At 67.4% G+C, this 57671-nt stretch carries 51 protein-coding genes and 1 pseudogene (2 of these 52 running past the window's edge); 27 read left to right on the top strand and 25 right to left on the bottom strand.

The window, feature by feature from the left end; all coding sequences use genetic code 11:
- Window positions 1-66 carry the 5' end (the start) of a flavin reductase family protein gene (locus AB0316_RS13055; RefSeq protein ID WP_366273446.1) on the bottom strand. The gene continues 510 nt to the left of window position 1, outside the view, so only the first 66 of its 576 coding nucleotides appear in the window; it begins with the start codon at window positions 64-66; its stop codon lies off the left edge, out of view.
- Window positions 50-772: a helix-turn-helix domain-containing protein gene (locus AB0316_RS13060; RefSeq protein WP_366273447.1), complete on the bottom strand. Its 723-nt coding sequence runs from the start codon at window positions 770-772 to the stop codon at window positions 50-52. The genes AB0316_RS13055 and AB0316_RS13060 overlap by 17 nt, the downstream gene beginning before the upstream one ends.
- A 109-nt stretch (window positions 773-881) precedes the next feature.
- Here AB0316_RS13060 and AB0316_RS13065 point away from each other — a divergent pair, with 109 nt between their 5' ends.
- Window positions 882-2054 carry an acyl-CoA dehydrogenase family protein gene (locus AB0316_RS13065; RefSeq protein ID WP_366273448.1) on the top strand — a complete coding sequence of 391 codons (1173 nt, stop codon included), beginning with the start codon at window positions 882-884 and terminating at the stop codon, window positions 2052-2054.
- Between the two features lie 309 nt (window positions 2055-2363).
- Here AB0316_RS13065 and AB0316_RS13070 read toward each other — a convergent pair whose 3' ends face one another.
- Window positions 2364-3269: a patatin-like phospholipase family protein gene (locus tag AB0316_RS13070; RefSeq protein ID WP_366273449.1), complete on the bottom strand. Its 906-nt coding sequence runs from the start codon at window positions 3267-3269 to the stop codon at window positions 2364-2366.
- A 196-nt stretch (window positions 3270-3465) separates the two neighbouring features.
- Here AB0316_RS13070 and AB0316_RS13075 point away from each other — a divergent pair, with 196 nt between their 5' ends.
- Window positions 3466-4569 (top strand): acyltransferase, encoded by a 1104-nt coding sequence (locus AB0316_RS13075; RefSeq protein WP_366273450.1) that lies wholly within the window; start codon window positions 3466-3468, stop codon window positions 4567-4569.
- 208 nt (window positions 4570-4777) lie between these two features.
- On the opposite strand, the gene AB0316_RS13080 is transcribed toward AB0316_RS13075, so the two are convergent.
- Both AB0316_RS13080 and AB0316_RS13085 read right to left on the bottom strand, forming a co-directional pair.
- Window positions 4778-5287 (bottom strand): FMN-binding protein, encoded by a 510-nt coding sequence (locus AB0316_RS13080; protein ID WP_366273451.1) that lies wholly within the window; start codon window positions 5285-5287, stop codon window positions 4778-4780.
- The gene (locus AB0316_RS13085; RefSeq protein WP_366273452.1) at window positions 5284-6750 is read right to left on the bottom strand and encodes a ferredoxin reductase family protein; all 1467 of its coding nucleotides are present in this window, start codon (window positions 6748-6750) and stop codon (window positions 5284-5286) included. The genes AB0316_RS13080 and AB0316_RS13085 overlap by 4 nt, the downstream gene beginning before the upstream one ends.
- Before the next feature lie 61 nt (window positions 6751-6811).
- Here AB0316_RS13085 and AB0316_RS13090 point away from each other — a divergent pair, with 61 nt between their 5' ends.
- Both AB0316_RS13090 and AB0316_RS13095 read left to right on the top strand, forming a co-directional pair.
- Window positions 6812-7483, top strand: coding sequence for a response regulator transcription factor (locus AB0316_RS13090; protein ID WP_366273453.1), 672 nt, complete (start codon window positions 6812-6814; stop codon window positions 7481-7483).
- Between the two features lie 26 nt (window positions 7484-7509).
- Entirely contained in the window at window positions 7510-8751 is a 1242-nt protein-coding gene (locus AB0316_RS13095) for a HAMP domain-containing sensor histidine kinase (RefSeq protein WP_366273454.1), read from the top strand.
- Between the two features lie 77 nt (window positions 8752-8828).
- Here the strand turns inward: AB0316_RS13095 and AB0316_RS13100 are convergent, their stop codons facing one another.
- From AB0316_RS13100 to nhaA, 9 genes are all read right to left on the bottom strand, one after another.
- Window positions 8829-15752 (bottom strand): PxKF domain-containing protein, encoded by a 6924-nt coding sequence (locus tag AB0316_RS13100; RefSeq protein WP_366273455.1) that lies wholly within the window; start codon window positions 15750-15752, stop codon window positions 8829-8831.
- Window positions 15753-15924: 172 nt separating this feature from the next.
- Window positions 15925-16206: a hypothetical protein gene (locus tag AB0316_RS13105; protein ID WP_366273456.1), complete on the bottom strand. Its 282-nt coding sequence runs from the start codon at window positions 16204-16206 to the stop codon at window positions 15925-15927.
- 187 nt (window positions 16207-16393) lie between these two features.
- On the bottom strand, window positions 16394-17029 hold the full coding sequence (locus AB0316_RS13110) for a response regulator transcription factor (RefSeq protein ID WP_366273457.1): 636 nt from the start codon (window positions 17027-17029) through the stop codon (window positions 16394-16396).
- Window positions 17026-18462: an ATP-binding protein gene (locus AB0316_RS13115; RefSeq protein ID WP_366273458.1), complete on the bottom strand. Its 1437-nt coding sequence runs from the start codon at window positions 18460-18462 to the stop codon at window positions 17026-17028. The genes AB0316_RS13110 and AB0316_RS13115 overlap by 4 nt, the downstream gene beginning before the upstream one ends.
- Window positions 18463-18627: 165 nt before the next feature.
- A complete protein-coding gene (locus tag AB0316_RS13120; protein WP_366273459.1) occupies window positions 18628-19728 on the bottom strand; it encodes an acyltransferase in 1101 nt (366 codons plus the stop codon).
- A 173-nt stretch (window positions 19729-19901) separates the two neighbouring features.
- Entirely contained in the window at window positions 19902-20729 is an 828-nt protein-coding gene (locus tag AB0316_RS13125) for a serine hydrolase (protein WP_366273460.1), read from the bottom strand.
- 1 nt (window position 20730) lies between these two features.
- Complete coding sequence (locus tag AB0316_RS13130) at window positions 20731-21642, bottom strand: alpha/beta hydrolase (protein WP_366273461.1); 912 nt, start codon at window positions 21640-21642, stop codon at window positions 20731-20733.
- Between the two features lie 22 nt (window positions 21643-21664).
- Window positions 21665-22183, bottom strand: a complete 519-nt coding sequence (locus tag AB0316_RS13135; RefSeq protein ID WP_366273462.1) for a phage holin family protein — start codon at window positions 22181-22183, stop codon at window positions 21665-21667.
- 104 nt (window positions 22184-22287) lie between these two features.
- Complete coding sequence (gene nhaA / locus AB0316_RS13140; RefSeq protein ID WP_366273463.1) at window positions 22288-23664, bottom strand: Na+/H+ antiporter NhaA; 1377 nt, start codon at window positions 23662-23664, stop codon at window positions 22288-22290.
- A gap of 231 nt (window positions 23665-23895) precedes the next feature.
- On the opposite strand from nhaA, the gene AB0316_RS13145 reads away from it, so the two are divergent.
- The 6 genes from AB0316_RS13145 (at window position 23896) to AB0316_RS13170 (ending at window position 29957) form a co-directional block, all read left to right on the top strand.
- Entirely contained in the window at window positions 23896-24135 is a 240-nt protein-coding gene (locus AB0316_RS13145) for a hypothetical protein (protein ID WP_366273464.1), read from the top strand.
- 188 nt (window positions 24136-24323) lie between these two features.
- Window positions 24324-25505, top strand: coding sequence for a nucleotide sugar dehydrogenase (locus AB0316_RS13150; RefSeq protein ID WP_366273465.1), 1182 nt, complete (start codon window positions 24324-24326; stop codon window positions 25503-25505).
- Window positions 25502-26257, top strand: a complete 756-nt coding sequence (locus AB0316_RS13155) for a glycosyltransferase family 2 protein (RefSeq protein WP_366273466.1) — start codon at window positions 25502-25504, stop codon at window positions 26255-26257. The genes AB0316_RS13150 and AB0316_RS13155 overlap by 4 nt, the downstream gene beginning before the upstream one ends.
- Complete coding sequence (locus AB0316_RS13160) at window positions 26254-27276, top strand: NAD(P)-dependent oxidoreductase (protein WP_366273467.1); 1023 nt, start codon at window positions 26254-26256, stop codon at window positions 27274-27276. Before AB0316_RS13155 ends, AB0316_RS13160 begins: the two co-directional genes overlap by 4 nt.
- Before the next feature lie 359 nt (window positions 27277-27635).
- Window positions 27636-29372, top strand: a complete 1737-nt coding sequence (locus AB0316_RS13165) for a hypothetical protein (protein WP_366273468.1) — start codon at window positions 27636-27638, stop codon at window positions 29370-29372.
- A gap of 99 nt (window positions 29373-29471) precedes the next feature.
- Entirely contained in the window at window positions 29472-29957 is a 486-nt protein-coding gene (locus AB0316_RS13170; RefSeq protein WP_366273469.1) for a GtrA family protein, read from the top strand.
- Between the two features lie 122 nt (window positions 29958-30079).
- Here the strand turns inward: AB0316_RS13170 and AB0316_RS13175 are convergent, their stop codons facing one another.
- A complete protein-coding gene (locus tag AB0316_RS13175) occupies window positions 30080-32023 on the bottom strand; it encodes a hypothetical protein (protein ID WP_366273470.1) in 1944 nt (647 codons plus the stop codon).
- A 303-nt stretch (window positions 32024-32326) separates the two neighbouring features.
- Here AB0316_RS13175 and AB0316_RS13180 point away from each other — a divergent pair, with 303 nt between their 5' ends.
- Window positions 32327-33562 (top strand): hypothetical protein, encoded by a 1236-nt coding sequence (locus AB0316_RS13180; protein WP_366273471.1) that lies wholly within the window; start codon window positions 32327-32329, stop codon window positions 33560-33562.
- A 171-nt stretch (window positions 33563-33733) separates the two neighbouring features.
- Window positions 33734-34798 carry an acyltransferase gene (locus tag AB0316_RS13185; protein WP_366273757.1) on the top strand — a complete coding sequence of 355 codons (1065 nt, stop codon included), beginning with the start codon at window positions 33734-33736 and terminating at the stop codon, window positions 34796-34798.
- 12 nt (window positions 34799-34810) lie between these two features.
- Here the strand turns inward: AB0316_RS13185 and AB0316_RS13190 are convergent, their stop codons facing one another.
- Window positions 34811-36193: a hypothetical protein gene (locus AB0316_RS13190; protein WP_366273472.1), complete on the bottom strand. Its 1383-nt coding sequence runs from the start codon at window positions 36191-36193 to the stop codon at window positions 34811-34813.
- A gap of 226 nt (window positions 36194-36419) precedes the next feature.
- Between AB0316_RS13190 and AB0316_RS13195 the strand changes: the two genes are divergently transcribed.
- The 13 genes from AB0316_RS13195 (at window position 36420) to AB0316_RS13255 (ending at window position 48867) form a co-directional block, all read left to right on the top strand.
- Window positions 36420-36590, top strand: a complete 171-nt coding sequence (locus AB0316_RS13195; protein ID WP_366273473.1) for a Flp family type IVb pilin — start codon at window positions 36420-36422, stop codon at window positions 36588-36590.
- A 132-nt stretch (window positions 36591-36722) separates the two neighbouring features.
- A complete protein-coding gene (locus tag AB0316_RS13200) occupies window positions 36723-36893 on the top strand; it encodes a Flp family type IVb pilin (RefSeq protein WP_366273474.1) in 171 nt (56 codons plus the stop codon).
- A gap of 68 nt (window positions 36894-36961) precedes the next feature.
- A complete protein-coding gene (locus AB0316_RS13205; RefSeq protein ID WP_366273475.1) occupies window positions 36962-37363 on the top strand; it encodes a TadE/TadG family type IV pilus assembly protein in 402 nt (133 codons plus the stop codon).
- Window positions 37351-38574, top strand: coding sequence for a pilus assembly protein TadG-related protein (locus AB0316_RS13210; protein WP_366273476.1), 1224 nt, complete (start codon window positions 37351-37353; stop codon window positions 38572-38574). The genes AB0316_RS13205 and AB0316_RS13210 overlap by 13 nt, the downstream gene beginning before the upstream one ends.
- A gap of 33 nt (window positions 38575-38607) precedes the next feature.
- The gene (locus tag AB0316_RS13215) at window positions 38608-39405 is read left to right on the top strand and encodes an RcpC/CpaB family pilus assembly protein (RefSeq protein ID WP_366273477.1); all 798 of its coding nucleotides are present in this window, start codon (window positions 38608-38610) and stop codon (window positions 39403-39405) included.
- 29 nt (window positions 39406-39434) lie between these two features.
- Window positions 39435-40574 carry an AAA family ATPase gene (locus AB0316_RS13220; RefSeq protein ID WP_366273479.1) on the top strand — a complete coding sequence of 380 codons (1140 nt, stop codon included), beginning with the start codon at window positions 39435-39437 and terminating at the stop codon, window positions 40572-40574.
- Complete coding sequence (locus AB0316_RS13225; RefSeq protein ID WP_366273480.1) at window positions 40571-41968, top strand: CpaF family protein; 1398 nt, start codon at window positions 40571-40573, stop codon at window positions 41966-41968. Before AB0316_RS13220 ends, AB0316_RS13225 begins: the two co-directional genes overlap by 4 nt.
- Complete coding sequence (locus AB0316_RS13230) at window positions 41965-43947, top strand: type II secretion system F family protein (protein ID WP_366273481.1); 1983 nt, start codon at window positions 41965-41967, stop codon at window positions 43945-43947. The genes AB0316_RS13225 and AB0316_RS13230 overlap by 4 nt, the downstream gene beginning before the upstream one ends.
- A gap of 1 nt (window position 43948) precedes the next feature.
- Entirely contained in the window at window positions 43949-44866 is a 918-nt protein-coding gene (locus AB0316_RS13235) for a type II secretion system F family protein (protein ID WP_366273482.1), read from the top strand.
- A gap of 8 nt (window positions 44867-44874) precedes the next feature.
- Complete coding sequence (locus AB0316_RS13240; protein WP_366273483.1) at window positions 44875-46308, top strand: hypothetical protein; 1434 nt, start codon at window positions 44875-44877, stop codon at window positions 46306-46308.
- Between the two features lie 107 nt (window positions 46309-46415).
- On the top strand, window positions 46416-47195 hold the full coding sequence (locus AB0316_RS13245) for a glycosyltransferase 87 family protein (RefSeq protein ID WP_366273484.1): 780 nt from the start codon (window positions 46416-46418) through the stop codon (window positions 47193-47195).
- A 199-nt stretch (window positions 47196-47394) separates the two neighbouring features.
- Complete coding sequence (locus AB0316_RS13250; RefSeq protein WP_366273485.1) at window positions 47395-48453, top strand: acyltransferase; 1059 nt, start codon at window positions 47395-47397, stop codon at window positions 48451-48453.
- Window positions 48454-48615: 162 nt separating this feature from the next.
- Entirely contained in the window at window positions 48616-48867 is a 252-nt protein-coding gene (locus AB0316_RS13255; RefSeq protein ID WP_366273486.1) for a hypothetical protein, read from the top strand.
- Between the two features lie 556 nt (window positions 48868-49423).
- On the opposite strand, the gene AB0316_RS13260 is transcribed toward AB0316_RS13255, so the two are convergent.
- Together AB0316_RS13260 and AB0316_RS13265 are read right to left on the bottom strand one after the other, a co-directional pair.
- Window positions 49424-49675, bottom strand: coding sequence for a hypothetical protein (locus AB0316_RS13260; RefSeq protein ID WP_366273487.1), 252 nt, complete (start codon window positions 49673-49675; stop codon window positions 49424-49426).
- Window positions 49675-49968: a hypothetical protein gene (locus AB0316_RS13265; protein WP_366273488.1), complete on the bottom strand. Its 294-nt coding sequence runs from the start codon at window positions 49966-49968 to the stop codon at window positions 49675-49677. The genes AB0316_RS13260 and AB0316_RS13265 overlap by 1 nt, the downstream gene beginning before the upstream one ends.
- A 678-nt stretch (window positions 49969-50646) precedes the next feature.
- Between AB0316_RS13265 and AB0316_RS13270 the strand changes: the two are divergent.
- Window positions 50647-50718, top strand: a pseudogene (locus AB0316_RS13270) (hypothetical protein); the annotation flags it as partial.
- Window positions 50719-50751: 33 nt separating this feature from the next.
- Here the strand turns inward: AB0316_RS13270 and AB0316_RS13275 are convergent.
- Entirely contained in the window at window positions 50752-51120 is a 369-nt protein-coding gene (locus tag AB0316_RS13275; RefSeq protein ID WP_366273489.1) for a hypothetical protein, read from the bottom strand.
- Window positions 51121-51253: 133 nt separating this feature from the next.
- Here AB0316_RS13275 and AB0316_RS13280 point away from each other — a divergent pair, with 133 nt between their 5' ends.
- Entirely contained in the window at window positions 51254-51859 is a 606-nt protein-coding gene (locus tag AB0316_RS13280; protein ID WP_366273490.1) for a class I SAM-dependent methyltransferase, read from the top strand.
- A gap of 55 nt (window positions 51860-51914) precedes the next feature.
- On the opposite strand, the gene AB0316_RS13285 is transcribed toward AB0316_RS13280, so the two are convergent.
- The 6 genes from AB0316_RS13285 to acs form a co-directional block, all read right to left on the bottom strand.
- Window positions 51915-53669 carry a DEAD/DEAH box helicase gene (locus AB0316_RS13285; protein WP_366273758.1) on the bottom strand — a complete coding sequence of 585 codons (1755 nt, stop codon included), beginning with the start codon at window positions 53667-53669 and terminating at the stop codon, window positions 51915-51917.
- A 138-nt stretch (window positions 53670-53807) separates the two neighbouring features.
- Complete coding sequence (locus tag AB0316_RS13290; RefSeq protein WP_366273491.1) at window positions 53808-54401, bottom strand: hypothetical protein; 594 nt, start codon at window positions 54399-54401, stop codon at window positions 53808-53810.
- A 124-nt stretch (window positions 54402-54525) separates the two neighbouring features.
- Entirely contained in the window at window positions 54526-55002 is a 477-nt protein-coding gene (locus AB0316_RS13295; RefSeq protein ID WP_366273492.1) for a hypothetical protein, read from the bottom strand.
- A gap of 184 nt (window positions 55003-55186) precedes the next feature.
- Window positions 55187-55732 (bottom strand): NAD(P)H-dependent oxidoreductase, encoded by a 546-nt coding sequence (locus AB0316_RS13300; RefSeq protein WP_366273493.1) that lies wholly within the window; start codon window positions 55730-55732, stop codon window positions 55187-55189.
- Window positions 55733-55902: 170 nt separating this feature from the next.
- Window positions 55903-56247 carry an META domain-containing protein gene (locus tag AB0316_RS13305; protein ID WP_366273494.1) on the bottom strand — a complete coding sequence of 115 codons (345 nt, stop codon included), beginning with the start codon at window positions 56245-56247 and terminating at the stop codon, window positions 55903-55905.
- A 116-nt stretch (window positions 56248-56363) separates the two neighbouring features.
- A protein-coding gene (acs, locus tag AB0316_RS13310; protein WP_366273495.1) for an acetate--CoA ligase crosses the window boundary here: on the bottom strand, window positions 56364-57671 show its 3' portion. 684 nt of this gene lie beyond the right edge of the window; 1308 of the gene's 1992 nt are visible here — the last part of the coding sequence; its start codon lies off the right edge, out of view — the gene reads right to left on this strand; its stop codon occupies window positions 56364-56366.

The following is a 57671-nucleotide window of genomic DNA, read 5'->3' on the forward strand; positions in this document are numbered from 1 at the left end:
CATCGCCTCCCTGAAGTCGCGCTCCAGCGGGGGCCGTTCGGGGCGGGGGTCAGCCGAGCGTGCCACGGGCCGCTCCCTCCGCCGCGAGTGCCCGCTGGGCGCGCTCCTTGCTCACCTTGGCCCACGGACTCCAGAGGAACCAGGTGGGCAGTGACCGCGTGAGCTGCGGCATCCCGTGCACCTCGATGTCGCCGGCCAGCACCGACTGGCGCCAGCTGCGCACGCCCGAGAACACCTCGGAGAACGTCGCGGTGGTTGCGCTCGCGACGACGTCCGGCTCGAAGCCGGGGTGCTGCACGCAGACCGAGGCGGTGCCGCGGTCGAGCATCAGCCAGATCGTCTCGCCGGCGTCGCGGAAGCGGAACTCGACGACGGTCCGGTGCGGCGGGAACCTGCGCGGCTCGACCCGCTGGTGCATCCACCACATCAGCGTCGTCGGTGGCACCGTGTCCGGCTTGAGGTCCTCGAAGAGCCACTCGATGGCCCAGCGGCTCATCGCGTCGATGACCGACTCGAGGTCGCGGCCGGCATCGGTCAGGCGGTACTCGCGCCCTCGCCCGTTCGGCGACGGCCACGTCTCGACCACGCCGCGACGCTCGAGATGGCGCAGCCGCTGCACGAGCAGGGTCCGCGAGATGCCGGGGAGGGCCCGCGCGATCTCGTTGAAGCGGGTGCTCCCGAGGAGCAGCTCGCGGATGATCAGGGGCGTCCACCGGTCGGCGACGACCTCGGTCGCCATGTTGACCGGGCAGTAGTCGCCGTACTCAGCCATGAGCCCAGTGTCGGACAACGACCGTGACTCCGGGAGTACACAATCTGGACCGTTTCGGTAGCGATCGAGCACTGGAGGCGGCCACCCGCGCGACCGGAGTCTGGGACGCATGACGACACTCACTGCACTCGACCAGTCGGCCGGCTCCACGCATACGTCGGCCTCCCTCCTCACCCGCGCTGCCGAGGTGGCACCCGTCCTCGAGGCGAACGCTGCCCGACACGACGCGGACGGCACGTTCGTCACCGAGTCCTTCGAGGCACTCGGCCGCGCCGGCCTGCTCAAGGCAGCCGTCCCCGCCGAGCTCGGGGGCGACGGCGCCACCATCGCCGAGCTCACCGCGCTGCAGCGCACGCTCGCCCACCACTGCGGCTCGACGGCGCTCGCCAGCTCGATGCACCAGCACGTCACGGCCTTCACCGCGTGGCGTCACCGGCGCGGTCTGCCGGGCGCGGAGGCCACGCTCCGGCGCGTCGCGGACGACGGGATCGTGCTCGTGTCCACCGGCGGCGGCGACTACTCCCACCCGTCCGGGACGGCCCGCCGGGTGGACGGCGGCTTCCGCGTGTCGGGGCGCAAGCGCTTCGTGAGCCAGTCGGCCGTGGGCACGGTCGCCTCGACGATGTTCCGCTACGACGACCCGCAGGAGGGCGAGCGCGTGCTGAACGTCGCCGTGCCGCTCGCCGCTCCCGGCGTCACGGTCGTGTCCACGTGGGACAGTCTCGGGATGCGGGGCACGGCCAGCGACGACCTCGTCTTCGACGACGTCTTCGTCCCCGACGACAAGGTGCTGGCCAAGCGGCCGTACGGGGTCGTGGACGGGCCGCTGCAGGTGATCTCGTGCATCGCCTTCCCGATAGTCTCGGGTGCCTATCTCGGCGTCGCCGAGGCAGCGTATGCCGCCGCGCTGGCTTCCGTGCAGGCGTCGCCGACCAAGCGGGAGAGTGCCGTCGTCCAGCGGCAGCTCGGCTTGATGCGCCACCGGCTCGCGGTCGCGTCGTGGGCGCTCGACGGGGCGCTGGTGGCCGTCGGGGACGACCCCAAACCCGGTGCCGACGCGTACTTCGCGGTGATGGCGGCCAAGCGCGAGGTGGCCGGCGCGGGGATCGAGGTCTGCGACCTGGCGATGGAGGTGGTCGGTGGGTCGGCGTACTACAAGGGGTCGGTGGTCGAGCGGTGCTACCGCGACATCCGGGCGGCGAAGTTCCACCCGCTCGACCCCGAGACGACCCTGGTCGAGACCGGCAAGCACGCCCTGGGACTGCCCGGCGTCCTCGCCTGACGACACGAGGGGTAGATGCCCACTCGACGTCGCACAGTGCCCACCCGACTTCCGAGACGAGACGAGACGAGACGGGCCGGGGCGGGACGGGGCGGGGGCCGCGTGCCGCGCCGCGCCCAACCCCAGTCGAGTGGGCACTTTCCGTCAGTTGTCCACACCCCCCACGCCACGACTCGGCGCTTCAGCCTGTGGACAAATGCAGCAAAGTGCCCACTCGACTTTCGGGGGAGCCGGGGGCGGGCAGCGAGGGGCGGGGCGTGGAGGGCGCGGCGCTCACACCACCACGTCGAGTGGGCACTTTGCGTCGCGTCAGGTCCAGAAGTCGCTGAGCTCCTCCGCGAGGGCACGGCCCTGGGCGTAGCCGCCGCGGGCGGCCGGTGGGCGCGTGGCGGGGTCGAGCGCGTTCGCGTCGAACCCCTCGCCCGCCTCGGCGTCGGGGAAGACCGCCCGCACGCTGCTGCCGGCGGCGCGCAGCTCCGCGACCTGGGTGGCGAGGTCCATGCCCCAGCCGGACGGCATACGCGATCGGCCGCCGAAGGGGGACAGCACGAGGACGCGGTCGTGTCCGGCCGCGAGGTCGGCGTTCTCGCTGCGGCGGTAGCCGCCGTTGAGGTACCGGTTCTCTCCAATGCGGTAGGGGGTCATCGCCGAGGTGCTCGCGGCGACGGCATCGACGAGGTCGACCCCGCTGTCGCGGTCGAAGACGACGGGTTCACCGGTGTGCGCGTCGACGGCCGGGACGAGGACGCGCTGATCCGGCCAGTCGTGCCGGGGCAGGCGTGCTGCGACGACCTCACGCCAGTGGGCGGAGTCCGCACCATCGGACCGGTCTCGTTCGAGGGCAGCCGCGCCCAGCCGGCGGCGCATGTCGGCCGGATCCGTGGCGGAGTCGATGATCGCCTGCGACCACTCGAGGTAGCTCGGTCCGGAGAGGGTTGGCGGGCGGCCGCGGTCGGGCTGCGCCCCACCCGAGCGCGCACGGGGCACCTCTGCGAGGACGGCGGCATACAGCTCGGCGGGGCCTGTCCCGCTCGTGATCTGCGCGGCGACCGTGGAGCCCGCCGACGTCCCGGCGATGAGGTCGGCCCGGATGACGTCGACGCCGGATTCGGCGAGCCCGGCGACGAGTCCGAGCTGCCAGGCGTTGCCGGCTGCTCCGCCGCCGGCGAGGACCAGGGCGCGGGTGGGTGAGGTGGAAGAAGGTGAGGCGTTCACGGGAGACGTCCTTCGCGAGGTGGCTTCTCGGCGCTCCCGGTGGCGGCTACCTCAGCCGCTTGATTGTGGACGGCGGGGAGCGCCCACTGACGATGCTGCGCACATGGGTCTCACCTCCCGGGGATGGGTCACGATCGTGAAGATCCTACAAGCCGAGGCGATCGCGGAATCGACCGTTTGACCCCCAGATGCACTGATGGTCGCTTACCTTCATCAGGTGGACCGGGGGGTACGAGTCGCCGCTCTCGACGGCATTCGAGGCGTAGCCATCCTTCTCGTCCTGCTCGGGCATGTCGTCGGCTTCACTGGCGCCGGTCTCGTGGGCGTGCTGGTGTTCTTCGTGCTGTCGGGATACCTGATCACCTCCGTCATCGTCCGCGGCGTGAACTCGACGGGCCGTCTCGACCTGAAGCGCTTCTATGTTCACCGAGCGCTGAGGCTCCTGCCGGTCCTCCTGCTCGTCATCGCGTTCGTCTTCGCGCTGACACGTCTCCCGGGCAGCGGCGTGGACCTCGGCGACACCGTGACTGGCGCCTGGCAAGGCCTCGCCTACGTTACGGACTTCAGCCTCGCCCTGACCCAGAGCTTCAGCCCACAGCTAGCGCATCTTTGGAGCCTGGCGGTCGAGGAGCACTTCTACCTGGTGTGGCCGCTCGTCATGGGGCTGCTGCTGCGGCGCTCCCAACTCCAACGCAGGCGTGCGTTGGTCATGCTCATCTCGGCCGCGATGCTGATGCGCCTGGCGACGGTCGTGATCGGCCGATCGCTCGGGTGGTTCTTCTACGCGATGCCCACTGTCTGGTTCGAGTGCCTGCTGGCAGGAGGAGCGTTGGCGCTCCTCGAGGGACAGATGCGGCCATTGCGCGGAGGTCGCCCGGGCGCGACCCTGATCGGAACTTTGGCGGCAGCGGTTCTCCTCGGCGCCGCCCTGCACCCATCGACCTACCTGTCCACCTTGACGTATCTCCTCGGCATCCCCGTCCTGGCCCTGGCAACCGTCGGCATCATCTGGGCTGCCCGACAGGCGGAGGCGCGAGCCGTGCGACGGGTGCTGGAGTGGGCACCGCTGCGCTGGTTGGGGGACCGAAGCTACGCGCTCTACCTCTTCAACTCGCCATGCATCCTCGTGAGCACCTCTCTGCTGGGACACAACGCGGGAGCCAGGCTGGCCGGCGGAACGGTCGCTGTCGTGATCAGCATGCTGACGCTGCGGTTCGTCGAACGACCCGCCCTGGGTCTGAAGGCCCGGTTCGACCGGTCCCGCGCAACCCCGAGTTCCGCCGACGTGCTGACGGCCTGAAGCGGCCGGCGCCTGTCGGGCCGAAGGCGTCGCAAAGTGCCCACTCGACGTGAGGGGTGTCGCAAAGTGCCCAATCGACGTGAGGGGTGTCGGAAAGTGCCCACTCGACGTGAGGGGCGTCGCAAAGTGCCCACTCGACTTGGGGAGGGAAAGGGGCGGCCCGCCGACCACAGGGGGAGATCGACGGGCCGCGACTGGGGAGGGCTGGTCAGCCCAGGTGGGCGGCGTCTATCGCCGACTGGAGGCTCTGCTGGTAGGCCTCGCTGGTGTACGTCGCGCCGCTGACGACGTCGATCTGCGCGGACTGCTGGGCGAGCGCCTCCTGCCGCAGGATCGGCGCAGCGCCGGCGCTGATCGACACCGAGGTGCCCGAGCTGTCGGTCAGCTTCAGGGCGTGGACGTTGGTGATCTTCTTGCCCTTGAAGGTGACCTGCACCTGCACCGAGCCGTACTGCGTGTCGACGACGCCGCCGTCGACGGTCCCCGACCGTGGCGGGGCCGAGGCCGCCGAGGTCTTGCCGGAGGATGCCTTGCCCTTCGAGCCGGCCTTCGACCCGCCTGTCGGCTGCGGCGCGGCCACCACCGGTCCGGCGCCCTTGGCGCCGACGATGTGGGCGCCGGCGACGCTCTCGTGCTTCGGGGCGAGGCCGCTGGCCCAGGATGCGCCGACCGTGACCAGGCCGGCGAGGCCGACGACGACACCGGTTGCCTTCCTCACCAGGAGAACCTCTCGTCGTGGATGTGCTGCTTGGGTATGCCGCCCTCCCGCAGGGAGTGGTGCACGAGGTCCATCCAGCGGCCCGGGCCGCAGACGTACGCCTCGTGGCGGGCGAGGTCGGGCACGAGCCCGGCCAGCCGGCGCGCGTCGGATGCCGGTTCGCCGTTGCGCCGCGAGGCCGCGGCCGGCAGCCACGACCCCTCGACGGGCGGCCCGACGAGCAGGAGCAGCCGGTGGCCGCCGACGGCGGCGAGGTGCTCGAGCTCCTGCCTCAGGGGCAGCTCCATCGCCGTGTTCGCGCGGTAGACGACGGTGACGTCGCCGGGTCCGGCGTGGCCGTGGCGGACGAGCTCCTCGAGGATCGACCGGACGGGCGTCACGCCGATGCCGGCGGCGAGGAGCAGCACCCGGCGGCGGACGCGGTTGCGGGCGGTGAACGCGCCGTAGGGGCCCTCGAAGAGCACCCGCGTGCCGGGGCGCAGCGACGCGAGCCGGTTGGAGTGGTCGCCGAGGTCGCGCACCGTGATCCGCAGGCTGCGGCCGTCGGGGGCGCTGGAAAGGGACCACGGGTGGGCGCTGGCGAAGAGGCGCGGGCTGAGGAAGCGCCAGTTGAGGTACTGCCCGGCCCGCACGGGGAGCTGATCGAGGCCCCGCCCGGTCATCCGGACCGACCACACGCCCTGGCTCTCCTCGACGACCTCGCTGACGCGCAGGCCATGGCGCAGGCTGCGGGCGACGGGCACGAGCAGGCGCCACCACACGACGCTGGCGGCCACGATGATGAAGAGGGTCCACCAGTAGTTGCGCACCCAGGCGGAGGCGGTGAAGTCCGAGCCCATCGACAGCTCGTGCGGCACGGCGAGGACGACGGCGGCATACGAGGTCAGGTGCACGACGTGCCACCACTCGTAGGACATCTTCCGGCGGGCGATGCTGACGGACGTCACGGCGACGACGACGAGCAGGGCTGTGGCGCCGAACGCGAAGAGCAGGTCGCTGCCGCCGGCCAGCAGGCGGAAGGTCTCCACGACGGGACCGAACGGCCCGTGCAAAGCGTCGCGGACGGCATACCCGAGGATGATCGCGCCCACGTGGACGAGCACGAGCGGGACCGTGATGCGCCCGAGGACGCGGTGCGCCTTGAGTGCGCGGTCCATCCCGTAGACGCGGTCGACCCACGGCACCCGGGCGGCGAGCAGCAGCTGGATGAGCAGCAGGTCCATGGCGACGAGCCCGGTGAGGCGCCCGACGCCGATGAGCATGGTGCTCTTCGTGCCGGCGACGAGGTCGTGGCTGCCGCCGGCGAGGAAGAACTGGGCCACGACGGCGAGCAGGCTCGCGAGGGCCAGCGTCTCGAGGAGGTCGCCCGTGCGGGCCTGCCAGCGGCGGAAGTCCGCGCCGGCACGCAGGGCTCGACGGACCCGGCTCGGGGTCCCGCGGTGTGGTGCGATGGTGGTGCTCACGTAGACGATCGTCGTGAGGCGATCTCAGAAAGTTATGAGACGGGTCGAGGAGTTTGTCCGCATGAGTGTGCCGATGTTCCGCCCTCGCCTGCTCCTCGTCGAGGACGACCCGGACCTGTCGCAGATGCTCGCCGAGCTGCTCGACGAGGAGGGGTATGCCGTCACGGCCGTTCGCGACGGACAGGCGGGCTTGCACCGTGGCCTGGTCGACGACTGGGACGTGCTCGTCGTGGACCGGGGGCTGCCGGGCATCGAGGGCGTGGACCTCGTGACCCGGCTGCGCTCGCGAGGGCTGTCGGCGCCGGTGCTCTTCCTCACCGCGCGCGGGACGGTCGCCGACCGGGTCGAGGGGCTGGACGCGGGGGCGCAGGACTACGTGGTCAAGCCGTTCGACGTCGAGGAGGTGCTCGCGCGGCTGCGGGCGCTGCTGCGGCCGGTCGGTGGGGCGTCCAACGAGCTGGCGGTCGGTGCACGCCGGCTGCTCGTCGGCGAGCAGCGGGTCGTCGGGGACGGTGACGAGGTGATGCTGTCGGGGCGTGAGGCGCGGCTGCTCGAGACGCTGGCGCGGCGCCCGACCCGGGTCTTCTCGCGGGACGAGCTGCTCGCGGCGGCCTTCGACCACGCCGATACGCTGGGCGCCGTCGACACGTACGTCTACTACCTGAGGCGCAAGCTCGGGAAGTCCGTCGTCGAGACGGTCCACGGGGTCGGCTACCGGCTCGGGGCGTCCTGATGGGCGTGTCTCGGTCGAGATCGGCTGTGGCGGAGCGTGATCCGCTGCGCCAGGCGTCGCGCTCGGTTGCGATCCGGGTGGGGGCGACGACGGCGCTCGTCGTGCTCGTGGCGATCATCGGGGCGGCGATCCTCTTCGACCGACAGCAGCTGGCGGAGGTGCGGGGACGCACCGAGACGACCGCCCGCACCGCCGACGACGTCATCGACGCCCCACCGGGCACGTGGCTGGCGAAGCTGGCGGCCGGGGCGCACGAGGTGACGCGGTCGATGCCTGCGGGCTTGGCGGCGGCCGTTGTCGCGACGCCGTCGGACGTGTCGGGGGCGACGAGCTATGAGGCGGACGGGCGCTCCTGGCCCGCATGGGTGGATCGGCGTGCGGACGGCGCGTACGTCGCGGTCTACGACATCCGGCTGCACTCCGGCGAGGAGCAGCGGCTGCTCGTCTCGACGGCCGTGGCCGGTGGCCTCGGCGTGCTGCTGGCGGCGCTGACCGGGCTGCTCGCGGGGCGCCGGGCGGTCAAGCCGCTCGGTGAGGCGATGGAGCTGCAGCGCCAGTTCGTCGCCGACGCCTCGCACGAGCTGCGCACGCCGCTGGCCGTCATCAGCACCCGCGCGCAGCTGTTGCGCCGGCACGTCGCGGCGGACGTGCGGTCCCACGACGGTGACCCGGCCGCCGCCCGCCGGCTCGCGGAGGTCGACCAGCTCGTCCACGACACCCAGACGATGGCCGACGTCGTGTCCGACCTGCTGCTCTCGGCCCAGCTCGAGCACGTTGACAAGGTCGCCGAACGCGTGGTTGTCGCCCGGCTGGCGTCCGAGGTCGTGACCTCCCTGACGCCGTATGCCGCCGAACGCGGGGTCACCCTCGTCGACGAGCCGGAGGCCTCGGGTGCGGGCTCGGCCGCCGGGTGCGTCGTCGACGGTGTGGCGCCTAGTCTGCGGCGGTCGGTGCTGGCGCTCGTCGACAACGCGATCGCCCACTCGGAGAAGGGCTCTCGCGTGGAGGTCCGGGTGTGGGACGAGGACGGCCTGGTGCGGGTCGACGTCGTCGACCACGGGCCCGGCGTCGACGTCGAGGACCTCGAGCGGCTCACCCGCCGGTTCTCCCGGGGAGACGGCGCGACGGGCGGACGGCGCGTCGGGCTGGGGCTGGCCCTGGTGACCCAGATCGTGCGCTCGCACGGCGGGCGGCTCGAGGTGAGCGAGACCCCCGGGGGAGGGGCGACCTTCACCCTGGTCATCCCGGCTGCCGCGTCGTCGAACTGACGTGCCGGGACGGCGAACGGGCGCACCACCTGGTGGTGGTGCGCCCGTCCGGGTCCTACCGGTTCGTGCTTCCTAGATCACCGGAGGCCGATGTTGACGTAGTACGTCTGGCCGTCGTCGAGCGTGACTCCCACTCGCCAGTAGCTGCCGGCCTGCGCCTTGTCGGTCTTCCAGTTGTACTGGTACTGCGTGCCGTCCCAGGTGTAGGTCCCGCCGGTGCTCCCCGTTGCGGTGTAGGCCGCCTCGTTGACCGCCGCTGCCGTGCTGCTGCCCTTGACCGGGGTCAACCACTGCGGGGCGGCGTTGGTCTGGACGACCTGACCCGCGGCGTTCTTGACCTGGAACTTCATCGGGATCGTCTGGCCGGCGTTGAACACGCTGGTCGACACGCCCGTCTGGTGCGCGGTGTCGTTGACCGGCTGAAGGAACAGCGGGCCGTTGCCGGTGCCGTTGCCGTAGCCGTAGATCACCTTGTAGGTGACCGTGGCGGTGCCCACGTTTCCGGCCTTGTCGGTCGCGGTCGCGGTGTAGGTGAACGTGCCCACGCCGTTGGCCGTGCCGCCAGTCAGCTTACCGGTCGCCGGGGCGGCCAGGCCGCTGGTGGCGTCCTTGGCCGAGGCCGAGGCGGCCGGGACCGCACCGAGCGTGTACGTCTTGCCGTCCGCGATGCCGCCGATGGTGACGACGGGCGCGACGGTGTCGACGTTGATCCCACCGACGGTGGCCGTCGCGGTGTTGCCGGCGTTGTCGACGGCGGTGCCGGTGACGCTGTTGGCGCCCTCGGCCGACGCCGTGGCGTCGGGCTGGCAGGTAGCGATGCCGCTGACCGCGTCGTCACACGTGAAGTGGACGGTGACTGCGCTGTTGTACCAACCCGCGGCGTTCGGCTTCGTCGTCGCAGCACCGGTGATGGTCGGCTTCGACTTGTCGACGAGGACCGCCAGGGTGTGGGCCGTCTCTGCGTTGCCAGCCTTGTCGACGCTCCAGTAGGCCACCTGGTGGGTGCCCTCGCTGGAGACGGTGACCGACGAGCCGGACTGCGCGGCCCCGCCGTCGACCGTGTAGAAGGTGGCCTCGACGCCCGACAGGCCGTCGGTCGCTGCCAGGTTCACGGTGACGTCCGAGCTCTGCCAGCCGCTGGGGGCGGTGGCGCTGGTGCGCGGCGCCGTGCGGTCGATCTTGATGCCCTTGACGGTGGCACCCGTGGTGTTGCCGGCCTTGTCGCTGACCGACGCACCCGCCGAGAGGTTGTCGCCCTCACCGGTGATGGTGCTGTTGGCGGGGGTGGTGCCGTCGATGCCCGAGAGGGCGTCGGCCGCCGTCCACTTCACAGTGACGTCGCCGTTGTACCAGCCGTTGCCGTTCGGCGCCGTGGTGGCAGCACCGCTCAGCGTGGGGGCGGTCTCGTCGACGTTGATGCCACCGATGGTGAACAGGTCACTCACGTTGCCCGCCGCGTCGGTGGCGGTGCCGCCGGCGCTCTGGCCCTTCCCCTCGTGCAACGTCGTGGACGCAGGGCAGGAGATGAGCCCCGAGAGCCCCTTCTGGTCGGCGCAGGTGAACGTCGCGGTGACGTCGGAGTTGAACCAGCCGTTGGGGTTGGCCGTGGCCGACAGGCCGCCGGTCACGGTCGGCTTGGTCTCGTCCACGTTGACCGTGGTCTCGTCCGTCGCCGTGTTGCCGGCCTTGTCGGTCGCGGTGCCCTGGACCTTCTGTGCGCCGCCCTCGCCCTTGGTGACGGGAGCGGTGCAGCTGGCGATGCCGGAGCCGCTGTCGGTGCAGGTGAAGGTGACGGTCACGTCGCTGTTGTTCCAGCCGGCGTCATTGGCCTTCGGCGACTGCGAGTGGCTGATGCCGGGGGCCGTCTTGTCGATCTTCACCTCGATGTTCTTCTGGGCCTCGGTGTTGCCGGCCTTGTCGACGCTCCACACCTGGAGGTGGTGGACGCCGTCGGAGTCGATCGTGACGGAGGTGCCGTCGGCGACCGGGTCGTTGTCCAGCTGGTAGTGCGTAACCGCGACACCGGACAGGTTGTCGGTGGGCGTGAGCGTCACCGTGACCGCACTGTTGCTCCAGTCGGAGACGTCGGAGACCGCGGTGCTGGGAGGGGTCCGGTCGATCTTGACCGGGGCGCTCGTGGCCGAGGACCCGTTGCCGGCCAGGTCGGTGACCGAGGCGCCGGCTGTCAGGGCTTTGCCCTCACCGGTGATCGTGCTGTCAGCCGGGGCGGCCCCGTCGATGCCCGACAGGTTGTCACCCGCGGTCCAATGGATGGTGACGTCGCCGTTGTACCAGCCGGCCGGGTTGGGGTCGGTGGTCGGCGCCCCGCTCAGGGTCGGAGCCGTCTCGTCGACGTTGATCGGGCCCACCGTGGCGTCCTGGCTGTTGCCGGCCGCGTCCGTGGCGGTGCCCTTCGCCGACTGGGCCTTGCCCTCACCCAGGGTCACGGGGGAGGAGCAGCTGGCGACTCCCGAAAGCGCGTCCCCGCAGGTGAAGCCGACGGTGACGTTCCCGGCGTACCAGTTGTTGCCGTTCGGGTCGCGGTCGGCCTTGCCGGAGATGGTCGGCTTGGCCGTGTCGATGCTGACCGTGGCGTTGTCGACCTGGGTGTTGCCCGCGTTGTCCACGGCGGTGCCGGGCACCGCCTGGTCCTGGCCGTCGGTCGAGACCTGGGCGTCGGGCGGGCAGCTGCCCACTCCCGAGAGGGCGTCGGTGCACTTGTACGAGACCGTGACCGGCGTGTTGTTCCAGCCCTTGGCGTTCGGCGCCGGCGTGACCGTGTGGCCGATCGTCGGGTTGGTCAGGTCGATCTTGACCGTCGCGGTCTTCGCCGTCTCGGTGTTGCCGGCCTTGTCGACGCTCCAGTACTTCAGGGTGTGGACCCCTTCGGTGTTGATCGTCAGCGAGCTGCCCTTCTGCGGGTCCCCGCTGTCCACCGTGTAGTACGTGGCGGCGACGCCCGAGAGCCCGTCCTTCGCGGCCAAACTCACCGTGACGGCGCTGTTGTTCCAGCCAGTCGGCGCGTTGGCGCCGGTGACGGGAGCCGTGCGGTCGATGTTGACCGCAGCGCTGTCGGCGGTGAAGGTGTTGTCGGCCTTGTCGGCCACCGTGGCCGTGGCCGTGAGGCCGGTGCCCTCGCCCGTGATGGTGCTGTCGGCGGGAGTGGAGGCAACGCCCGAACGGTCGTCGCCGGCAGTCCAGCCGATGGTGACGTCGCCGTTGTACCAGCCGTTGCCGTTGGCCGCGGTGGTCGGCTTGCCGCTCAGTGTCGGTGCCGTCTCGTCGACGTTGATGCCACCGACCGTCGTGCTGGCCGAGTTGCCGGCCACATCGACAGCAGTGCCCTCGAGAGACTGGTTGGTGCCCTCGCCGAACGTCTTGTCAGCCGTGACAGAGGCGATGCCGGACAAAGAGTCGGCGCCGTCGAAGTGGACCGTGACGTCGGTGTTGTTCCAGCCGTTGGCGTTTACGCCCGGCGTGCGGCTGCCGGTGATCGTCGGCTTGGTCTTGTCGAGGTTGACGGTGACGGGGTCCGTTGCCGAGTTGCCGGCGTTGTCGGTTGCCGTGCCGATGACCTTCTGCCCGGTGACCTCCTGGGTGACGGTCTGGGGGTCGGTGCAGCTCTTGACCCCGGACAGACCGGGCTGGTCGGCGCACGTGAAGGTGACCGTCACGTCGGCGTTGTTCCAGCCGGCCGCATTCGCCTTGGGCGAGAGCGAGTGGGTGATGGTCGGAGCGGTCTTGTCGATCTTGACCGTGGCGACCTTCCACGCCTCGACGTTGCCTGCCTTGTCGGCGGAGCGGTAGGAGACCGTGTGGGTGCCCTCGGTCGTGAGCTGCACCGTGTTCCCGGCCTGCTCGGACCCGTTGTCGACGGTGTAGACGGTGTAGACGACGCCCGAGAGTCCGTCGGACGCCTCGAGGTTGAGCGTCAGGCCGTTGTTGACCCAACCGTCGGGCGCGTCGGCCGTCGTGAGCGGGGCGGTCTTGTCGATGTTGACCGGCTCGCTCGTCGACGACGTGGTGTTGCCGGCCTTGTCCGAGATCGACGCCGAGACGGTCTGTCCCTTGCCCTCCCCCGAGATGACCGCGTCGGCGGGCTTGTCACCCGCGAGGCCCGACAGGGCGTCGTCGGCCGACCAGGTCTCGGTGACGTCGGTGTTGTACCAGCCGTTCGCGTTCGGGCTGGTGGTGGGAGCGGCGCTCAGGTTCGGCGCGGTCTTGTCGATGTTGATCCCGCTGACCGTTGTGTTGCCGGAGTTACCGGCGTTGTCGGTCGCCGTGCCCGTGACGCTCTGGTCTGCGCCCTCGGTGAGGTGCTGGGGAGCGGTCACGGTGTCGATGCCGGAGAGGCTGTCCTTGGCGGCGAAGGAGACAGTGACGTCGTCCTTGTACCAGCCGGCGGGGTTCGCCGCCCGGTCCGTGGCGCCGGTGATGGTCGGAGCGGTCTTGTCGATGTTGACCGTGGTGCTCGCGTTGGTGCTGTTGCCGGCGTTGTCGGTCGCCGTGCCCTTGACCTGCTGCGCCTTGCCCTCGGTGGAGACGGTCACCGGCGGGGTGCAGTCCTTGAGGCCCGAGAGGGTCGTCTGGTCGGCGCAGGCGAAGCTGACGGCGACGTCGGTGTTGTTCCAGCCGTTGGCGTTCTGCGCGGGGGACTGGCTCGGCGTGATGCTGGGGGACGACAGGTCCACCTTGACGGTGAAGGTCTGGCCGTCCTCCTTGTTTCCCGCCGCGTCCACCGACCAGTAGCTGACGGTGTGCACGCCCTCCGTGCCGAGGGTGACGCTGTTGCCCTTGGTCGGGGTCGTCGCGCCGTCGACGGCGTAGTAGGTGCTGTCGATGTCAGACAGGTTGTCGACGGCCTTGAGGCCCACGGTGACCGGTGCGTTGACCCAGCTGGACGGCACGCCCGAGGCGGTCGTCGAGGGGGCGGTGCGGTCGATCTTGATGTCACCGACCGTGGCGGTGGCGGTGTTGCCGGCCTTGTCGCTCACCGAGGCGGAGGCAGAGAGGCTGCTGCCCTCGCCCGTGACGACGGAGTCGGCCGGGCAAGCCACGGCCCCGGAGAGGTTGTCGTCGCAGGTCCAGTGGATCGTGACGTCACCGGTGAACCAGCCGTTGGCGTTCGGCGTGCCGACGATCGTGCCGATGATGGTCGGCGCGGTCTCGTCGACGTTGACCGACGGGGTGGTCACCGATGCGCTGTTGCCCGCCGCGTCGATCGCGGTGGCGGTGGCCGTCTGGTTCGCGCCCTCACCGAAGGTGTGCGCCTTGTCCTGGGTCTTCACGCCCGACAGGGCGTCGGAGGCGGTGAACGTCGCGGTGACGTCGCTGTTGTACCAGCCGTTGGTGTTCGGCTTCGGCAGCGCGTCGACCGTGACGACCGGCTTGGTCTTGTCGATGCTGACGGCGGCCGGGTCAGTGGCGGCGTTGCCAGCCTTGTCCGTCACGGTGCCGGTGACTGCCTGAGCCTTGCCCTCGGTCGTGACGGTCTGCGGACCGGTGCAGCTTGCCACGCCCGAGAGAGCGTCGAAGCAGCTGAACGTGACGGTGACGTCGGTGTTGTTCCAGCCGTCGCTGTTGGCGGCAGGCTTCTGGGTGTGGCCGATCGTCGGGGACGTCTTGTCGATGCCGAACGAGACGGTGTGCGACTTCTCGACGTTGCCGGCGTTGTCGACGCTCCAGAACTCGAGGGTGTGGTTGCCCTCGGCCGTCACCGGGATGCTGGTGCCGGTCTGCTGGGTGCCTCCGTCGAGCTTGTAGTACGTCTTGCCGACGCCGGAGAGGGCGTCGCTCGCGACGAGGGTGAGCGTGACGTCGCTCTTGTTCCAAGCCGGCGGTGCACTCACCGCGGTCACCGGCGCCGTGCGGTCGATCTTCACCGGAGCGCTCTGGGCGTTGGTGGAGTTGCCCGCCTTGTCCGTGGCAGTGGCGCTTGCCGTGAGGCCCTGACCCTCGCCGGTGATCGTGCTGTTGGCCGGGTTCGACGTGCCGGACAGCCCGTCGGTGGCGGTCCAGGCCACGGTGACGTCGCCGTTGTACCAGCCGTTGACCGGGTCAGTCGTCGGCTTGCCCGACAGGGTCGGGGCGACCTGGTCGATGTTGATGCCGCCCACTGTCGCGCTGGCAGTGTTGTCGGCGTTGTCGGTGACATTGCCAGTGACCGACTGGTTCGCGCCGTCAGTCTTGAGAGTCACGGGGGACGCCGAAGTCTTCGTGGCGTTTACTCCGGACAGCTTGTCGTCGGTGGCGAACGAGACCGTGACCGGAGTGTTGTTCCAGCCGTTGGCGTTCGGGACTGGAGTGCGCGAGCCCGTGATGGTGGGCGCCGTCTTGTCGAGGTTCACGGTCACGGAAGCGGTGCCCGTGTTGCCGACGTTGTCGATGACCGTCGTGGTCTTGGTGACGGTGCCGTCTGAGGTCACCGTGTCGGTAATGGGGTTCACGGACGCAAATCCCGACCCCGGGATCTGGTTGCCCTTGGAGTCGGTGCCGGCGGGGTCAGATCCGCTCCACGCGATGCTGACGTTGCTCTTGTTCCACCCCGCCGCGTTGGGGGCAGGGCTCAGGAGACCGGTAGCCGTAGGAGCGGTGTTGTCGAGCGTGTAGGAAGCCGAGGTCGACGGCATCCCGTTGCTGTTGCCGATGCACTTGCTCTGGTTGTCGTTCCAGCCGGAGTAGTAGTCGACGTTCGCCTGCTGCACGCCGTCGCCGCTACCGACGGTGAAGGCCTGGGTGTACGTGGGCCCCTTTACGTCGATGGGCTTCGCGAAGACGTTTCCTGACAGGTGCAGGCATGCCGCCCCGGAGGGACCGGCCGCGGTCAGGGTGACCGTCTGGCCCTGACGGGCGAAGACGCTGCTGCCTGACGTGTAGGTCCCGGCGCCGCCGGTGAATGAGGCCGACGTGACTGGCCCCGCCGCGTACGCGTGAACGCTGGCCCCGGTGGCCAGCATCGTGATGGTGGCCGCCGAGGCAGCCAGAAGCCTTCTTCCAGGCATGGATGGGTCCTCCCCCTACGTGGTCGACACTCTCGCCCCCGCGAGTCGACGTGAATGAAATTAAGTGCTCAGTCAGGCCGTTGTCCGGCGAATCAGGATTCGTCGCGCCGCCATTCCTGTCGAACGGATTGCTTTGTCCGTTTTGACCGTTTGATGCTCTTCGTTGCTTCTTTCACAGCGTCAACTGCACCAGGGCGGAGCCGAGTGTCGCTGTCGCCGCGAGGGTCAGCTCTGTCGCGCCGATCAGGACGAAGGGCCCCTCCTGGCGACCCGTGGCCGGGTCGACCGACATGCACAGCTGTGCGTGCAGGCCGTCCGCCACGGGTAGCGGCTCACCCACGTGGAGCCAGTCCTCCTCGCCCTGCTGTGCGCCGTGGTCCGTGATGCACCACCGGGGGCAGGCGGAGCCGGAGTCGCCTCCCGATGAAGCCCCCCGGACATCCGACTCCGCCATGTCACCTCCCAGTGAATTCCTCGGACATCACCCGTCGATGTCCCTCCTCACGGCGAGTGAGCGGCCGAGTGTCCTCCCGAAGAAAAGCCTAGGAAGGGTCAAAGGCTGCCAAGACCGATTTGGCGTTCAAGTTGGCAAACGCAGAGTTCAAGTCCCTAAACGGCGTTTGGGCGAGACGCTGGTCTTGTCATTCCTCGCGCAAAAGCCTGAAGGCGGCCTCGCGGTCCTTGACACGCAGCTTCTTGAGCACGGACGACACGTGCACGCGCACGGTCGTGGCCGAGAGGAAGAGCCGCTTGGACACCTCGTCGGTGGTGAGGCCCTCGCCAAGGAGCTGCATGACCTCCCACTCGCGGGCGCTCAGCTTGGCGGCGGCGACGCTGCGGCGCGCGAAGCGGCGCTTCGCGGGTGCGCGGAACTCGTCCATGATTCGCGCGACGAGCCGAGGTGGCATGGCGGCCTCGCCGTCGAGGACGCCGCGGAGCGTGTCGGCGAGAGTTGCCGGGTCGGTGCCCTTGAGGAGGTAGCCGGAAGCGCCGGCCCGCAGCGAGTCGAAGAGGTCGTCGTCCTCGGCCGACTGGGTGAGCATGACGACGACGACCTCGGGGGCGGCCTTCGTGATGCCCCGAGCGGCTTGTATGCCGTTGCCTGGCATGTGGATGTCGAGCAGCGCCACGTCGGGGCGGTGCTCCACTGCGAGCCGCACGGCGTCCTCGGCGGACGCCCCTTCCCCGACGACGTCGCACCCGCTGGCTTCCAGCGCCGCGCGGACCCGGCCCCGCATGCGGGCGTGGTCGTCGGCGAGGACGATGCGCAGGCTCACCAGGTCACCGCCACGGTCGTGCCCCGGCCGGGCGCGGAGTCGATGCAGACGGAACCGCGTAGGGCGGCTGCTCGCTCCTCCATGCTGGTCAGGCCGTAGCCGGTGCTGTTGCGCTTGACCGTCGCCGGGTCGAAGCCGGCGCCCTCGTCGCGGACGAGGAGCTGTCGCCGCTGGTCGTCGCGCTGGAGGCACAGCCGCACCCGCTCGGCGCGGCCGTGGCGGATCGCGTTGGACACGGCCTCGCGGGTGATCCGGACGAGTGCGTGCCGCTGCTCGTCGTCGGCGTGCACCGAGTCGTCGAGCTCGACCTCGAGGCTGGCGTGGTAGCGGTCGGCGACCTGTCGTGCTGCGCGGTGCAGCATGAAGCCGAGCGGCTCGTCGGTGCTGCGTCCCAGCGCGTCGATGGCCGCGCGGGCCTCGTCGAGCGCGCGGTCGCACGCGGCGACGATCCGCTCGCGGTCGAACGCGTCGACCACGGCCGTATGCGTTTCCGCGCGGATGTAGGCGATCTCCTGCACGACACCGTCGTGCAGCTCGCGAGCGAGCCGGCGGCGGTCCTCGAGGACGGCGGCGCGGGCCTGGGCACTCCAGTAGCGGCTGATCTCGCGGGCGGCGCCGAGGAGGAGGACGGCATACGACCCCGTGCGCAGCAGGTCGCCCGTGTAGAGCCAGCCGCTGTAGAGCGAGGGGAAGAGCACGTAGTTGAGGCGGGCGAACGCCGCGAGGGCGAGCGCGGGGCCGAGCCAGCGCAGCAGCTCGTCGTCGTCCCTCGGACGCCGGGCCGCTTTGCAGGCGAAGAGCACCGACGCCACGGCGAAGCACGCCGCGGTGAGCGCGTGGGCCGCGAGGAGCGCGGGATGTCCGGCGATGACCGGCCGCTCGGCGGACGCCGGCGGGGTCGCGGCCAGGGCGACGGGGAGCGAGGCATCGAGCAGGTAGGCGAGGGCGAGTCCGAGGGCGACGGTCGCCCACGGCAGGGCGGTCAGGGTGAGGGCCCAGCCGTGCGTGGCTCGTCGCGGACCGACCACGGCCGCGCCGAAGACCAGCACCGCTCCCACGACACGGATCGCGACCGGGAGCCAGACGTCGGCGCGGCCGTCCTCGAGACCAAGGAGGTGCAGGGCAAGCGTCAGGCCCAGCCCGGCGACGGCGAGCAGGAGCAGGCCGCCGGCGAGCAGCAGGTCCGGGAGGCGGCCGCTGCGCCGGTAGCGACCCCAGGTCAGGAACGCGACCAGCAGCGCCACCCCGGTGTCGGCGGAGTCGAGGATGAGGTGCAGCTGCGGGTCGTGGTAAGCGAAGAGCAGGTACGGCGTGCCGAGGATGGCTGCCGTGACGGCGATGCCGAGGATCCATCCGATGACGGTCGGGAGGATGCGTGAGGTCGCCACCTCACGGCCCGGTCGACGGGGACCGGGCACCCCCATCTGCCCCATGTTCGGAGTGTAAAAGGAGCGTCTGTCTCAGATGGGTGACTTGGCAGGATTGGATCTGTTGAAGGTAAAGAGTTCGCTCCAGAGATTCGACATGATTCGACCAAAAGGTGCTAAAAGGACGGCCGCATCGCCTTTCAGTGATGCCCCCCGCCCCAATCTGCCCGCTTAGGAGTGTTCACGCGTGATGGCACCTTCAATACGTGAGCGGGCCGGAACGGCCGGCTTCCCCTCTTGGGGGCTCGCCGGAGCACTGGGTTGTGTAGACGAGGCGGACGAGTCCAATGACACGTCATGGGGGACCTTGTAGGTGAGGAACCGAGCCTCGACCAAGCGCCAGGAGAGGGCAGCGATGGCAATGCTCACCGTGAGCACCACGGGCAGCATCACCAAGCCGTGAGGTCGTGCCATGGCCGCCGGTGCATGCCATAGGTAGACTCCGTAGGAGATGCCTCCCAGTCGGGTGAGAGGCCCAAGGGCCAAGACGCGCGGCGTGCGAGACGCAGCTACTGCAACCACAACTGCCGCGCAGACTGTCGCGAGTGGCATCATCGCTGCGTTCGTCTCGAGTCGCTCCGGCAGGCAGAGAGCCAAAAGCACGGCACCTGCCCACACCGCCGCGGCGGAGGGGAGGTGCCGCAGCCGATCGGCCACAAAGGCCAGCAGGCAACCAGCGATGATCGCGTCAATGCGCATGTCTGGTCCGTAACCCACACGGAGATAGGGCCATCCAAGTCCGATCGCGACGGCGCGCCACATCGTCACGAGCAACACCAGCGCGGCAAGGGTGATAACGGGTGCGCGGCGCCGGCGCAGTGCCAGCATCACCAATGGTGGCCACAACAGGTAGAACTGCTCCTCGAGCCCGAGCGACCACGTGTGGCCCGTCAGCTGCACTGGCTCCCCAGCGGCCATTGCGAGGTTCGTCGCGTAGACCGCGGGCAGGACAACCCACGTCAGTGGAAAGTGATTGACGATGCAGATAACTGCCGCCACGACGAGGAAGGCGGCCAGGGCGGGGGCGAGGCGCCGGATCCGACGAACCAAAAAACCTCGGTAGTTGATGCCGCCGGTGCGAGCTCGTTCCTCGACGAGGATGCGCGTGATGAGAAAGCCAGAAAGCGCAAAGAAGAGAGTTACTCCGACGGTGCCAGCGCTGTTTCGGGATCCCAGGCTGTGCCCGGAAACGACCAGCAGCACGGCGACGCCGCGCAGTCCGTCCAGGCCGGGCCGCCGCCCCAATGCGTAGCCGCCTGGCTCGTTCGACATGCCGGTCAGCGTGGCATCCTCGCCGGCGTCGAGGCCGGAAAATGAAGAAAGTTGCCATTGTGGGACGCACTGCTTTGGGTAGTCGCACGGGAGTCGACCCGGGACGGTAGTTGCGCCGTGTTGAAGTTGGCTCGCGCGAGCCTCCGAAGCCCTCGAGCACGCCTTTTCTAAAATCAGAGTTGGGCGAGGACCTGTTCGCCGACGTGGCGCATGCCGCGGAGGACGGCCCAGACGGTGAGGTTGTCGAGCGTCGTCCCGGGCGTCGGGTCCCAGTTGGCGATGGCGGCCCAGGTGACAGTCCGGCCGTCGGAGGTGACAGCACCAACGTCGGCTCGGACGCCGTCGTCCGTGCCGGTCTTGTTCCAGAAGCTGGTGGCTAGCCCGAGCGAGGAGTGGTGTGCGATCGGGTCCAGTCCGCCCTGCTCCACCAGGGCGGAGCCGACCATCGACTGGTCAACGTTGGCCGAGAGCCACTGGCGCACGAGACGGTCCGCGTCGCTGTTCACGGCCGTGCCGGCGGCAAGGCGGCTCATCAGCGAGCTCAGTTCAGCGGCCGTGCCGGTCGAGAGGGTCACCGGGTGCTCGGCCTGGCGGACGTCGCGGACCTGGTCGTGCAGGGCGGTTGCACGCAGGCCGAGGGAGGTCGCTCGTGCTGCGACCTCGGCGAGACCGACCCGCCGGAGCAGGACGTTCGTCGCGAGATTGTCGGACACGGCGCCGACGAGCGCTGCGACGTCGACCAGGGGAAGCGTCTCCACCGACAAGGTATGCCACAGCCCGGAGTCGCCGACCCACAGGTCGAGCGACCGCGTCAGCGGCTCGTCGGGGGAGAGCTCGCCAGTCGAGATGAGGCGCGCCGTCTCGACAAGGAGCAGCACCTTGCCGACGGACGCCGTGCGCAGTGGGACATTCTCGCCGACCGCGCCCAACGGCATACCGGAGCTGTCACGGACGGAAACCGACCACGTGACCCCACCAGCGTCGGGAAGCTCGAACTCCATGTCAGGCAAGGGATTTTAGCCACGAGGTCAGGGCGGCGCTGACCAGCTCGGGAGCCTCCTCCGTGAGGAAGTGGCCCGCGCCGGGAACCTTCACCTGCCGGAAGTCGTCGGGCACGAACGCACCCGAGCCGTGGGTCGCCTCGGCCAGGACGCAGCCGTCGTCGGTGCCCTGCAGCTGCAGGACCGGGACGCGGATCGCGTGGCGGATGCGGCGCATGAAGATCGGGCCGTCCGGTCGGATAGACGACCGGCCGAGCCACCGGTAGTGCTCGGCGGCGGAGTGCGCGACGAAGGGGATCATCATTGCGTCGCCGTAACGGCATACGTCCTCGGCGGTCGGGAACGACCCGGTAGGAGAGGCCCAGGCACGCAGGAGCTCCTCGACGTAGTCGTGCGAGCGCGCCATCTCGCGCTCGGGGACGAAGGGCTTCTGCAGGCCGACGAGCCAGGAGGAGGCGCGGCGCTGCTTGGCGTTGGTCCACGACGCGTGGCGCATGATGCGCGGGTGCGGCATTGATAGCGAGGCGACGGCTCGGGTCACCTCGGGGCGCAGGGTCGGCATGCTCCATGCGATCCAGCCGCCGAGGCCCTGGCCCATGACCACGGCGTCCTTCTCACCGAGCGCGCGGATGACGCTGTCGGTGTCGAGGGTCGCCATGTAGGTGTCGTAGCCCCGCGGTGGCTTGTCGGAGCCGCCGTAGCCGCGGAGGTCCATGGCGGCGACGCGATAACCGGCGGCGGCGAGGGCGACCATCTGGTGGCGCCACGCGTACCAGAACTGCGGGAAGCCGTGCAGCATGACGACGAGCGGGCCTTCACCCATCTCGGCGATGTGGAATCGCGCGCCGTTGGCGGAGACGTAGCGGTGCTCCCACGGGCCGTCGATGTTGACGAAGGCAGCGTCGACGGACATGGGTGTGACGATAGGCCCTCGGTCAGGCGTCGCGGGACGAAGTCACAGCTGAGGCACCGGTGGTGTCGGCCGGCACAGCGGGAGCGGCGGTGACGGCCGGACGGTCCCACTCTGGACGCGGCGCGGGAACGGTGGTGCCGGGGTGCTCGGCCGCTGATTTCAGACCGGCCACAGTCTCCTTCGCCTCCGCGATCGTCTTGTCAGGCGACGGCTTGACGGTCTTCATCTTGCGGATGCCCAGCATGGCCAGCACGCCGGCGACGAGCAGCATGAAGACGGTGACGATGAGGAAGCTGAGCCAGCGCGGCAGGCCGAGGGCCTGGATGCCTTCGGCGATGGTGATGAAGACGAAGTAGACGGAGTAGAACGCGACGACGCCGGCTGCGGCGAGGAGCGCTCCGCCGACCCCGGCCTTCTTGAACTGCACCGAGAGCTCGGCCTTGGCCAGGGCGATCTCGCTGCGGATGAGCGTCGAGAGATCCTGCGTCGCGGAGGCGACCAGCTGGCCGAGGGTCCGCTCCTGCCGGGGATCCGTGGTCATCGGCTCACTTCCTCCGTGCTCGTTGGGGACTGCGCGGTCGCGCCTGCTGGACATGCAGGTGCAACCCTACTGCGGAGCCCGTACCCGAACGCGAGCGGCAGGAGTCAGGCCCGGTCGAGTCGCCCGTCGGCCTGGTAGACGTCGGGCACGCCGTCGTGGTCGAAGTCGGCGGTCTCTCGAGCCTCGACGAGCCGGTAGTGCCGGTTGCGCAGGCGCAGGACGACCGATGCGAGGAGCGCCGCCATGAGGCTGCCGCAGAGCACGGCGAGCTTGACGTGGTCGTCGCGCTCGGAGCCGTTGCCGAACGCGAGCTCGCCGACGAGGAGGCTGACGGTGAAGCCGACACCCGCGAGCAGCGACAGCCCGAAGACGTCGGTCCAGGCGAGATCCTCGTCGAGCTCGGCGCGGGTGAAGCGGGCGACCGCCCACGTGCCCCCGAGGACGCCGATCGCCTTGCCGGCGACGAGCCCGACGACGACACCGATGGCCGCCGCGTCGGTGAGGGCGGCGCCGAGGCCTCCACCGACGACGGTGACGCCTGCGGCGAAGAAGGCGAAGACCGGGACGGCAAAGCCTGCGGAAAAGGGGCGCAGCTTGTGCTCGAGCCGCTCGGCCAAGGATCGACGGTCCGGGTCGTCCTCGACCTCCCGGTTGACGGGCACCAGCAGGCCGAGGAGGACCCCGGCCACGGTGGCGTGGATGCCGCTGGCATGCACGAGGCCCCAGGCGAGGAGCGCGGGGATCCCGAGCAGGAAGGGGTTGGTCAACTTGCGCTTGAGGAGCAGCCGCCAGGCCGCGAGGGGGACGGCGGCGGCGAGCAGCCAGAGCAGGTTGACGCTCTCCGTGTAGAAGAACGCGATGATCGTGATGGCGATGAGGTCGTCGACGACGGCGAGGGTCAGCAGGAAGGACCGCAGGGCGCTCGGCAGGTGGGTGGCGATGACAGCCAGCACGGCCAGGGCGAACGCGATGTCGGTGGCCGTCGGGATCGCCCAGCCGTGGAGTATGCCGGCCAGCTCGCTCGGGCTGTCGCCCCGGCCCATCAGGGTGGCCGTGACGGCGTAGAGGATCGCTGGGAGGGCGACACCGCAGACCGCCGCGGCGATCGGGAGCGCTGCCTTGCGCCGGTCGGCGAGATCGCCTGCGACGAACTCGCGCTTGAGCTCGACGCCGGCTACGAGGAAGAAGATCGCGAGCAGCCCGTCTGCGGCCCACGTGCCGAGGGACAGGTCGAGGTGCAGGGCCGAGGGCCCGACGACGGTGTCGCGGAGGGTCGCGTAGCCCTCGCGCCAAGGCGAGTTGGCCCAGAGCAGGGCGGTTACCGCTGCGGCGAGCAGGACGGCGCCACCGACGGTCTCAGTGCGCAGGAGGTCGGCGACGTAGCGGGCTTCCCGCCAGGAGCCCCGTCCGAGGAGGCGGCTCTTGGTGGCGGCGGCGCCCGATGTGGGCTCGGGGCCGGCGGGGGAAGGGGCGTCGGTCACGGGAAGGCCTCTCGGGGGTCGGGTCGTAGGACGCCGACCAGACTTCCCGGCACACCACGGCTGATCGCTTCGTCGCGCGGGCCTCGGCCAGTCTAGCGAACGCCCCGAATGCGGCTCTGCGCCCACCGAATCGGACTTATCCGACAACGGCGGTGTGAAGTGTTCCCACGGCTCTATCTTGGGCTTGCGGGAGGGGGAATCCCGCACACAAGTGCATTGAGTGGGGGAACGATGAACGACAAGCCTGAAGGCTGGTACTACTTCGGCGACGGCAAGCTGCGCTACCGCGACGACTACGGCTGGACTGACTACTACATGGACACGAGCGACCCGCGGGCAGCGGATTGGCCCCCGCCCGCGCCGAAGACGCTGCTCCACGAGCTGCGGGAAGAGATGCGGGACACGACCGTCCGCACTCGTCGAGGCCACCGGCTGGCGACCTTGTTCTATCGCGGGCGTCACGTGCGGTAGCCCACAGACTCCGCACCCGTTCCCTGCTCGAGTCTGGTATGGGTGTGCGGGCATGCTTCTTGCCGAACGGGGCGATATGGCCGGGCGAATGAGGTTTGCGCATTCTGCTGCGCAGGCCCCAGGGGCTGGGAAATACTCCTCTGCGGGGAGCGTGGAGGGCGCCTCCACTCTTTCGTCAGGGGGCAAGAATGCGTGTCTGCATCGTGGGCGGCTGCGGCCACGTCGGGCTCCCGCTGGGACTCGTACTCGCGGCGGCTGGCTGCCATGTCGTGGCGCTGGACACCAATTCCGAGGCGGTCGCGCGGGTCAACTCCGGGGCCATGCCTTTCCACGAGGACGGCGCCGCGGAGACGCTGATCGCTGTCCGCGCTGAAGGCCGCTTCAGCGCCACCACCAATGCCAGGGCGATAACGGACGTGGACGTCGTCGTCGTAGTCATCGGCACACCGGTGGACGATCACCTGAATCCCGACCCGAATGCCGTTGTCGCGGCCATCGAGGAGTGCCTGCCCTACCTCGACGACCACCAGCTCGTCATGCTGCGCAGCACCCTCTATCCGGGTGTCACCCGCTCTGTCGCGCGACTGCTTGCCGAGAGGGGAATCAAAGCCCCAGTCGTCTTCTGTCCGGAGCGGATTCTTGAAGGGCATGCACTCCGCGAGCTCCGTTCGCTACCGCAGATCGTCGGTGCGATGTGCCAGGAGGGGGCTGAGCGAGCGATCTCGGTCTTCGACCATCTCGGGGTCCAGTGCATGGTCGTCGAGCCGGAAGAGGCTGAGCTGGCGAAGCTCTTCACCAACACGTGGCGCTACATCAAGTTCGCGGCAGCAAACCAGTTCTGGGAGATGGCCAATGACGCGGGTTTGGACTTCGCGCGTATTCGTGAAGCCATCACCTTCGACTACCCCCGCGCAGCCGACCTGCCTGGTCCCGGATTTGCTGCGGGCCCCTGCCTCTTCAAGGACACCATGCAGCTGTCCGCCTTCGCCAAGAACACCTTCGGCCTGGGTCACTCGGCAATGCTGGTGAACGAGGGGATGCCGCTCTACGTTGTGGACAGGCTAGCGGCACGGTACGACCTGGCCAACATGACGGTTGGCATCCTGGGGATGGCTTTCAAGGGGGGATCCGACGACACTCGCTCCAGCCTGTCCTACAAGCTAAAGCGCACTTTGAGGTTCCGCGCTCGCGAGGTCTTGACCACCGATCCACATGTCACTTCCGACCCTGCGCTGCTGCCACTCGCAACAGTACTGGAGCGCGCGGACGTACTAGTGCTGGGGGCTCCCCATCAGGAGTACAAGTTCCTGGACACCGACAAGCCCGTCGTGGACGTTTGGGACCTCCAAGGCAGAGGAACCCTGCTATGACGGGACCCCGCGCGTCCATCGTCCTGCCTGCTTACAACGAGCACGAGTCCATCGTCTCGGCGCTTCTAGCGATACGTGATGCGGTCATGATGCCGCACGAGATCCTCGTCGTCGTCGATACCGAGACGGACACAACCGTTGCCGCCGCGCAAGCCACCATCGAGGGCATGCCGAACGCGCGCATCCTCGTGCAGGACTACGGACGAGGACCGGCCAACGCCATTCGCTACGGCATCGATCACGCGTTGGCCCCGTGCGTCGTCGTCACGATGGCGGACGGCTCGGACGACGTGCGGGTGATCGATGAGCTGGTGCGCCTCGTCGAGAGCGGCTTCGTTGTCGCCTCCGCTTCCCGGTACATGCGCGGCGGCGCGCAACACGGAGGACCGATGCTGAAGCGAGTGATGTCAGAGGCTGCGGGCCGCAGTCTTTACCTTCTGGCACGTGTAGGCACGCGCGATGTCACCAACGCCTTCAAGGCGTATGACACCGCCTTCGTCCGAGAGGTGGGCATTCACTCTCGCTCCGGATTCGAGGTCGCGCTCGAGTTGGTCTCGAAAGCGCGCCGGACCCGGCGGCCCGTAGCGGAAGTGCCAACCGTTTGGCTCGCCCGCAAAGTTGGAACATCCAACTTCAAGGTCGTCGCCTGGATTCCAAACTATCTGTACTGGTACCGCTTCGCGTTCGGTCCCCGGCTGGATCCGCGAACCGTTCAAGCATGTATGCAACCCGAACTGGAAGGCGCACGATGAAGGTATTGGTGACGGGATCGGCCGGGTTCATTGGCGGCTACGTGGTGCAGGAACTGCTGCGCCAAGGCTGGGACGTGGTCGGTGTGGACAATTACTCCAAGTACGGTCCGGTGCGCCATTCCTATGACGATCACGAGCGCTACACATTCGTGGAAGGTGACGTTCAGGACACCGACCTCATGTACAAGCTGATGGTCGACGTGGACCACGTGGTCGCGGGGGCGGCACTGATTGGCGGCATCACATACTTCCACAAGTACGCGTACGACCTGCTGGCCCAGAACGAGCGCATCATCGCGTCCACCTGCGACGCTGCCATAGCTGTGCAGCGTGACGGAGGGCTCCTTCAGAAGGTCACCTACTTGTCGTCATCCATGGTATTCGAGTCGACGGATCGATGGCCCTCGGTGGAGGGTGACCAGCATCTCGTCCCGCCACCGCGATCGAGCTACGGCTTCCAGAAGCTGGCCGTCGAATACTTCGCCCGCGCAGCCTGGGAGCAGTACCAACTGCCCTACACAATCTTGCGTCCCTTCAACTGTGTCGGGGTAGGAGAGCGTCGAGCCCTCGGAGAGCTCGAAGTGTGGTCTGGAAACGTCCCCCTAGCCATGAGCCATGTGGTGCCAGATCTCGTTCAGAAGATCCTCAAGGGGCAAGACCCGCTCCACATTCTCGGGAATGGTGAGCAGATCCGGCACTACACCTACGGCGGTGACCTGGCCCGCGGCATTGTCGCGGCGATAGCGCACCCAGCAGCGCTCAACGAAGACTTCAATCTCTCGACGTCCGTGGGTACGACGGTCGCGGAACTCGCCCAAGAGATCTGGTCAAAGGTGCATGGCGACCGTCCACTGAGTCTCGTACACGGCGCGGCTTTCGAACACGATGTGCAGAAGCGGGTGCCGTCGGTCGAGAAGGCACGGGACGTCCTGGGCTTCGAGGCGACCACGACTCTCAGCGACATGCTTGACGAAACGATTCCTTGGGTACGAGAGGCGATCGCGTCGGGTGTCCTGTAGGTCCGCAGGGCCAGCCTGTGGACTGCCCTGCAGATCCGTGACCGTTAGGGCCAGCTATGGCATGTGCAGAACGACCGGTCGGCTCCTTCGAGGATATTCGAACCGACGTCAGGTCCGGCATCGGCGCTGCAGGCGAGACATCGTTCGGGGGTGAAGTAAAGATGCGTCGATCGAGGGTTGCGGGCTTTGGGCCTTGGGTGAGCAGCCGCGTGAGACTCGAGGGCAAGCCTCGGTGGACGGTTCCCATCGGCATCTTGTCGTTGTTCCTGGTAATCGCGCGTCTTGTGCCCTTTGACCCTCTGATGCCCCGCAGCGCCCTCGATCCGTCTTGGCAGCAGGCGCTCAACCAGGCGGCGGCGATGAGATCCGCCTTCGGCAGCGCGGTGGTGTTCACTGGGGGCCCGGGATCGGCATTCGTCACTACTGCGTACGATCCACGTACATATGGGTGGGTAGTGGTCATGAGCTTGGCCACGGCTCTGATCATCTGGCTGTGCACCGTGCAGGCCATCGGCGGGTCGAGCCGACTCTTTCCAAGAGCCCTGTGTGCCCTTCTGGTCATTGCGGGTCTTGGCGACAGGGAGGGACTGCTGCTCCTGGTGCCGTTCCTATGCGTCCTCGCTCTGGTTCGCGCACAGAGCCTTCTGCGGTGCTCGCTTGCAGTGGCGGGGCTATCGATAACGGCAGCCATCGATATATCGGCTAAGGGGTCCATGTTCCCCCTTGCCCTGGTTGCCTGTCTATGCGCTGCGTTCTGCGCGTGGCACACCGGACACAGGTATCTCGCCCCAGTGGCGGTGATTGCTCCGGTCCTTGCTTTCTCGGTGCTCTGGGTAGCCATGGGCCAAAGACTTACCTCCGTTCCGGCATACGTCTCAGGCGTCGTCGATCTTGCTCAGGGCTATACGGAGGCTATGAGCTGGGGATCGCCGGGCGGCGACCTTCCGCTCTTCCTTGTGGTTGGGTTCGTCGGGCTTCTTGCGGCAATATCAGTTGTTCTTGTTCGCGGCCTATCGCTGGCCGGGCGCTTGGCGCTCGGGTGTGTTCTTGGCTTCACCGTCTTCACGGCCATGAAGCTCGGGTTCGTGCGCGCAGATCAACACATGTTCGCCACCTTCTCCTGCGTCGCCGGTGTCATCGCCATATCCATGGCAATGACGCACAGGCGGCCGCGAACCATCGTTGCCGGCTCTGGCGTACTGCTCGCCGCAGCAACGATCTACTTCCTCGGTTCCTGGGCACTGCCCGCTGTTGCCCCGATTCACCAAGGAGAAGCAGTGGCAGGTGTTGCGGAGGCGCTGCGACGGCTAGGGGGCGCAAGGCCGGCGCTAGGCGATCAGTGGGAAGTTGCCAGGGCGAATATCGTTGCCGAGAGCGAGATTCCGCGGCTCGAAGGACGTGTAGACACCTACTCGTACGATCAAGCCGACGTGCTTGCCCGCGATCTCGACTGGGCTACGCGCCCAGTCCTGCAGAGCTATTCGGCGTACAGTCCCCGACTGGCAAAACTGAATCAGGACCACCTGACGGGGGCTGCGGCGCCGAACTGGGTGCTGTTCGCACCCCAAGCAATCGACGATAGATACCCCTCAATTGAGGACGGTCCGACATGGTTCACCCTCCTCAAGCTCTATAGGCCCACGGGCTTCGCGGGAGACAAGGCAATCTTGAGGCGCCTAGAGGCGCCCAGTGGCTACTCGGCGCTTTCCTACGGTTCCACATCCACGGCGGAGTTGGGTCAGCGAATCGCTCTGTCTCGCACGGCGCGCCTTCGGTTCGTTCAGCTCAACGTGAAGCCAAGTCTGTTGGGCCAAGCGGCCTTGCTCCTCTATAAGACTCAACCTTTGACAATAAATGTGTGGACGGCAGACGGGCTTGCGCATCGATTCAGGCTTCCGGCCGGCATGGCCGAGTCTGGATTCCTCCTATCGCCGCTCACGGAGGACGCGGAACAGTTCTCCTCGCTGTATGGCGACACTCCCGTAGTAGACGCCGCTCGGGAAGTCGTTGCTCTTCGAGTAGATGGGTCGGATCGTTTGTGGTCCTCCACCTTCGAATATCGGGAGTCTCTGGTCGATGTGCGGTCTGCGCCATGAGAGGCGTCCGCGCCTTGCGCCATTCTCCGGAGGGAGCTCAAACGCCCGCGGACACCTGTGTCGCCACCAGCGTGCGTGCGCTGAATCGAGGAGGACCAAGTGGCTGCTCGGCCCAATGACAGCATCGCGGAAATCGCCCCACACCGGATGCCTCAAACGGGCCTCAAGCCTGGCCCGCTGAAACAGATTCTCGGTGACAAGAGGGCTAAGTTCCTGCTCGCCGGGGGCCTGAACACGGTTTTTGGTTTTGCTTGCTTCGTGGCCTACCAGCAGTGCGTGGGCCACCGCTGGGGCTACATGTGGACATTGTTCCTGACCCACATAACAACTGTGCTTTTTGCCTTTGTCACTCATCGAAGCCTGGTCTTTAAGGTAACCGGCTCGCTGTTTCGTGATCTGTGGAGGTTCGAGTCCGTCTACCTGGTGGGCTTAGGAGTCAACGCCCTTCTGTTGCCTTTCGCTGTCGAGGTGCTGGAGTCTCTGGTTTTGATGGCTCAACTCGGTCTTACGGCTCTGAACGCAGTACTCAGCTGGCTGGGGCATAGCCGGTTCTCGTTTGTACGCCACTCCAGCAGCGCGGCGTAGCGGCTGCACGATCTCGTGGGCTTCGAATAGTGACCTCCTGATGAGGTCAGGATGCAGCCCCTGGTGCAAGTCTTTGACGCACTGGCTAGGTCGTCGCCGTCCCGCCGGGCTCGGTGCCGTCTTCAGGATGTGAGAGAAACGCGCGTTCGATCACTCGGCGGTACCGCTCTTAGGATCGCGGAGTACAAACCGCGATCCGTTACGACCACTCGGCCATCGTCGAGTGAGAGCGTGTCTCGCGCTAGTTGGACACCTAGTCGCAGGTTCGAGCGGTCGTCCGCGAGTTTGTAGACGCCGTCGTCCAGGTCTACCGCTCGGCGAGTCGCAGAGCCGCTTAGAGCGTGAAACCAGAGGGACGCTTGAGCAGGGTTCATGTCCCGCGCGCGAGTTGCCAGCAGGCGAGTCCTGGCCGCGAGCTCCGGGCTCAGCGATCGTGCCAGATCAAGGGGGAGATCCACGTCTCCAGATGTTGGAGCGGTCGTTCGAGCTCCCAGCGACTGCGGAAGGGTCATCGCCCAGAGGGCAGAAGGGGCGGTGAAGTCCTTCAAGGCGCTTCCGAGGCCAGCTGAAGCCATGAGCAGGGCAGTAGCCGCGGCAACCAACCGCATTCTTGCGGGCACTCGGATCCTCGCGGGCGCTCGGATCGTGTCGGCGGGCGTAGCGGCAACGAGAACGGCGTGTGCGGTCACCGAGCATGAGACCACGAGCGACGCGAGGCCGAGCTTCCAGAAGTAGTAGGTGAGCGCGCCCTGCGCGACCCACATGTAAGCGCCCAGGGCCAGCGTCCCCGCGGAAGCGGCGAACGTGAGAAGGAGGTGCGGTGTGAGGGGTATGCATCTCCACCTGCTGCGCATGAATCCAATCAAGCCGGTTGTTCCAACCAGAAGTGCAGCCATGATCGGCAGACGAACGTGCGGGACAGTGCCGTCCCGGAGCAAGGCCGCAGTACCTCCTTGCGGCAGATTCACGAGCATCAGAGTGATCCCGGCCGTAGCGGTCAAGCCCAGGCAGCCCACGCTCCACCTTCTCGTCGACCTCTGCTGCCGACGCCAAACGGCATACAGCGGAGGAGCCAACGCCGCCACTGCCATCGGGACGACCAGGGTCCACGAGGCGCTGACCAGAACGAGTGCCGCGAGAACGATGAGGATCCCCACTCGAGGCCGAGGCCTCGCGACGCTGAGAAGGAAAATCAGGAGCGGCGCACAGCCGGCGACCAGAAAGCTCAGGTGGCCCTGGATCAAGTTGATCGCCCCTGGGACGCCCAGAAGCAGGCTGAGCAAGACTGCTGTTCCGGGCACGAGCAGATGAAGGGACACGCCTTCGGGCAGAGCCTGAAGGAATGCGGCGATGACGGCGGCAACGAGAAGGCTGAACACGAGCCACTGCAGCTGTGAGTATCGGACCAACTCTGTGGCCGCGTTGGCAGGGTCCCCGAAGGCGATCTGGGCGAGGACGGTCAGGAGTTTGTGAAACCACTGGGGGTAGCCGTCGAACGCGAAACCACTGCCATCTGCGTTGGCTGCGAGGACAGCGGTCCCTGCGGTCGCCATTCGCTGCTCGAGGAACATCGCGAAGTGAGACCCGTTGTCTATGCCCGTGCTCAACATCGCGAGTGCACGACTTGGGCTGCCGGGCGACCGCAAGGGCCACGCGACCAGCGCCGCGAGAGCTCCAGCGAAGAGGAGAACCGCATCGCGGGGGCGGACTGAAGGCATCAGCCGATCAGGGTGCTCGAGAGCCACGCCGACGATGAGACCCGTGGCCAGAGAAACGGTCACCACAACCGCTGTGTGGGGCCCAAACGCTGGAGGCACCCACAGAGCCATCGGCATCATGCCGAGCGCCAGAGACCCGTTGACTGCGAAGCGACGATCGAACCGTTTCGCCGAGGGTCCGAAGAAGAAGAGCCCCAATACCCACGGGACGCTGATCCACGGCGTGGAGACCAGCGCGTAGATTGCGCCGGTTGCAAGAACTGCCGCGATCGCGCCGGCCGTCGTGGCCGCCCCAGGCCAGGGGGATCGAGGCTGGGTCGCGACGACAGAACCCGAGGGTGCGCGCATCGCATCGCCCCTCACACGCGAGGGCGAGCCGCTCACTGGCCTTGCTCGACGCTGGTCGATCGGATGGCGATGGCCTTTCTTGCTGGCGCCATATGGCGACGGAAATGGAAGGCCCGTGTACAGAGGTAAGGGAGCAGAGAGCCCAGATGCCGCATGCTCAGGTTAACGTCGGGCAGGGGGCCTCGAGCCCGAATTGCGCCCCTTCGACCGGTCTCCGTGTGTGGCACCTTGGGACAAAGCGGCCCCAGAAACGGCCGCGCGATGGCAGGGTGTCGGGCGGAGTGCTCGAGGTAAGGGGGAGGAATGTCCGTAAGGACCACGCAGCACGAGCCCAAGGTGGAGGGGTCCTGGGAGGCTCTGGCGAGCAAGCGCTGGTACTTGATCCCGTTGGCGATCTTGGCGGTCTCGCGGCTCGTCGACGCGATCCTTCTAGCCTTCGCCTCCGGGCGGCAGGTGGCACTGACTGCCACTCGTTCGGACTACAACGTCTTCGACCCCACACCGGCGGCGCCCGGCTACTCCGGGATCATCGCGAACTGGGACGGCCAGTGGTACTGGCGGCTTGCCACTCACGGTTATGAAGTGCCGTCCACTAGGGCCCCGGGCGCTGGCGAGGCGCTGTGGGCTTGGGCCTTCCCGCCCGGGTACCCGCTGTTGGTGCGGGCGGTCATGACTCTAGGTATGCCGTTCAGCTGGGCAGCGTCCATCGTCAGCCTCGCTGCCGGCGCCGGCGCCATGGTTTTGATGTTCCGCCTCGTGAACCGGTATGGGGGCCGGTTCCTCGCGACCTTCACCGTCACTCTTTCCTGCTTCTTCATCAGCGCGCCACTCCTGCAAATCGCCTACAGCGAGTCTCTCGCGCTCTTGCTCCTCTTCGCCGTCCTGAACCTCATGGCTGACCGCAGATACGGCTGGGCCATGGTTGCGGTGATCCTCCTTTCCTACACGCGCCTCGTAACCCTCCCCCTTCTTCTGGTGGTGGCGGCTCATGGATACTCAAGGTGGCGAGAAGAAGGACCTTTTTGGCGCAGCCATCGTCGGGACGCTGCGTTGTTGGTGGCGCTCGGTGCCTCTGCCGTCGTCGGTGCGGTCCTATGGCTGTTGACCGCCTCCCTCTTCGTCGGCCTGGACGCAGGAACTGGCCGCACTGTCGACCAGAGGCGTCTGTTCCAGGGCTGGTTCCGCGACGCGTACGACAACTTCGGCTTGGGTGGACTGCTCTTGCTGTTGGCGTTCGTCGTTCTTCTGGGACTCAACCTCTTGACGAGAAAGGGGCGGGTTTGGGGTCCGGAGCTCCGCGCCTGGTCAGTGGCCTATCCCCTCTACTTGTTCTGGTTCACCCCGCTCTTGCCGGCAGTCATGAGGTACCTGCTGCTGGTTCCCACGCTCGCAGTGGTGCTTCTCGGAACGCCGCAGCGTGCCAGCCGCCTCTCTGTGGGTCTACTCGCCGCCGCCGTCGTGACTCTCGTGGTCGGCCAGTACTGGTATGCCGGGAACATCATTGTCGTGTTCACGCAGAGTGCCCGCCCGGGGCCTTAGTGGTGGTTTTGTCCGTTTAGGGCCTTTAATCCTGTCGAATTTCCGCAAGAAAGCGCGATTTTCCGGACAGCCCTAACGACGCTCCCTACGTTTTTGTCGAGCCCGCCCGAGGTGAGGCGAGCATCGGGGCTTTCGTGGGGTGTCACATTGAACAACGGTTCACCCAAGCACGTGGCCAGTTTGACTGGCCTTCGATTCGCAGGCGCACTGTTGGTGCTGCTGCATCATCTACCTCTGGCGCTGCCTGCCGTGTCAGGCCCGCTTCGTGTGGCGCAGTGCGGATACGTCGGGGTTACATTCTTCTTCGTTCTCAGTGGCTTCGTACTGGGCTATGGCTGGGATGAGTCATTTCGAGCGCGAGACTTCTATGTCAGACGCGGCGCACGCGTATATCCAGTCCACCTGTTGACCGTTGCTCTGATAATTGCGGTGCTTTGGAAGCATGGCGTCCTTTGGCAAGTTCTCCCCCTCAACCTCATGCTCATACAGGCGTGGTCCCCGAATGCGACCGTTTATTACTCGTTCGTCGGAGCAGCGTGGTCATTGTCGTGCGAGGCCTTCTTCTACTTGTGCTTCCCTGCGCTGGTCCGGTTGCTCAAGCGGTGTCGCAGGCCAGTGGTCCATTCCTGGGGTCTGGTCGTGAGCGCGACAGCCGTCGGCCTGGCGGCGAAAGCATTCTGGCCAGCAGCGGGGGAGTATCTCTTTCACGTGCCGATCTTCCGAATCTCCGACTTCACGGTCGGCATACTTTTGAGTGTTGCGGTGCGGGCGGGCTGGCGCCCGCGGCTAGGGCGGCGGGCGGCACTGGCGCTATGCATCACGGTCTATCTTGCGGTTCTCTCGCAACAGGTGCTTAGTGGCTCAGGCCCCGAGATGGCATGGCTGTACTCGATCCTCATGGTCATGCCGTTCGGACTGTTGATTGCCGCCGTGGCCGGCAAGGAGCTCGACGGGCACAAGTCTGTGCTGGGATCAGCGGTACCGGTGATGCTCGGGCAGTGGTCCTTTGCCCTCTACATGATTCACGGAGTCGTCCTTGCTGCGCTGCATGAGAGTGTCAGGGGTTTGACGGGATCCGCAGCAGTCGTGGTATCGATCGCGATCGTGGTGCTGGCTGTGGCTGCCGCCCGGCTCGTCTTCGTCTTATACGAGCGCCCGCTCGAGGCGGCCATTCGTCAGCGCTGGGGTCAACGCGCGGTGCGCACCTCGCTGAGGCCTTCGGTCGCTTCCCGCTGAGGCACTCACTGCTCAGTTCGTCCTGGTCAGCACCACATACGAACCGACACGCCGGACCGGGGTGAAGCCAGAAGCCGACGCTGCGACGGCCTGGGGCGAACCAGGCGCTGCGACGACAACGTCGGCACGCTGGAAGGCGGCGCGTGCGCCGTTCTTGTCACCCTTCATGAAAGCGAGGTATGCCGCCTGGTCGGCTGAGGTGAAAGCGTCCAAGGGGTTGCTGACCCAGACCGTTGCGCCGGCCACCGCGATTGATTCGACCAGCGGCTCCTGCGCCAGAACGACCTGCCCCCGGGTCGTGGCGGCAAGCTGCGCAGCGTCCGCGTCGGACGCCCGAAACGACGGCGCCCTCAGAGTCAGCACAACAGCCGACACGATGACGAAAATGGCGGCGAGGACGGGGGAGAAGATCTTCAAGAAGCGTCTCGGAGACTCTCCGAAGACGGTTGAAGGGGCGCCGAAGCTCGCGGCGGCTGGGACGGCCAGGAAGAGCAGCAGCCAAACGCCGTGCCGAGCGGCGGACCCGGTGGCGACGACGAGTCCCAGCCCCGCGGCGTACTCCCAAAGGGCTCGGCGCTGACGCAGAGCGGCGGCGCCAAGCGCGACCGCTGCTAGGACGAGCAGGACGTCGAAGGGGTTGTCCAGACTGATCCGGCTCCACATGCCCGACTCGTCGGTCGTCGCCTGTCCGCTGAGTACCCCGACGTAGTAGCGAGGCGCCTGAATCAGCCCTGGGTTGAGGCACGTCGCCAGGAGCGATGCTGCCCCAACACCGACGGCTGTAGCTGGTTCGAGGCGCAGACGCGACAGCAACAGGTAGCAGCCGAGCAAGGCGACGCCGACCAGGACAGCCCCGTGCAAGTTGCCCCAGACGGCGATCAAGGGGACGGCCCACCAGATCGCGCGCGTCGGTATATCCCTCTGACGGCGGAGCAGGACGAGGAGCATCGCAAAAGGCACCAGGGACAGCAGTTGGGCACGTGCGATGAAGAAGGTAGCTGCGGCTCCCGTCGTCACCCCGACGATGACGAGCGCCGTCACCGTCGGGCGTGCCCCCAGCTGCGAAGCATGGAGGGCGAGCACCCCGAGGGTCAGCACTACGGCGACGACTTGGGCCACCACAACACCGGCGCTGCCACCGACATGAGCGGCTGCGAGAACCAATTGACCTGCCGCCGTGGTGTTGACCCAGTCGCCGGAAGGAGCTGCAGCGAAGGGGATTCCGCTCGGGATCTCTCTCGCCGCAAGGATGCGGTCGCCCAGGGCAGGGAGCCACAGGGCGTCCGAGCCGACGACGGTGATGGCACTTGCTAGGACGGCAACCAGGCCTAGAGCAGCCACCACGACGACGTATGCCGCTTGAGGCCGGGCGTGCAGATCTCGCGCGAAACGCAACGTGCCTCCGTGCCTCGAACCTATACTCACGACGGCGCGTCGAGCCCTTCCTCAACCCTCCGCGCCCACCTGTCACATCCTCGCATCGCAGGCGCCCCAATCGCCCACTTTCAGACGATGGTGTGAAGTTCAAGGATTTTCAGGACACGGCGTGTTGTGACACCTAATCTTCCAGTTGCGGGGGGCACATCGGGTGGCCCTGCATCAACGGGAGGAACCCTTCATCATGACCAAGCTTGCTGCCAAGGTTCAGTCGCTGCTCAACAAGGAGCGCGGTGCCACCGCCGTCGAGTACGGCCTCATGGTCGCTCTGATCGCCGTCGTCATCATCGCGGCCGTCACGCTGCTCGGCGGCAACCTGTCGACGACCTTCAACAACGTCGCCACCAAGATCTGAGCACCGAACGTGGGTGCGAGGCCTGGGGGATCAGCCTCGCGCCCACGTTCAGCTCGTGATGGGGGTCTCACGAGTTACACCAACTCGAAAACCAGGGGCCTAGAGCCCCATCACAACCAGGGAGAGAAACCAATGACCAAGCTGGTGGCCAAGATCCAGAGCCGGCTCTTCTCAGAGCGTGGTGCAACCGCCGTCGAGTACGGCCTCATGGTCGCTCTGATCGCCGTGGTGATCATCGCCGCAGTCACGCTGCTCGGTGGCAACCTGTCGACGACGTTCAACAACGTCGCGACACAGATCTGACACTCGCTCGCCGTCCAGGTAGGGGTCCCTGGACGGCGACAACAGACTCACGGGGAGGGGGAGCCGGCATGAAACGAGCTGATCGCGGCGCAGCTGCTGTAGAACTAGCCATCGTCTTGCCGGTGCTCTTCCTTGTTATCGGAGGAATCGTTGACTTTGGGCGGTTCTTCTTTACGCAAATCCAGGTGACAAACGCGGCGCGCGAAGGGGCAAGGGTGGCCGTCGTTGCCCCGGGGCCAGCGACGTCGCCGGATCCGATAGTGCAACGAGCGCAAGCGGCGGCAGCTCCGCTCACGGTCACCGTGACGGTCAACAAGCGTTGCACTGTGGGCGTGGCAGCTGATGCGTCGGTCTCGGTACAAGCGCCATTCGACTGGATCATTATGGGGCCCGCGGTTCGGATGGTCGGCGGCACCTGGGGTTTCAGTGGTCCAGTTGTGTCGACAGGAGTCATGCGATGCGAAGGCTGATTGACCCAGCTGGTAGAACGGCCGAGAAGGGCGCCGCCGCCGTGATAGTGGCGATCCTCTTTAGCACCGGTGCGGTGATGGGCTGCCTTGCCGTAAGTGTGGACCTCGGCAACCTCATGTCGGAGCGGCGGCAACTTCAAAACGGGGCCGATGCTGCCTCATTGGCTCTAGCTCTTAGTTGCGCCAAGGGCGACGCAGCGGTTTGCGATCCGGGCGGTTCCGTCGCAGCGATCCAGCCTTATGCGGACAAAAACGCCAAAGACTCGCACTCTGCCGTAACGAAAGTATGCGCGAGAAACGTGGGCGCCTTCAATGCTGCAGCGGACCAGTGCCCCGATGGAGACGCCACCAAGCTCACCGCATGCCCGCCACTTCCTGCGGGCTTCTCAGACAAAGCGCCCTATGTTGAGGTCACGACCGAGACGCGTGACAAGACAGGCGTTGGCACCAAGGTCCTCACGCCCTTTGGCCAGGCGTTGGTCGGATCGGATGGAACCACGGTGAAGGCGTGTGCGCGTGCTGCTTGGGGAGGTCCGGGCAGTAACGAGGGGTCTGTGCCTCTCGTGTTGGGTCGTTGCAACTGGGACAAGGCCACGTCGGCCACTCCGCCTTACGCGCCGGCTCCGCCCTATTCGCCAGGACCGAATGACAAATCGCCGAGCGCCTTCCCTTCTTCTGTCGCCTCATATGTGGTGCCTATCTTTGGCAATCTGAATGGATCTGAGGCGAATTCGGCGTTCATATCTAAATTTGGCTGTGCTGGCGACCTGCAGAATCCACCGCCCTCTGGGGGCTATACGGCAGGCGGATTTGGCTGGGTGGACACGGTGAGTTCGACCGACTGCACCGCAAATGTTGTGGATGGGACAGTGGTCGCGAATACAGGTGCGCTTCCCAGTGCGTGCAAGAAGGGCGAACTTGCGTCTTACGTAGGTCGCGAGGTTTTGATTCCAGTCATTTCGTCTGTCAGTGGCAGTGGCACGAATGCGAAATACACGGTGGATGGAGTCTCCTCTTTCTACTTCGCCGGTTACCGGAACGTCTCTGCAGCGAAACCGAGTGATTACAACGTCTACTCTGGTGGGCCCTGTGACGGCTATAAGAGCGAGTGCATTTGGGGTTGGTTCACATCCCCCCTCCTCCCGGCTGGCTCTGTTACGGGCGGTGGAACAACTTCACGTGGACCGATCACCGTCGGTCCAGTCGGGTAATACACGTTAACTTTCTCCTTGGGGGGACTCAGCATGAACCGCCGCATTCTCGCCATTGTGTTGGCGCTCGCCCTAGCCGTGACTGGCGGTGCGCTCGTCATTATGTACGCGCGCAATGCCGACGCTCGCGCCATCGCGGCCGAGACGCCCGCACCCGTGTGGGTAGCGCAGCAGCCGATTCCAGCAGGTACCACGCTCAAGGACGCTCAGCGCATGGGGTTGATCGCGCAGACGGCGGTGAGCTCCAAAGCCGTTCCGGTCGGCGCCCTCCAGGAGATCAACGCTGACAACAATGCCCTCCTGGCCACGACTGACATTGCTGCCGGCGAGTACCTGCTTGCGGCTCGTTTCGGAACGCAGCCGGCGGGGACGAAGGCAATTGAGGTGCCGAGCGGCATGTTGGCCGTGTCGGTCCAACTGTCGGACCCGGCGCGCGTCGGAAAGTTCGTAACCCCTGGGTCGCACATCGCGCTCTACCAGTCGTACAAGATCAAAGACCTTCGCAACACTCCTGAGGCGAAGATCCTGAATGACAACGACGTTCATGGCACGAGCCTTCTACTTCCAGACGTGCTGGTTATCGCAATGGGCGACGCGCCGCTCGCGGGCCAGGCGGCAGCTCCGCCCGCGGAGGGCCAGCCCGCTACAGCGGCGGGCGCGAGTGGCGGCTATTTGGTGACCGTGGCCGTTAAGCCCAGCGATGCCCCGGTGCTCATCCACGGCATCAACAACCGTCAGCTCTACGGTGCCTTGCGTGGCTCTGACGTCAAGGTGGACACGACGCAGGAAGTGACGGACCTTCAACTGCGAGATGCGGTGACTGGACAATGACGATTCTGTGGGACTTCGACCCGGCAGCCGTGGACACCTACCGCTTTGCTCTCGGCGGCGACGCGCTGCTGCTCAATTCGGCCCCGCGCGTCAGCCGAGCGCTCGAGGAGGATCGGGCCCAGCTCCTGGTCGTCATCGGCCCCGACATCGACCTGGACGCTGCGTGTGACCTCGCGGAGCGCGAGCGCATCGACCGCCCCGAGCTCGGCGTCATACTGCTGCGCCACCGGCTCGACGTCACCGCTCTGGCTCAGGCATTGCGCAGTGGGGTTCGTGAAGTCGTTCAGGCCGACGACCAAACCGCGCTTGCGGATGCGGTGAGGCGCTCCCTCGCCCTGACACAGCAGCTCAGCGGTCACGGGACGACTGTCGGCAGCCAAGATGGCAAGGTCATCACCGTCTTCAGTGCCAAGGGTGGAGTCGGCAAGACGACGATGTCGACAAACCTCGCTGTCTACCTCGCCTCCACGGGGGCCAAGACGCTGCTGGTCGACCTCGACCTCATGTTCGGCGACGTTGCGATCAGCCTGCAGCTTCTGCCGCACGGGTCGGTACGAGATGTGGTTGCGATGAGCGGCCATCTCGACGACCAGGGCCTGCTGTCGGTGGTCACTCACCACGACGAGAGCGGCCTCGATGTCGTCGCGGCGCCCTCCGACCCTGCCGATGCGGACCGCGTGCCATCGCACGTCATAATCGAGCTCCTTCGTGTCGCCCGCGGCAAGTACGACTACGTCATCGTCGACACTCCGCCGTCCTTCACGGAACACGTTCTTGCGGCGTTCGACGTCAGCGACCTCACGGTGCTCATCGCGACTCTCGACATCCCGGCAGTCAAGAACCTCCGTATCGCCATCAACACCCTCGACACGCTGGGTGCCTCGAAGGAGGCACGGACCATCGTTCTCAACCGCGCAGACGCCAAGGTCGGCCTGAAGCCGGACGACGTAGAGGCGGCGCTCAAGTCCCCGATTTCCGCGAACGTGCCCAACAGCCTGACGGTGCCCGCATCCGTCAACCGCGGTGTCGCCCTAGTGCTTGACGACCCGCGCAACCCGGTGTCCCTGGCGATCCGCGAGCTCGCAGACCAGGAGATTCGGCGTCGTTTCGGTGAAGAGCTGCAGAACGGCGCCAAGCGGAGCTTCACCTTGTTTGGAGGCAAGCGATGAGCAACCTGGCAGAGCGACTAGAACGTGCTCGGCAGTCGAGCCAGGTCTCCGAGCCTGCACCAAGTAACGGCGCCCAGGTCCGCATCGTCAACGGTGTTGAGCCCAAGCGGCGCAGGGGTGTCGACCCGTTCGCGCCGGTGAAGGAGCGCGTCCACCAGGCCTTAGTCGCCTCCCTCGGGCCGCGTCTCTACGACCCGAACCTCAGCGAGAGCGAGCTCGCGGCGCAGGTACGCACGACGCTGCAGGACGTCATCGACTCGGAACAGACACCTCTATCGCACGCCGACCGCACCCGAATCGCGCAGGACGTGTCCGACGACATCCTCGGACACGGGCCTCTCGAGCCCTATCTGCGTGACGTCGAAGTCTCCGAGATCATGGTCAACGGGCCGGAGGACATCTACATCGAGCGGGGCGGCAAGATCTACCCCGTCGAGGCGAGCTTTTCCGACGAGACGCACCTGCGTCGCACCATCGACAAGATCGTCGGACGCGTCGGCCGTCGCGTCGACGAGTCGAGCCCGATGGTGGACGCTCGACTGCCCGACGGCTCCCGCGTCAACGCCGTCGTGCCGCCCATCGCCCTTGACGGTTCGATGCTCACCATCCGCAAGTTCTCCGCCGACCCCTTCACCGACAAGGACCTCATCTCCTTCGGCACGATGACCGAGAACGTTCGCGACTTCCTCGACGCCTGTGTGAAGGGCCGCCGCAACATCATCATCAGCGGAGGTACCGGTTCGGGAAAGACGACGACGCTCAACGTCATCAGCTCCTTCCTCCCGCACGACGAGCGGATCGTCACGATCGAGGACGCCGCCGAGCTTCAGCTCCAGCAGCAGCACGTGCTCCGACTCGAGGCGCGACCGGCCAACATCGAGGGCCGTGGACTGGTCTCCATCCGCGAGCTCGTCAAGAACTGTCTGCGTATGCGTCCCGACCGCATCATCGTCGGCGAAATCCGCGACGGCGCAGCGCTCGACATGCTGCAGGCCATGAACACGGGCCACGACGGCTCCATCACGACCGTGCACGCCAACTCTCCCCGAGACAGCCTTGCCCGTCTCGAGACGATGGTGCTCATGGCCGGCGTTGAGCTGCCGGTGCGAGCGATCCGCGAGCAGGTGGCGGGCGCCGTCGACCTGATTGTTCAGCAGTCGCGTTTGAAGGACGGATCGCGGCGCATCGTCGCCATCTCCGAGGTGGTCGGCATGGAGTCCGACGTCATCACCCTTCAAGACATCTTCACGTTCGACTACGGCGCCGGTCGTGACGAGAACGGTCGATTCCTCGGTGGCCTCGTGCCAACGGGCATCCGGCCGAAGTTCACGTCGGACCTGGCGGATGTCGGCGTCGAGCTGCCGGTCCAGCTCTTCTCCCGGATGGCTCGATGAGCCTCCTCCGTCGCCTTGTCGTCGCCCTGTCCGGTCTCGCGGTCGGGTTGGCGGTTGCGCCTGTCGGGTCGGCGAGCGCCGCCTCGGATGACCCTTCGGTCGGACTCAGCAACCTCGCGGCGACGTCCAGCGGATCGGCGTCCAGCCTGACAGGCATCATCACCTTCCGCGGCACGGGCGATGTCCCTATCGACCCCGGTTCACTCAAGGTCAAGGTCGACGGCCAGGCGTACCCGGCGAACGTGAAGCAGGCCGCCAAGGTCGACCGGCGGTCGATGCTCGTCATCGACACAAGCGGCTCGATGGGCACACAGGGCATGGCCACAGTGCGCAAGGCCGCCGCCACGTATCTCAAAACCGTGCCGGCGGACGTGCAGGTTGGCGTTGCCTCCTTCGCCAACACGGCGGGCGTTGACCTCGCACCGACGCTCGACCGAGGGGCGGCGCTCGACGTCATCAATGGCCTCGCATCGCGCGGCGACACCAGCCTGTATGCCGGCATGCAGGCTGCAGCTGCCGCGCTCGCGGGAAGGGGTGACCGCAGCATCGTGCTGCTGAGCGATGGCGCGGACACGATGGCCGCCGACAAAGTCAAGGCGCTCAAGGACACCGTGACTAGGCTCAAGGCCGCCGGCATCCGCGTCGATGTCGTCCGATTCAAGACCAACGACCCCGAGGCGACGGCCGCGCTGCAGTCCTTCGCGAGCGTCAACGGCGGCACCGTCGTGTCTGCCGATGACACTGCCGGAGTTTCTTCCGCCTTTCAGGCATCGGCTCAGGCGCTGAGTCGCCAGGTGCAGTTCTCGGCAACGATCCCCAAGGATCTCTCGGGGCCCCATCAGTACGAGGTGACCGGGACGGCCGGCGGGGCCGCCTTTGACTTCAGCAAGCAGGTCACCGCGGGAGCGGCAACATCCGCACCCCCAGTGCCCTCGCTTGCCCCTAAGTCCCCAGCCGCGCAGTCCGCGCAGATCGGCCCAGCCGCCGCAGAGCCCACGAACCGTACGCCCTACCTCGCTGCCGGGCTCCTCGGGCTGGGGCTCCTGGTGGTGATGGGCGTCATCCTCATGCCTACGCTGCAGACCAAACGGGAGCGGCGCGTTGCTGCCATCGACGCTTACGTGGTGGGTGACACTGTCGCTCTTTCACGTCAAGACATGAAGGCGGCACAGAGCACCATCACGGCCCAACTGCTCGACATGGGTGAGCGCGTGATGAAGGACCGCAAGTCGACGAGCAAGACGATGGCCTTCATCGAACGCGCTGACCTACCGTTCCGAGCGGGGGAATGGCTGGTCCTGCGCGTAGTCGCGGTGATCGTCGGCGCTGCCCTTGGGATGGTGTTTGCCGGAGAGGCCAAGTTCGTCGGCCTGGCCATCGGGGGAGTGCTGGGCCTGCTGCTCATGCCATTGGGTCTCCGCTTCGCGGCGGGTCGGCGCGCTCGGAAGTTCGAGGCGCAGCTACCACAGATCCTGCTGCTGATCTCCACGAGCCTGCGGAGCGGCTTCGGCCTGCCCCAGTCCCTCGACGCCGTGGCGCGTGACGCGGCGGAGCCCGCGGGCAAGGAGTTCAGCCGAGCTCTTGCGGAGACTCGCATCGGCACGGACATCTCCGATGCGCTCGAACGTGTAGCGGTCCGGATGGAGAGCAAGTCGATGCACTGGACGGTCATGGCGATCCGCATTCAGCGAGAGGTCGGCGGCAACCTGGCCGACACGCTGCGCACCACCGCCGGAACCCTGCGCGAGCGAGAGTCACTGCACCGTCAGGTGGCGACGCTCTCCGCCGAGGGGCGCCTGTCGGCGTACATTCTCGTGGCGCTGCCGATCTTCATCTTTCTCTACATGACGAAGGTCAACTACGAGTACGTGAGTCTGCTCTGGACCACCACGGTTGGACTGTTCATGAGCGTTGGCGGGCTCATCGCCCTCGGCGCCGGCATCGTCTGGATGCGTCAAGTCGTGAAGATCGAGGTGTGAGGTGACCATCAATCTCATCTACGTCGCCGCCGGAATGCTGGCACTCGGGCTGCTCATCGCCGCGCTGAGCGTGAGCGTCAGCGGAGGCGAACCACGCGGCGTCGCCCGGTCCCTGATGCTCATCGATCAGCACATCGAGCGGCGTGAGGTGGTGACCACCGAGCTCGCGGCCAAGGACCGACTCCTTGTCCCGATCCTTGAGCAGACCAAAGGCTTGGCCAGGGCCCTGTCGCCCGGCGGCGTCGACGATCGCTATACGAAGATGCTGGACCAGGCCGGCAACCCGGCGAACTGGACGGTCGAACGAATCCTTGGCCTCAAGGGGGCCGGGCTGCTCATCGGGATGGTTCTGGGCGCCTTCTACGCCAAGTTCCAGCTGCCGAACGCCCTGCTCTACGCCCTCATCGGTGGCGCGGCCCTCTTCTTCCTGCCCGACCTGCTCATCAAGAACCTCGCACAGCGTAGGCAGGAGCAGACGAGCAAGAGCCTCGCTGATGCGCTCGACATGCTCAGCGTCTGCGTCGAGGCGGGCCAGGGTTTCGACGCGGCGCTGCTGCAGGTGGCACGCAACGTCGACGGTCCGATCTCGGGAGAGTTCGCGCGCGTGCTTTCGGAGATACAGATCGGCAAGTCCCGTGGCGAGGCCTTCAGCGCTATGGGCGACCGTGTAACGCTCCCCGAGGTGAAGAACTTCATCACTGCTCTCGTGCAGGCAGACCGGCTCGGTCTCCCGATCGCCGGCGTGCTGCGAGAGCAGACGGTCAACATGCGTCTGGTCCGTCGTCAGAAGGCGGAGGAGAAGGCCCAGAAGGTCACCATCAAGATCCTCTTTCCCCTGATGTTCTGTATCCTTCCGGCCCTGTTCATCGTCATCATCGGGCCCGGTGGTATCCGCATGATGCAGGCCTTCGGCGGCTGAAGCCAACCGTGTCGGTCGTTGCCGACGCCGAGTCCCCGGCGGCACTGGCCCAGGCGCGTCCGACCTCCCCGGTCGGACGCGTCGGCTGGTTGCTTCCCCCCTTCGTGCTGGCGCTTTATGCCCTCAAGCCGCTGGGGCCGGTCAAGGACCCGGACACCTACTGGCACATCGTGGCAGGCAAACACCTCTTGGCTTCAGGTCAGTTCGTACTGCAAGACCCCTTTGGGGCGGCCAGCGAGAAGGCCTGGATCCTCAACCAGTGGCTGCCCGAGGTGCTCATGGATTGGGCATACACGGCATACGGCCTCCCCGCCGTGGCATGGCTGCTCTGCCTAGGCTCTTTCATCGTCGGGGTCTCAGTCATGACGGCATGCCGGCGACGCGGCTCGCCGCTGGTGACGGCGCTCGTCCTCGCGCTCGTCTTCGTCGCCCTCAGTGGCAGCCTCTCCCCGCGACCCCAGCTGGTGACGTTCACCCTAAGCGCCGTGACGACGAGCGCGTGGCTGGTCACACGGGAGGACGGTCGCGCACGCTGGTGGCTCGTTCCCGTGACGTGGCTGTGGGCGTGCAGCCACGGGATGTGGTTCGTGGGGCCGGTTGTCGGCGTCGTCGTGGTAGTCGGCATGTGGCTCGAACATCGCGCAACCTGGAAGGGCGCGGCCCGCCTCGCCCTCGTGCCGGCGCTGTCCGTGGCCGTCGCCGGTGTGACGCCGGTGGGGCCGAGGCTTTTTACCTCGCCGTTCCAGGTTGGGGGAGTGACGGCCTACATCAGCGAGTGGCAGCGGCCCGGCCTCACCGACCCCGCCGTCTTGGCCGCACTGGGGCTCGTCGTAGTCGTGGGGGTGGACCTAGTGCGCCGCCGACGAGCGAACTGGACGACGATGCTTCTGGCGGTCTTTGCAGTGGCACTGTCCCTGACATGGGCGCGCACCGTCGGGCTGGGCGCCGTCATCGCCGCGCCGGTGGCCGCGGCCGCGTTACAGAACTTGTTGCGGCAGCCGGTGGTTACGACGCTCAGGCGTGAGCGCGTGGCGGTCGCGGTGGCTGGGCTGCTGAGTGTCGTAGCCGTCGGCGTCGCGGCGCCCGCGGTGGCCAGCACGCCAGCACTAGGCCCCAATGACCTCGACAGCGCGCTCGGTGCCCTTCCGGGGAGCACGGTCCTCTGCAACGACCAACTCGACGGCGGCTGGCTCCTGCTGCAGCACCCCGGACTACGGCCCACGATGGACACGCGGGTCGAGCTCTACAGCGCTGAGCACATCAAGGCCTACCTCGGCTTCGTCGCGGGAGACGCCGGGTGGGAGACCTATCCGCGGCAGGTGGGCTGCACGTATGCCGTGTTGCCGACGAGCGCGGCAGTAGTGCCGCGCTTGCGTGGTTCTGGGGACTGGGCGGTCGTGGCGGAATCAGAGGGCTACGTGCTTTTGAAGTCGGCGCGTTGACGGAGCGAGGAAGTGCGCGAGCGAAGCGCGCTGCAACTGACGTCGAGCTGAATGCGGCCATGGAGCAAACGGGCTCGGGTCGAGCGAGCGAGCGCACGATCGCGGACGTGGGCCGCACCGCGCTTTGGATTGCACTGACTCCCACCCTTTGGATCCTCTTCGGCAGCCGCCTGGCGAGCTTCGGCACGGACTCGGCGCACGCGTACTGGAATGTGTGGAGGGTCGGGCCGTATGCGCTGCCGCCAGGATCAATCGACGCGTTCAATTACTCCCCAGCCTTCGCGCAGGCCATCTACCCGCTGACGCTGCTGCCGTGGCCACTCTTCCTGACCGTGTGGACAGCCCTGCTCGCGGCGGCGCTCGTCTGGCTGCTCTGGCCCCTGCCGTTGCGGTGGCGGTGGCTCGTGCTGGCCTATGTGGCGCCGCCGGCTCTTCTCATCGGCAACATCGAGGCGTTCCTCGCGCTGGCCGCGGTGATCGGCATGCGGCGACCCTCGGCATGGGCATTCCCGCTGCTGACCAAGATCACGCCGGGGCTCGGGCCGGTGTGGTTCGCCGTCCGTCGTGAATGGTGGCAGGCGGCCATCGCGGTCCTTGGCACGGCGCTGGTCGTGCTGGTCTCGTTCGCCCTCTCACCGGCGCTGTGGCCGCAGTGGTGGGACTTTGTCATCAATGCGCCGACTCCGCCCACGCAGGCGCACTACCCGCCGCTGGCCCTACGGCTGGTGCTCGCCGTCGGCGTGGTGGTCTGGGGCGCACTCCTGGGCCGTCGAGGTGCGCTCGCAGTCGCAATGGTGCTGGCGATGCCGCTCTGGTCCAGCGGTGTCCTGGTGCTATTGGCAGCGCTGCCGAGGCTCCGGTCAGACGGGTCGACGTCTCAAAACTGAGGGATGTTTTGCGCAAATCATGACGCTTTGTCTGAATGCGAATTGCCTTTGATAGCGGACTTTTTCGCGTTTTCGAGAGCGGCGTGCGCCGGTCCTGCACGCTGTTTGCATGTTGGTCAGGGGGAACGGGGCTAGGCGGGCTGGCCCGCGCCTTCAGGACGGGCTGCCCCGCCCATCTCGTGCCGCTGTCAGGCAGGGGGTGAAGGACCGACTCAGCGGTCGGGACAACGCGCTCAACGCGATCCGTCTCTTGTTGGCGGTCTTCGTCGTCGTGGACCACTCGTTCAAGGCGGCGACGGGACAACCCGGCCCGTGGCCATATCTGGGCGGCTTCGCCGTTGACGGCTTCTTCGCCATCTCGGGCTACCTCATTGCTGGCAGCCGAATCAGGACGGGGATGCGGCCATACCTCTGGAGCCGGGGGCTGAGGATCATGCCGGGCTACTGGGCGCTCTTGATCTTCACCGCCCTGGTGGTGGCTCCCGCGTCCGCGCTCCTCGACGGCCGTTCATACGACTGGGGGAGCGGGGGTACCTATGTCATGCGTAACGCTCTGCTGTTCACAACACAGATGGGAATCGACGGCACCCCGACTGCAGTGCCCTACGAAGGTCTCTGGAACGCGTCGACCTGGAGCCTGCCTTATGAGGCGGCCGCCTACGTCGTCTTCGGGCTCTTGGTGGGGCTTCCGAACTTCCGCGCCCGCTCTGCCGCCGCAGTCTCCTCAGGTCTGGCGGCCTGCATCCTCGTCCAGGTCGGCGCCGGCGTGGGCTTGGGCACGGCGCTCGAATTGACTCGGCTGTGGTCGTTCTTCGCTGCGGGCACGCTGTTGTGGTTCCTGCGTGAATGGTTGCCGGACACCGTCGCGCCAGCCGTCGTGGCAGGCGGCATAGCCCTCGGCGCGCTCCTCCTAGGACGCGGCTGGTATCTAGCGATCGCGCCCGTACCGCTCGCTTTCCTCCTTCTCTGGTTGGGTGCGAGGCTGCCCCTGCGCATCGGCTCCCGCAACGACATCTCCTACGGCGTTTACCTCTTCGCCTTCCCGTTGCAGCAGTTGATGGTCGTAGCAGGCGTCCCGGAGGCATTGGGGCTCGTCTGGTTCACTGCGCTGTCGATAGCGGTGACCGTGCCCGTTGCGTGGGCATCGTGGCTGCTAGTCGAGCGCCCGTGCCTCCGGTGGCGAAGGCGTGCGGCCGTCTTGGCACGTAGGCAACTAGCCGAGGAAGGCATCGATCTGCACGCTGCATCGCGTTCCTAGTGTGGTTGGCGCCTCCGAGCGTGAATCATGCCGGTGAGGAGCATCTGGCGGCCGACGACCTCGTTACCGCTCCCGTGTCGGTGCTGCTGCAACGCCGTCGCCCACCTCGTCATCGACTCCCGCGGCGAAGCGATGGGTGCCTGGCTCGAGGAGCCCTCCTCCATGCCCAAGAGCGCCGACGGTGCCGGCCGCCCCACCCACCTCATGGAGAAGGTCTCGCGCTACGTCGAGATGTACTCCGGCGCCTCGCAGACCGACATCGAGAAGGGCGTCACCGGCAAGGTCCAGTACCTCCGCCTGGCCGTAAACGCCCTCGTCGCCGAGGGCTACATGACCATCACCGCCGGCCCTCGCAACACCCGCAACCACTCCGTGATCGCGGTCTTCCGAGAGGACGAATCCGATGCCTCGTGACCGTCACATCGACCCCGTCCCCACCCCGTCCCGACCCCGTCCCCGCCCGGGCACAAGACGACCCCGTCCCCTTGCCCGCTTCTCTAAGCAAGGGACGGGGTCAGTGAGCACGAAATCACCGCAACCCCGTCCCAGATCGTCCCGAGGCCTCGAGCGCGTCCCCACCCCGTCCCGCACCTCCGAAAGGACTACCCGATGAACGAACATGCAGACCGAGACCGGAGCGAGCAGCCGGGGCTCCAGCTGCTCCACGAGCGCGCCGGATGCGGGTGTGTGGCACCCCATGCATCGGGCGATGGCCAGGACGACCCCGTGCATCGCGTGCCGGTCCGAGCGACCGAGGCTCAGGTCGAAGCGGCTCGCCAGGCGGCGTGGGACTTGCACGACGGTGGCGGCACGAAGCGCCTATCGCAGTCGGCGGCAAGGGCGATCGCTGACGCGGTTGTGGCTGCTGGTGACGCCGCCTCGCCGGCCACAGGGGAGAGACCAGGAGGCGGCGCCGCGGCCACGGTACCTGCCTCGGGCGACACTGCACACGGCGGTGGTCAGTGATGTTTCAGCGCCGCTGGGCCAGCAGCAGCCGAACGACGTCCCGCAGAGACATCGACGCTGCCGCCGCCACCGGATCCCAGTCCTCGAGCGCCGGCCATGGGAACTCCCGGCGATACGCGTCCAAGGACGTCTCCGCCCTCTCGAAACGTTCGGGATCCGTCAGCCAGCGAGCCACGATGCCATTGAGGACACGCACGTCAGTCGAGGGGATCGTCGGCTTCCACTCCGCCCCGTCGTCCAGGAATATCCCCTCCATCAGCCTCGCCCGGTGTGGCTGCTGCGCGCAGCAAGCACACGGCCGAAGTGCAAGCTTCGAATGGTGTCCTCGGGGACCGTTGTCACCCAGGCTCCGTCGCGGAACCGGGGTGGGTTGTCAGCCAGTCGGCGGGTCGCGACTGTGAGCATCTCCCCCAGCTGCTCCTGCTGTCGAAAGGTCCGCTCGCGCTTCCACTGCGAGCGCATCGTGAGCCAACCGCCGAGCCAGGCCAGCCCGCCACCTACGAATGCGCCACCGAAGCCGATCCACCCTGCCAAGACCGTGTTGTCCATGGCGCTCAGCATGGCGGCGGCTGAGGACAGCCAGATGGAGGCACGCTCGTGAGTCATGACCGAGTCGTCTGTGGCGCGAAGACCACAACGGCTGTACCTGCCGCAACGCCCTCAACGGAGGCTGCAGTCTCGACCTACCGCTGACGCCTCGCCCGGCTCTGCACCGACCCCCGAGGCCGCTGCCCGCGCACCTCTACCGGTCCAGTGCTCTCCGCGGCTTTGGCCGCAGCCGCGACCAGTTCACGATGCCGCCACTCAGCCAACTCCTCACGGTTCCGCCGCACGGCACCGTGAGCAAACAGGTACGCGAGGGTCGGCCCGATCAGCATGCCGAACGTCATCACCGCCATCCACCGGCTCTGATCGCTCAAGGCGTACGTGGCGAGCCCTCCAGCAATGACCAGACTGAACAGGAACCGCGTGCCGACCGCCGCCCTGCGGCGAACCGCCGGGTGGGCCAGCAGCAACCACGTCACCGGAGCGATAGCCAGGCTGGCCGCCAACATCTTCAGCTCGCGGCTCACCGGCTGTCCCCCGGCATAGTCATCTCGCAGCACGATGACGCACATGTTCAGGAAGCCGACGCTCAGGACGGTTCCGAGCGGCCTTGCACACCAGGGGCTCAGCCACCGATTGGTCGTCTGAATCAGGCCACCGAGGCGACGGGAGGAATCGGGCATGCCTGAGATTCCCACGGTCTGCGGCGCACGTACGCGAAACGGCGGCACCTGCAAGTCCGCTCCCGTCGCCGGCGGCACCCGCTGCCGCATGCACGGCGGCTCCTCACCCCAAACCAAGGCCAAGGCCGAGCAGCGCCTCGCGATCGCAAAGGCCGAGCAGGAAGTCGCCCGCCTCGGCGCCCGCCGCGACATCCACCCCGCCGACGCGCTCTTCGAGCTCGTGCACTGGACCGCCGGCGAGGTCGATTACTGGCGCCAGCGCGTCGTCGAGATCGCCGACACCGACGCCGACGCCCTCACTTGGCGCACCACGCAGCACCGCGACGGCGTCGGCCCCGAAGGCCCCGTCGACGTCACCACCAAGGAGGCCGCGCCCAACGTCGCCTACCGGATGCTCACCGACTCCTCCAACCGCCTCGCTGCCTACGCCGCGGTCCTGCGCTCGGGATTTGATTCGGTGCCATTTGTTCATAAATCGAAGGTGTCTGGCACGACCGGCCCAGCATCCGACGGTTTGAGCTCGAGGCCTACTAGGACTCTATCGGCAGGTGGACCGGTACGGTGGTGGCTCCGCTGGCCGCACACCGTCTGGAGACATCCCCGCCATGGTCGAGAGCACCGAGTCCGCGAGCTACGCCGAGCGTCTGCGCTCCCTCTCCGGAGCCAAGTGGAAGCGCATCCTGCCCGTCCAGCTGCCCTACCAGCTCAACCTCAAGCGCCAGAAGCTCGGCCGCACGCTCGACATCGGCTGCGGCATCGGCCGCAACCTCGTCTCCCTCAGCGCCGACTCGCTCGGCGTCGACCACAACCCACACTCGATCGCCGAGGCGAAGAAGGCCGGCTTCAAGGCCATGACCGTCGAGGAGTTCGAGGCCAGCGACGAGGCCAAGCCGGCGTCCTTCGACTCGCTCCTCATCGCGCACGTCCTCGAGCACATGGACGAGGAGTCGGGCCGCTCCCTGCTGCGCTCCTACCTGCCCTACCTGCGCCCCGGCGGCGTCGTCTTCGTCATCTGCCCGCAGGAGGTCGGCTACCGCACCGACGCCACTCACGTGCGCTTCGTGACCGACACGGACATCGAGAAGCTCTGCCGCGAGATGGGCCTGACGCCGCGCCGCTCCTATAGCTTCCCGTTCCCGCGATTCGCCGGAAAGTTCTTCCCCTACAACGAGTTCTGCGTCCGCGCGACCCTCGACGGCACGCCCAGCTGAGCCCGTCGCGGGCCGCGACCCCGAGCACGTATGCCGTGTGCCCGGGTGGCGGGGCTCAGTCGCGACGTCGCTTGGGCCGGCTGTGCCCACCGCCCGAGCGGGGCCCGTCGTCGCGCGTCAGCTCGATGAGCTGGCCCGAGATGCGGGTCGAGCGCAGCTTCTCCCAGGCGCCGGGCGGCAGCGTCGCGGGCAGCTCGACGATCGAGTGGTCGGCGCGGATGTCGATGTGACCGAAGTCCTGACGGCCGAGGCCGCCCTCGTTGGCGAGCGCGCCGACGATCTGGCGCGGTTCGACCCGCTGCCGACGGCCCACGGCGATGCGGTACCTCGCCATCGGGCCGGACGCCGGGCGCCGCGGCCCGCGGTCGCCCTGACGACCCCGCGAGTCCCGGTCGTCGCGCCGCTCGCGCGGGCCGCGGTCGTCGAACGTCCTTGCGGGGCGGACCGGTTCAGGCTCGAGCAGCATCGGCTCCTCGCCCTGGAGCACCACGGCCAGCGCGGCCGCGACGTCGACCTCCGGGACGTCGTACTCGTTGACGTAGTGCCCGATGACGTCGCGGAAGGCGTCGATCCTGCTCGTCGCCGACAGGGCCTGCGTGATCGCGTCGTCGAAGCGGGACAGGCGGCTGGCGTTGATGTCCTCGACGCTCGGCATCGTCATCGGCACGAGCGATTGCCGGGTCGCCTTCTCGATCGCCTTGAGCAGGTGGCGCTCGCGCGGGGTGACGAACGAGATCGCGTCGCCGCTGCGGCCGGCACGGCCGGTGCGGCCGATCCGGTGGACGTAGGACTCCGTGTCGGTCGGGATGTCGTAGTTGACGACGTGGCTGATCCGCTCGACATCGAGCCCGCGCGCGGCCACGTCGGTCGCGACGAGGATGTCGAGCTTGCCCGACTTCAGCTGGTCGACGGTGCGCTCGCGCTGGTTCTGGGCGATGTCGCCGTTGATCGCCATCGCCGAGAAGCCACGCGCGCGAAGCTTCTCCGCCAGCGTCTCGGTCTCGTTCTTGGTCCGGACGAAGACGATCATGCCCTCGAAGTTCTCGACCTCGAGGATGCGGGTCAGGGCGTCGACCTTCTGCGGGTAGCTCACGGTGAGGTAGCGCTGGGTGATGTTCGGCGCCGTCGACGTCTTCGACTTGACCGTGATCTCGACCGGGTCGTGGAGGTACTTCTTCGAGATGCGCCGGATCTGCGAGGGCATCGTCGCCGAGAAGAGCGCGACGTGCTTGTCGTCCGGGGTGTCGGCCAGGATCGTCTCGACGTCGTCGGCGAAGCCCATCTTGAGCATCTCGTCGGCCTCGTCGAGCACGAGGAAGCGCAGCTCGCTGAGATCGAGCGTCCCCTTCTCCAGGTGGTCCATGATGCGACCCGGCGTGCCAACGACGATGTGCACCCCGCGGCGCAGGGCGCTCAGCTGCACGCCGTAGGCCTGCCCGCCGTAGACGGGCAGCACGTGCACGCCACTCATCCGGGCGGCATACCGCTCGAAGGCCTCGCAGACCTGCAGTGCCAGCTCACGCGTGGGCGCCAGCACCAGCGCCTGCGGCTTCTTCTGCTTGAGGTCGAGCCGGCTGAGAATGGGCAGCGCGAACGCGGCCGTCTTACCGGTGCCGGTCTGTGCCAGGCCGACGACGTGGCGGCCCTCGAGCAGCGCCGGGATCGTTGCGGCCTGGATCGGCGACGGGTGCTCGTAGCCGACGTCACGCAGCGCCTTGAGCACCTTCTCGTCGAGCCCGAGGTCGGCGAAGCTCGGCTCCCGCTGGCCGCCATCGGCTCCTGCGCCGTCTCGGACCTCCGCCTGAGGGATATCGGTGTCGGCGGTCTGGGGCTCGGTGCTGGGCTCACTCACCCCCCGACGGTAGTGCGTCGGAGGGGGTGCGCGACACTCGCCGACCGAAGCCGGACCGAAGCCGAGCCCAGCGCGGCGGAAGCCCGACGGAAGCGGTCAGGCAGGCAGCGGCAGCACGTCCTGGATGCCGCAGGAGCCACCCTTGTTGCCCGTCATCGGCGGCGTCGCCCGCGACCCGCTGCAGAAGGTCGCCGGCTGCACGCCCGGCAGGGGAGTGCAGTCGCAGCCGTAGCGCATGTAGGTGATGCACAGCTCCGCGTTCGCGCTCGAGCCGCTGGCGCCGCCCGCGGTGTAGAGCAGGACGCGCTGGGTGTTGGTCCCGGACGGCGTGCAGAACTGGTGGTTCGACGGCGCGTTCCCGCAGGTCGAGCAGGTGCACGACCCACTCCGCACCGAAAGGGCGAACTTCGGCTCGGGGACGCCGTTGACCGTCACGCCGGTGATCACCGTGACGGTGTTGGTCGGGTTGCCCGAGCTGCTCGCGATGAGCTCGAAGACGTAGCCCTTGTAGGCGTCGGTGGCACTGCCGGGCAGCTTGCACGCCGCGCCGCTGAAGTGCAGCGCCCCCGTCGACGCGGCAACCGTCGGAGCCGGTGCCGCGACGACCACGGCGGGCATGGCCCACGCCGCGCCCTTGACGACGGTGCGACGGGTCGGCCCGTCGGACGCGAGAGCGTCGGTGCTTGACATGCATCCTCCGGGGTGTGACCGCTGTGGCTTGGGCGCACCTGTGGCCGATCTGGTCCAGATGTTCTCTCTGCAGCGCTTTGTATCACCCCATCCGTCCGGTTCGGAAGCAAATGACGTGAAGGGGTCAGTGCGAGATGGAATCGGCGATTCGGTCTAACTCGACCGGGGCCGGCATCGGCCGTTGGTCACAGGATGAGACCGACTCGCTCCTGCCGCGCATGGTCCACGTGTAAGACGCCGACGTGCCGTCGTGGTCGGCGGCGCAGTCCGCCTTGCCGGTGGCAAGTACGTGGGCCTTGCGAGCCTGGTCGACACGCGCCTGGGTGACTCTGAGGTCGTAGGTCAGGGCCACCACCTGCTGGTGAGCCAAGGTGCCGGTCGTGCGCTTGCCGTTGACCACAAGAACCCAGGTGCCGTCGGCGACGACCGTCAGCCGGCTCTCGCACGGGCCCGACGCGCACATGCCGCCCCAGGTCCGCCGCTCGACCCGCAAGTCGGTCGGAACTGGATCGATGGTCGAGTGGGCGGTGCTTGCGTCCGGGTTGACTGCGACGACACCGAACGTGGTGGTGTGCTGGGAGCCGGGCTCGAGCGCTGACACGTGCCCGCACCCCGCCAGCAGCGTGACCGCCGCGCACACGGCATACGCCCTCGGGATCGTCAGGGCCAGCCTCCACGCGGACCGTCGCGACTCGCTCGCCATCGTGCCCCCTGCTGCTCACCGGCGCTGTGCGCTGATGGTGGCAGCAGGGGGCACGTGGGGGTGCCGTTTCGGCGGGAAGACGTCAGGCGGAGGCGCTGACCGGCTCGTCGACCTTGGCGGCGAGGGCCTCGAGCAGGCCGGCCAGCTCGGCGCGGCGCTCGTCGGTGACCTCGAGCTCACCGGTCGGGGTGAGGTCCTGGGTGAAGACGAGACCGCTCGCGCCGACGACGTCGGCCTTGACGTGGGTCAGCACCTTGGTCAGGTCGGCCGTCGCGTCAGAGGCGCCGGTCCAGCCGTAGCCGACGAGGGCGACGGGCTTGGCGTCCCACTCGGCGAAGAGGTAGTCGATCGCGTTCTTGATCGGGGCGGGGAAGCTGCGGTTGTACTGCGGGGTCACGACGACGATCGCGTCGGACTCGAAGACCTTCGAGGCCCAGTCCTTGGTGTGCGGCTTCGCGTAGTTGCCGTTGCGGGGCATGTCCTCCTCGTCGAAGAACGGCAGCGACGACAGGTCGAGCAGCTCGACCTCCCACTCGTCGGCGGGAGCCTGGGCGGCGACCCACTGGGCGACCTTGGGGCCGATGCGGCCGGGGCGGGTGCTGGAGACGACGATCCGAAGTTGCTTCACATTTCAACTAACTATCATGGTCCCGCAGGCATTCCCCAAACGAGCGTATGCCGTGTGCCCCCTCCCCGCGAAACGCGCAGGGCGACCCCCGGGTCTCCGGGACTCGAGATCCTCGAACTCGTCGGCGCCGGGCGAGGCTCTCGTCCGGCCCGCGACGCCGGCCTCGGCCGCTAGCGGTCCGGCTGGGCGAGAACGCAGACCAGGCCCGACTCGGCGGGACCGATGTGCAGACGGTCGTTGCCGATCCGGAGGCTCTGCCAGCCCTCGAGGGCGCGGAGCAGGCGTCGCTCCTGCTCCATCGCCTCCGGCGGCCCGGCCATGCGGGTCATGCCGGTGCCCTCGACCTTGATGCGCTCAGCCTCGGCCACGTAGGTCCCCACGAGGCGGTTGACCCCGGTCGTGCCGGTCAGCAGGCCGCCCTCACCCAGGGAGATCGATGGTCTCGGCTCGCTCGTCGGGACGCCCGCGATCGCCTCGACGACCCACGTGTTCGACTCCGGCGAGGGGCTGCTCATGGCCTCGAGTCAACCACGCAGCCGAGGGCAGTGGCCCCCACCACGAGCGCCGCCCGCCTCACCACGAGGGCGAGGCGGGCGGCATACGTGCTCGGTGCCGGCGGAGGGCGCGGAGGTCAGCTGGGCGTCGACTCCGAGCTCATGCCGGACTTGATGAGGTCCATGACCGAGCTGTCGGCCAGGGTCGTCACGTCGCCGATCTCGCGGCCCTCGGCGACGTCGCGCAGCAGGCGGCGCATGATCTTGCCGGAGCGGGTCTTCGGCAGCTCGCTGACGATCATGATCGAGCGCGGCTTGGCGATCGGGCCGATCTCCTGGCCGACGTGGTTGCGCAGCTCCTGCACCAGGTCCTTGCCCTCGCCCGGCTCGTCGGCCTCCTCGACGAACTCCTGGCGCAGGATGACGAACGCGCAGATCGCCTGACCGGTGGTCTCGTCCGCGGCGCCCACGACAGCCGCCTCGGCGACCTTCGGGTGCGAGACGAGCGCGGACTCGATCTCAGCCGTCGACAGGCGGTGGCCCGAGACGTTCATGACGTCGTCGACGCGACCGAGCAGCCAGATGTTGCCCTTGTCGTCGTACTTCGCGCCGTCGCCGGCGAAGTAGTACTTCTCGCCGAACCGCGACCAGTAGGTCTGCTTGTAGCGCTCCGGGTCGCCCCAGATGCCGCGCAGCATCGACGGCCACGGCTTGGTCAGCACGAGGTAGCCGACCTTCTCGGCCTCGGTGAACGGCTGGCCCTCGTCGTCGAGGATCTCGGCGCTGATGCCGGGAATCGGCTTCTGCGCCGAGCCGGGCTCGAGCGTCGTGACGCCCGGCAGCGGGCTGATCATGATGGCGCCGGTCTCGGTCTGCCACCACGTGTCGACGATCGGGGCGCGGTCACCGCCGATGTGCCGGTGGTACCAGAGCCAGGCCTCGGGGTTGATCGGCTCGCCGACCGAGCCGAGCAGGCGCAGCGAGCTCATGTCGAACTTCGCCGGGATGTCGGCGCCCCACTTCATGAAGGTGCGCACCGCGGTCGGCGCTGTGTAGAGGATCGTCACCTTGTAGTCCTGGACGATCTCCCACCAGCGACCCTGGTGCGGGGTGTCGGGGGTGCCCTCGTACATCACCTGCGTCACGCCGTTGGTCATCGGCCCGTAGACGATGTAGGAGTGCCCGGTCACCCAGCCGATGTCGGCGGTGCACCAGTAGACGTCGGTGTCGCGGTGCACGTCGTGCACGACCGCGTTCGTGTAGGCCGCCTGGGTGAGGTAGCCGCCCGTGGTGTGGAAGATGCCCTTCGGCTTCCCCGTCGTGCCCGAGGTGTAGAGGATGAAGAGCGGGTGCTCGGCCTCGAACGCCTGCGCCTCGTGGGTCGGGGCAGCCTTCTCGAGCTGCTCGTGCCACCAGAGGTCGCGGCTGTCGTTCCACGCCGTGTC

This window comes from Terrabacter sp. NPDC080008, from assembly GCF_040702505.1.
In the GTDB taxonomy this organism is placed as follows: Bacteria; Actinomycetota; Actinomycetes; order Actinomycetales; family Dermatophilaceae; genus Terrabacter.

Excerpts from the sequence above, each read along its gene's own strand:
- AB0316_RS13210 (WP_366273476.1), top strand. The coding sequence starts at position 37,351 with ATGCGAAGGCTGATTGACCCAGCTGGTAGAACGGCCGAGAAGGGCGCC.
- AB0316_RS13265 (WP_366273488.1), bottom strand. The coding sequence starts at position 49,968 with ATGGACAACACGGTCTTGGCAGGGTGGATCGGCTTCGGTGGCGCATTC.
- AB0316_RS13260 (WP_366273487.1), bottom strand. The coding sequence starts at position 49,675 with ATGGAGGGGATATTCCTGGACGACGGGGCGGAGTGGAAGCCGACGATC.
- AB0316_RS13165 (WP_366273468.1), top strand. The coding sequence starts at position 27,636 with ATGAGATCCGCCTTCGGCAGCGCGGTGGTGTTCACTGGGGGCCCGGGA.
- AB0316_RS13195 (WP_366273473.1), top strand. The coding sequence starts at position 36,420 with ATGACCAAGCTTGCTGCCAAGGTTCAGTCGCTGCTCAACAAGGAGCGC.
- AB0316_RS13130 (WP_366273461.1), bottom strand. The coding sequence starts at position 21,642 with ATGTCCGTCGACGCTGCCTTCGTCAACATCGACGGCCCGTGGGAGCAC.
- AB0316_RS13135 (WP_366273462.1), bottom strand. The coding sequence starts at position 22,183 with ATGACCACGGATCCCCGGCAGGAGCGGACCCTCGGCCAGCTGGTCGCC.
- AB0316_RS13105 (WP_366273456.1), bottom strand. The coding sequence starts at position 16,206 with ATGGCGGAGTCGGATGTCCGGGGGGCTTCATCGGGAGGCGACTCCGGC.
- AB0316_RS13160 (WP_366273467.1), top strand. The coding sequence starts at position 26,254 with ATGAAGGTATTGGTGACGGGATCGGCCGGGTTCATTGGCGGCTACGTG.
- AB0316_RS13215 (WP_366273477.1), top strand. The coding sequence starts at position 38,608 with ATGAACCGCCGCATTCTCGCCATTGTGTTGGCGCTCGCCCTAGCCGTG.
- AB0316_RS13155 (WP_366273466.1), top strand. The coding sequence starts at position 25,502 with ATGACGGGACCCCGCGCGTCCATCGTCCTGCCTGCTTACAACGAGCAC.
- AB0316_RS13065 (WP_366273448.1), top strand. The coding sequence starts at position 882 with ATGACGACACTCACTGCACTCGACCAGTCGGCCGGCTCCACGCATACG.
- AB0316_RS13290 (WP_366273491.1), bottom strand. The coding sequence starts at position 54,401 with ATGTCAAGCACCGACGCTCTCGCGTCCGACGGGCCGACCCGTCGCACC.
- AB0316_RS13180 (WP_366273471.1), top strand. The coding sequence starts at position 32,327 with ATGTCCGTAAGGACCACGCAGCACGAGCCCAAGGTGGAGGGGTCCTGG.
- AB0316_RS13100 (WP_366273455.1), bottom strand. The coding sequence starts at position 15,752 with ATGCCTGGAAGAAGGCTTCTGGCTGCCTCGGCGGCCACCATCACGATG.
- AB0316_RS13115 (WP_366273458.1), bottom strand. The coding sequence starts at position 18,462 with ATGGGGCAGATGGGGGTGCCCGGTCCCCGTCGACCGGGCCGTGAGGTG.
- AB0316_RS13125 (WP_366273460.1), bottom strand. The coding sequence starts at position 20,729 with ATGGAGTTCGAGCTTCCCGACGCTGGTGGGGTCACGTGGTCGGTTTCC.
- AB0316_RS13120 (WP_366273459.1), bottom strand. The coding sequence starts at position 19,728 with ATGTCGAACGAGCCAGGCGGCTACGCATTGGGGCGGCGGCCCGGCCTG.
- AB0316_RS13090 (WP_366273453.1), top strand. The coding sequence starts at position 6,812 with ATGAGTGTGCCGATGTTCCGCCCTCGCCTGCTCCTCGTCGAGGACGAC.
- AB0316_RS13255 (WP_366273486.1), top strand. The coding sequence starts at position 48,616 with ATGCCCAAGAGCGCCGACGGTGCCGGCCGCCCCACCCACCTCATGGAG.
- AB0316_RS13060 (WP_366273447.1), bottom strand. The coding sequence starts at position 772 with ATGGCTGAGTACGGCGACTACTGCCCGGTCAACATGGCGACCGAGGTC.
- AB0316_RS13280 (WP_366273490.1), top strand. The coding sequence starts at position 51,254 with ATGGTCGAGAGCACCGAGTCCGCGAGCTACGCCGAGCGTCTGCGCTCC.
- AB0316_RS13305 (WP_366273494.1), bottom strand. The coding sequence starts at position 56,247 with ATGAGCAGCCCCTCGCCGGAGTCGAACACGTGGGTCGTCGAGGCGATC.
- AB0316_RS13225 (WP_366273480.1), top strand. The coding sequence starts at position 40,571 with ATGAGCAACCTGGCAGAGCGACTAGAACGTGCTCGGCAGTCGAGCCAG.
- AB0316_RS13205 (WP_366273475.1), top strand. The coding sequence starts at position 36,962 with ATGAAACGAGCTGATCGCGGCGCAGCTGCTGTAGAACTAGCCATCGTC.
- AB0316_RS13075 (WP_366273450.1), top strand. The coding sequence starts at position 3,466 with ATGGTCGCTTACCTTCATCAGGTGGACCGGGGGGTACGAGTCGCCGCT.
- AB0316_RS13145 (WP_366273464.1), top strand. The coding sequence starts at position 23,896 with ATGAACGACAAGCCTGAAGGCTGGTACTACTTCGGCGACGGCAAGCTG.
- AB0316_RS13150 (WP_366273465.1), top strand. The coding sequence starts at position 24,324 with ATGCGTGTCTGCATCGTGGGCGGCTGCGGCCACGTCGGGCTCCCGCTG.
- AB0316_RS13230 (WP_366273481.1), top strand. The coding sequence starts at position 41,965 with ATGAGCCTCCTCCGTCGCCTTGTCGTCGCCCTGTCCGGTCTCGCGGTC.
- AB0316_RS13275 (WP_366273489.1), bottom strand. The coding sequence starts at position 51,120 with ATGAACAAATGGCACCGAATCAAATCCCGAGCGCAGGACCGCGGCGTA.
- AB0316_RS13175 (WP_366273470.1), bottom strand. The coding sequence starts at position 32,023 with ATGCGCGCACCCTCGGGTTCTGTCGTCGCGACCCAGCCTCGATCCCCC.
- AB0316_RS13200 (WP_366273474.1), top strand. The coding sequence starts at position 36,723 with ATGACCAAGCTGGTGGCCAAGATCCAGAGCCGGCTCTTCTCAGAGCGT.